This is a genomic window from Variovorax sp. RTB1 (assembly GCF_035018765.1).
Taxonomy (GTDB): domain Bacteria; phylum Pseudomonadota; class Gammaproteobacteria; order Burkholderiales; family Burkholderiaceae_C; genus Variovorax.
The window spans coordinates 1-52,842 of record NZ_JASJXG010000034.1 but is presented as its reverse complement, the minus strand read 5'-3'; the positions used below and the strand labels follow the sequence as shown (position 1 = coordinate 52,842).

47 protein-coding genes, 3 tRNA genes and 2 pseudogenes are annotated in these 52,842 nt (G+C 64.6%); 42 read left to right on the top strand and 10 right to left on the bottom strand.

Features of this window, described 5'->3' with window-relative positions; genetic code table 11:
* Positions 1-108: 108 nt before the first annotated feature.
* From phnD to QN397_RS18825, 3 genes are all read left to right on the top strand, one after another.
* The gene (gene phnD / locus QN397_RS18835; protein ID WP_323498899.1) at positions 109-1,128 is read left to right on the top strand and encodes a phosphate/phosphite/phosphonate ABC transporter substrate-binding protein; all 1,020 of its coding nucleotides are present in this window, start codon (positions 109-111) and stop codon (positions 1,126-1,128) included.
* A 2-nt stretch (positions 1,129-1,130) separates the two neighbouring features.
* Positions 1,131-1,376 carry a hypothetical protein gene (locus tag QN397_RS18830; protein ID WP_261802597.1) on the top strand — a complete coding sequence of 82 codons (246 nt, stop codon included), beginning with the start codon at positions 1,131-1,133 and terminating at the stop codon, positions 1,374-1,376.
* A gap of 115 nt (positions 1,377-1,491) precedes the next feature.
* Positions 1,492-1,740 carry a hypothetical protein gene (locus tag QN397_RS18825; RefSeq protein WP_187053319.1) on the top strand — a complete coding sequence of 83 codons (249 nt, stop codon included), beginning with the start codon at positions 1,492-1,494 and terminating at the stop codon, positions 1,738-1,740.
* A gap of 109 nt (positions 1,741-1,849) precedes the next feature.
* Here the strand turns inward: QN397_RS18825 and QN397_RS18820 are convergent, their stop codons facing one another.
* Positions 1,850-2,827, bottom strand: a complete 978-nt coding sequence (locus tag QN397_RS18820; protein ID WP_323498896.1) for an MBL fold metallo-hydrolase — start codon at positions 2,825-2,827, stop codon at positions 1,850-1,852.
* 309 nt (positions 2,828-3,136) lie between these two features.
* On the opposite strand from QN397_RS18820, the gene QN397_RS18815 reads away from it, so the two are divergent.
* The 7 genes from QN397_RS18815 (at position 3,137) to QN397_RS18785 (ending at position 7,925) form a co-directional block, all read left to right on the top strand.
* Complete coding sequence (locus QN397_RS18815; protein ID WP_323498895.1) at positions 3,137-3,784, top strand: glutathione S-transferase family protein; 648 nt, start codon at positions 3,137-3,139, stop codon at positions 3,782-3,784.
* A gap of 176 nt (positions 3,785-3,960) precedes the next feature.
* Positions 3,961-4,296, top strand: coding sequence for a hypothetical protein (locus QN397_RS18810; RefSeq protein WP_323498894.1), 336 nt, complete (start codon positions 3,961-3,963; stop codon positions 4,294-4,296).
* 117 nt (positions 4,297-4,413) lie between these two features.
* Complete coding sequence (locus tag QN397_RS18805; protein WP_416352226.1) at positions 4,414-4,929, top strand: nucleotidyltransferase family protein; 516 nt, start codon at positions 4,414-4,416, stop codon at positions 4,927-4,929.
* 59 nt (positions 4,930-4,988) lie between these two features.
* Positions 4,989-5,525: a 2'-5' RNA ligase family protein gene (locus QN397_RS18800; RefSeq protein WP_323498893.1), complete on the top strand. Its 537-nt coding sequence runs from the start codon at positions 4,989-4,991 to the stop codon at positions 5,523-5,525.
* Between the two features lie 51 nt (positions 5,526-5,576).
* Complete coding sequence (locus QN397_RS18795) at positions 5,577-6,287, top strand: hypothetical protein (protein WP_323498892.1); 711 nt, start codon at positions 5,577-5,579, stop codon at positions 6,285-6,287.
* 27 nt (positions 6,288-6,314) lie between these two features.
* A complete protein-coding gene (locus QN397_RS18790; protein WP_323501641.1) occupies positions 6,315-6,719 on the top strand; it encodes a hypothetical protein in 405 nt (134 codons plus the stop codon).
* A gap of 648 nt (positions 6,720-7,367) precedes the next feature.
* Positions 7,368-7,925, top strand: a complete 558-nt coding sequence (locus tag QN397_RS18785) for a hypothetical protein (protein WP_323498889.1) — start codon at positions 7,368-7,370, stop codon at positions 7,923-7,925.
* Between the two features lie 58 nt (positions 7,926-7,983).
* Here the strand turns inward: QN397_RS18785 and QN397_RS18780 are convergent.
* Positions 7,984-8,106, bottom strand: a pseudogene (locus tag QN397_RS18780) (IS30 family transposase); the annotation flags it as partial.
* A gap of 179 nt (positions 8,107-8,285) precedes the next feature.
* Here QN397_RS18780 and tssK point away from each other — a divergent pair.
* The 19 genes from tssK (at position 8,286) to QN397_RS18685 (ending at position 36,706) form a co-directional block, all read left to right on the top strand.
* Complete coding sequence (gene tssK / locus QN397_RS18775) at positions 8,286-9,617, top strand: type VI secretion system baseplate subunit TssK (RefSeq protein WP_323498888.1); 1,332 nt, start codon at positions 8,286-8,288, stop codon at positions 9,615-9,617.
* Between the two features lie 21 nt (positions 9,618-9,638).
* Positions 9,639-10,976, top strand: a complete 1,338-nt coding sequence (locus QN397_RS18770) for a DotU family type VI secretion system protein (protein WP_323498887.1) — start codon at positions 9,639-9,641, stop codon at positions 10,974-10,976.
* Positions 10,973-14,569: a type VI secretion system membrane subunit TssM gene (gene tssM, locus QN397_RS18765; protein ID WP_323498886.1), complete on the top strand. Its 3,597-nt coding sequence runs from the start codon at positions 10,973-10,975 to the stop codon at positions 14,567-14,569. The genes QN397_RS18770 and tssM overlap by 4 nt, the downstream gene beginning before the upstream one ends.
* Entirely contained in the window at positions 14,566-15,246 is a 681-nt protein-coding gene (gene tagF / locus QN397_RS18760; RefSeq protein ID WP_323498885.1) for a type VI secretion system-associated protein TagF, read from the top strand. Before tssM ends, tagF begins: the two co-directional genes overlap by 4 nt.
* Positions 15,243-17,093, top strand: coding sequence for a serine/threonine-protein kinase (locus QN397_RS18755; protein WP_323498884.1), 1,851 nt, complete (start codon positions 15,243-15,245; stop codon positions 17,091-17,093). Before tagF ends, QN397_RS18755 begins: the two co-directional genes overlap by 4 nt.
* Before the next feature lie 60 nt (positions 17,094-17,153).
* A complete protein-coding gene (locus tag QN397_RS18750; protein ID WP_323498883.1) occupies positions 17,154-18,725 on the top strand; it encodes a murein transglycosylase A in 1,572 nt (523 codons plus the stop codon).
* Between the two features lie 71 nt (positions 18,726-18,796).
* Positions 18,797-19,357 carry a hypothetical protein gene (locus QN397_RS18745; protein ID WP_323498881.1) on the top strand — a complete coding sequence of 187 codons (561 nt, stop codon included), beginning with the start codon at positions 18,797-18,799 and terminating at the stop codon, positions 19,355-19,357.
* Positions 19,358-19,398: 41 nt separating this feature from the next.
* Positions 19,399-20,199 carry a type VI secretion system accessory protein TagJ gene (locus QN397_RS18740; protein ID WP_323498880.1) on the top strand — a complete coding sequence of 267 codons (801 nt, stop codon included), beginning with the start codon at positions 19,399-19,401 and terminating at the stop codon, positions 20,197-20,199.
* Complete coding sequence (gene tssE, locus QN397_RS18735) at positions 20,192-20,710, top strand: type VI secretion system baseplate subunit TssE (RefSeq protein WP_187053301.1); 519 nt, start codon at positions 20,192-20,194, stop codon at positions 20,708-20,710. Before QN397_RS18740 ends, tssE begins: the two co-directional genes overlap by 8 nt.
* 5 nt (positions 20,711-20,715) lie before the next feature.
* The gene (tssF, locus tag QN397_RS18730) at positions 20,716-22,638 is read left to right on the top strand and encodes a type VI secretion system baseplate subunit TssF (protein ID WP_323498879.1); all 1,923 of its coding nucleotides are present in this window, start codon (positions 20,716-20,718) and stop codon (positions 22,636-22,638) included.
* Positions 22,635-23,714, top strand: coding sequence for a type VI secretion system baseplate subunit TssG (gene tssG, locus QN397_RS18725; protein WP_323501640.1), 1,080 nt, complete (start codon positions 22,635-22,637; stop codon positions 23,712-23,714). Before tssF ends, tssG begins: the two co-directional genes overlap by 4 nt.
* A 19-nt stretch (positions 23,715-23,733) precedes the next feature.
* Entirely contained in the window at positions 23,734-26,454 is a 2,721-nt protein-coding gene (tssH, locus tag QN397_RS18720; protein ID WP_323498876.1) for a type VI secretion system ATPase TssH, read from the top strand.
* Positions 26,455-26,490: 36 nt separating this feature from the next.
* On the top strand, positions 26,491-29,442 hold the full coding sequence (locus QN397_RS18715; protein ID WP_323498875.1) for a type VI secretion system Vgr family protein: 2,952 nt from the start codon (positions 26,491-26,493) through the stop codon (positions 29,440-29,442).
* Positions 29,443-29,459: 17 nt separating this feature from the next.
* The gene (locus QN397_RS18710) at positions 29,460-32,051 is read left to right on the top strand and encodes a DUF2169 family type VI secretion system accessory protein (protein ID WP_323498874.1); all 2,592 of its coding nucleotides are present in this window, start codon (positions 29,460-29,462) and stop codon (positions 32,049-32,051) included.
* Positions 32,052-32,080: 29 nt separating this feature from the next.
* The gene (locus tag QN397_RS18705; RefSeq protein ID WP_323498873.1) at positions 32,081-33,097 is read left to right on the top strand and encodes a pentapeptide repeat-containing protein; all 1,017 of its coding nucleotides are present in this window, start codon (positions 32,081-32,083) and stop codon (positions 33,095-33,097) included.
* A gap of 31 nt (positions 33,098-33,128) precedes the next feature.
* Positions 33,129-33,782, top strand: coding sequence for a DUF3540 domain-containing protein (locus tag QN397_RS18700; protein ID WP_323498872.1), 654 nt, complete (start codon positions 33,129-33,131; stop codon positions 33,780-33,782).
* Positions 33,783-33,792: 10 nt separating this feature from the next.
* Positions 33,793-34,188 carry a DUF4150 domain-containing protein gene (locus tag QN397_RS18695; protein WP_187053293.1) on the top strand — a complete coding sequence of 132 codons (396 nt, stop codon included), beginning with the start codon at positions 33,793-33,795 and terminating at the stop codon, positions 34,186-34,188.
* A 51-nt stretch (positions 34,189-34,239) separates the two neighbouring features.
* Positions 34,240-35,880 (top strand): type VI secretion system-associated FHA domain protein TagH, encoded by a 1,641-nt coding sequence (tagH, locus tag QN397_RS18690; protein WP_323498871.1) that lies wholly within the window; start codon positions 34,240-34,242, stop codon positions 35,878-35,880.
* A gap of 34 nt (positions 35,881-35,914) precedes the next feature.
* On the top strand, positions 35,915-36,706 hold the full coding sequence (locus QN397_RS18685) for a PP2C family serine/threonine-protein phosphatase (protein WP_323498870.1): 792 nt from the start codon (positions 35,915-35,917) through the stop codon (positions 36,704-36,706).
* An 83-nt stretch (positions 36,707-36,789) separates the two neighbouring features.
* Here the strand turns inward: QN397_RS18685 and QN397_RS18680 are convergent, their stop codons facing one another.
* The 5 genes from QN397_RS18680 to tssA all read right to left on the bottom strand — a co-directional run bounded on the left by QN397_RS18680 (position 36,790) and on the right by tssA (position 41,131).
* Entirely contained in the window at positions 36,790-37,356 is a 567-nt protein-coding gene (locus tag QN397_RS18680; protein ID WP_323498869.1) for a hypothetical protein, read from the bottom strand.
* A 48-nt stretch (positions 37,357-37,404) separates the two neighbouring features.
* Complete coding sequence (locus QN397_RS18675) at positions 37,405-37,887, bottom strand: type VI secretion system tube protein Hcp (RefSeq protein WP_323498868.1); 483 nt, start codon at positions 37,885-37,887, stop codon at positions 37,405-37,407.
* Positions 37,888-37,993: 106 nt separating this feature from the next.
* Positions 37,994-39,487: a type VI secretion system contractile sheath large subunit gene (gene tssC, locus QN397_RS18670; protein WP_323498867.1), complete on the bottom strand. Its 1,494-nt coding sequence runs from the start codon at positions 39,485-39,487 to the stop codon at positions 37,994-37,996.
* 42 nt (positions 39,488-39,529) lie between these two features.
* Positions 39,530-40,048: a type VI secretion system contractile sheath small subunit gene (gene tssB, locus QN397_RS18665; protein ID WP_222620457.1), complete on the bottom strand. Its 519-nt coding sequence runs from the start codon at positions 40,046-40,048 to the stop codon at positions 39,530-39,532.
* 42 nt (positions 40,049-40,090) lie between these two features.
* Positions 40,091-41,131, bottom strand: a complete 1,041-nt coding sequence (gene tssA, locus QN397_RS18660) for a type VI secretion system protein TssA (protein ID WP_323498865.1) — start codon at positions 41,129-41,131, stop codon at positions 40,091-40,093.
* Between the two features lie 137 nt (positions 41,132-41,268).
* Here tssA and tssJ point away from each other — a divergent pair, with 137 nt between their 5' ends.
* Entirely contained in the window at positions 41,269-41,730 is a 462-nt protein-coding gene (gene tssJ / locus QN397_RS18655; protein WP_323498864.1) for a type VI secretion system lipoprotein TssJ, read from the top strand.
* Positions 41,731-41,742: 12 nt separating this feature from the next.
* Here the strand turns inward: tssJ and QN397_RS18650 are convergent, their stop codons facing one another.
* Both QN397_RS18650 and QN397_RS18645 read right to left on the bottom strand, forming a co-directional pair.
* Positions 41,743-42,885, bottom strand: coding sequence for a type VI secretion system protein (locus QN397_RS18650; protein WP_323498863.1), 1,143 nt, complete (start codon positions 42,883-42,885; stop codon positions 41,743-41,745).
* The gene (locus tag QN397_RS18645) at positions 42,882-44,234 is read right to left on the bottom strand and encodes a DotU family type IV/VI secretion system protein (protein ID WP_323498862.1); all 1,353 of its coding nucleotides are present in this window, start codon (positions 44,232-44,234) and stop codon (positions 42,882-42,884) included. Before QN397_RS18645 ends, QN397_RS18650 begins: the two co-directional genes overlap by 4 nt.
* A 197-nt stretch (positions 44,235-44,431) precedes the next feature.
* On the opposite strand from QN397_RS18645, the gene QN397_RS18640 reads away from it, so the two are divergent.
* A complete protein-coding gene (locus tag QN397_RS18640) occupies positions 44,432-45,106 on the top strand; it encodes a response regulator transcription factor (RefSeq protein ID WP_323498861.1) in 675 nt (224 codons plus the stop codon).
* Between the two features lie 24 nt (positions 45,107-45,130).
* On the opposite strand, the gene QN397_RS18635 is transcribed toward QN397_RS18640, so the two are convergent.
* Positions 45,131-45,742, bottom strand: a complete 612-nt coding sequence (locus QN397_RS18635; protein ID WP_323498860.1) for a chalcone isomerase family protein — start codon at positions 45,740-45,742, stop codon at positions 45,131-45,133.
* 369 nt (positions 45,743-46,111) lie between these two features.
* Between QN397_RS18635 and trpE the strand changes: the two genes are divergently transcribed.
* From trpE to QN397_RS18580, 11 genes and pseudogenes are all read left to right on the top strand, one after another.
* Complete coding sequence (gene trpE / locus QN397_RS18630) at positions 46,112-47,614, top strand: anthranilate synthase component I (protein ID WP_323498859.1); 1,503 nt, start codon at positions 46,112-46,114, stop codon at positions 47,612-47,614.
* Complete coding sequence (locus QN397_RS18625) at positions 47,611-48,009, top strand: GxxExxY protein (RefSeq protein ID WP_323498858.1); 399 nt, start codon at positions 47,611-47,613, stop codon at positions 48,007-48,009. The genes trpE and QN397_RS18625 overlap by 4 nt, the downstream gene beginning before the upstream one ends.
* Positions 48,010-48,029: 20 nt before the next feature.
* Complete coding sequence (locus tag QN397_RS18620; protein ID WP_323498897.1) at positions 48,030-48,614, top strand: aminodeoxychorismate/anthranilate synthase component II; 585 nt, start codon at positions 48,030-48,032, stop codon at positions 48,612-48,614.
* 14 nt (positions 48,615-48,628) lie between these two features.
* Positions 48,629-49,672, top strand: a complete 1,044-nt coding sequence (ltaE, locus tag QN397_RS18615; protein WP_416352227.1) for a low-specificity L-threonine aldolase — start codon at positions 48,629-48,631, stop codon at positions 49,670-49,672.
* A gap of 23 nt (positions 49,673-49,695) precedes the next feature.
* A complete protein-coding gene (gene trpD, locus QN397_RS18610) occupies positions 49,696-50,742 on the top strand; it encodes an anthranilate phosphoribosyltransferase (RefSeq protein ID WP_323498856.1) in 1,047 nt (348 codons plus the stop codon).
* A gap of 1 nt (position 50,743) precedes the next feature.
* A complete protein-coding gene (trpC, locus tag QN397_RS18605) occupies positions 50,744-51,556 on the top strand; it encodes an indole-3-glycerol phosphate synthase TrpC (RefSeq protein ID WP_323498855.1) in 813 nt (270 codons plus the stop codon).
* Positions 51,553-52,284 carry a uracil-DNA glycosylase gene (locus QN397_RS18600; protein WP_323498854.1) on the top strand — a complete coding sequence of 244 codons (732 nt, stop codon included), beginning with the start codon at positions 51,553-51,555 and terminating at the stop codon, positions 52,282-52,284. The genes trpC and QN397_RS18600 overlap by 4 nt, the downstream gene beginning before the upstream one ends.
* 63 nt (positions 52,285-52,347) lie before the next feature.
* Positions 52,348-52,433, top strand: a tRNA-Tyr gene (locus tag QN397_RS18595).
* Between the two features lie 74 nt (positions 52,434-52,507).
* A tRNA-Gly gene (locus QN397_RS18590) sits at positions 52,508-52,581 on the top strand.
* A 40-nt stretch (positions 52,582-52,621) separates the two neighbouring features.
* Positions 52,622-52,696 (top strand) — tRNA-Thr (locus QN397_RS18585).
* A gap of 72 nt (positions 52,697-52,768) precedes the next feature.
* Positions 52,769-52,842, top strand: a pseudogene (locus QN397_RS18580) (elongation factor Tu); the annotation flags it as partial.

Genomic DNA, 52,842 nt, shown 5'->3' with positions numbered 1-52,842 from the left:
GCCGCCCCCACTGCCGCCGCCACCGCCCCCCGCACGTCCGCATTTGCCGCTACCTGCGCCGGTGACAGTCCGGTCCGCCATGCCGGTCTCGCTGGTTTCCCGGGCGCTTTGTTACGTTTTTTCGGGTTTTCGTCGGCGCTCTTGGTCTGCGGATTGCTGTCTGTGTCTTCACTGGCAGGCGCCCAAACCGCGCCGCAGCTCGATGTAGCGCCGGTTCGCTTCGGGATTCTGCCTCTGGGCGGCGCCTTCGAATCCCGCAACGACTGGGAGCCGGTGCTCGCCGAACTGAGCCGCGCCATCGGCCGCCCCGTCACTGTGTTGTCGGTGACGTCGTACGAAGCGCTCGAACAGGCCATCCAGCGCAACCAGGTCGACATGGCGTTTCTCTCCGGAAAGATGGCGCTCGACGCGGTGACGCAGCGCCGCATGAAAGTGATTGCACAGGTCACGCGGCACGACGGCATGCCCGGTTATCGATCGCTGTTGCTGGCGCGCAAGACCGGCCCCAGGACCTCGCTCAAGGACCTGCTCGATTCGCCCGAACAGTGGCGTCTTGCGCGCGGGGAAAGCCGTTCGGTTTCGGGCTTCATCGTGCCGCAGCTGCAGTTTTTCTTGCCGCACAACATCGCCATGGAAACGCGTTTTGCGAGTGAACTGGTCGGCACGCACCAGGTGACGGCGCTGGCCGTCGCCAACGGCGAGGCCGATGTGGCGACCAACAACACGGCCGACTTCGAGCGCTTCAAGCTGCAGTTTCCGACCGAGGCGGAGCGGCTGCAGGTGATCTGGGAATCGGATTTGATTCCGCATGCGCAGATCGTCGTGCGCCGCGACTATCCGCCTGCATTCCAGGCGAAGGTGCAAGCCTTTCTGGTCGCCTTTGGCCGCGGCAAAGGGTCGCGCAGCGACGCGGAGCGCGCCATGCTCAAGTCGCTGCACGACCTGGCTGGTTTTCTGGCGGCAGACAACGCCTCGCTCATGCCGGTCGCCAAGCTGGCCTATCAACTGGCCCGGCAAAGCGCGATGAGCGCGCAATGGGTCAACGAAGATGCGCGTCAGGCACGCCTGCAGCGCATCGAAGCCACGTACGCCGAGCAGGTCGCCGCGCTGCGCGAAGGCGCACCTTGAGCGTGAAGGCGCTGCGGTCGTCGTTTGGCCCCAACTGCTACTGGTGCAGCCTGCCGATGGACTTCGACGAGCCCTACGGACGGCCCGAGTCGGCCACCATCGAGCACCTCAACGATGCCACTCTGGGCGGCGTGCGCAAGCAAAGCCATCGGCGTCTGGCGCATGCTGTCTGCAACCAGATGCGCAATGAGTTCAAGCTGCAGGCAGAACGTCAATTCAAGCAGTGGATCGAGGCGCGGCGGAACTGAACTGCCAACGGGCACACGGGCGAACAGGCGGCGAGCGCACGCGGCGGCGGCTGACAAAGCGCTGGCCGGGGCGGTGTAACCATCTGCTTCGTTCAATCAATATCCGGAGAACCCAATGAAGAAGATTCTGTTCGCGCTTGTTGCATCCGTCGCCGTCCTCAGTGCCAACGCCCAGGTCGGCAAGGCCGCCTCCGAAGCCACCGACTCGGTCCAGCACAAGATCGACGAGAAGCGCGCCGACAGCGCGGCCAAGAAGAGCGGCCCGGTCGGCAAGGCGGTCAACAACGTCAAGTCCGGCTATCACAAGAATCGCGCGAAGCGTTCCGCCAACAAGGCCAAGCAGTCGTTGAAGAACGCGGGCTGATGCCAACAGCGGTCGGATCACCCGGCCGCCGTAACCGCTACCGAGTCTGCAGATCGAGTGCAACTCGATCGATGCGGCGGGCGATGCTCACATCGATTCGTCGACTTCCTTAGTTCGTCGAACATCCCGCGGCGCAGGCACCGGTCGAGGTGAACTCCATCGCGATGCCGGACAACGGCACATACACCGGCACCTTTACCGCCTTGATAAATGCTTCGGTCTTGCTGCCGGGGCGCACCTTGCCGCCCACGGTGCCGACCTCGTTCGCGTGCGATGCAATGACCGATGCCGGCTTTACCAGCTCATTCATCACGAAGGCTGCTTCGGCCGGGCCGGTGGTGAAGCCGTCGCCCATGTTCATGACGGCCAGCTTCGCCTTGTAGAGATCGCGCACCACGCGCTCCTGGTCGGCGGTGACACCGGTGTCGCCGGACAGGTACGCGACGAGCCCGTTGCTGAACCACAGCACGTAGCCGGTCGCCAATCCCACGTCGCCGGCAATGCCCGCGTCTTTCATCGACTTGCCGAGCTCGCCGCCGATGTACTCCGGGTCGACGCCGTTGCTGTGCATCGCAGTCACCGTCGCGATGCGCACGCCGCCCACTGTCACGCTGCCGCCGAAACGCGCGAGCATCGAGTTGGCAGGGTCGCCGCCGAGCGCCTTGAGCTTGGCCGCGAAGAACGGCGGCATCTCGCTGCCGGTGACGATCTTCGACTTCTTGGCGAGCGCGATGTTGACCGCGTTGGAGTTGGGCACGTCCGACACCGACATGTCGGGGCTGGCACACGTGCCTGCGTTGGGCGCCTTGTTGTGCGCGTTGCCCAGGTGGTCGCCGTGCATGTGGCTCACAAGCAGGATGTCGATCTTGCCGAGCCGTGGATCGTTGGCGCCCGCCACCGTGCGACCCGGGTCGTAGAGGATGCGCGTGCCGTTCGGGTCTTCGAAAATCAGCGCGCGGTCTTGCGCACAGAACTCGCCGTCGATGCCGCCGAGCGGCGTCACCTTGACGTTCTGCGCGAACGCGGGCGTGGCCAGCAGGGCCGACAACGCGGCAGCGGCCGCCATGAACTTGATCGATCGATTCATTGAATTTCCGGCGATTTTGAAGAAGAAGGGGAAGGGAAAAGACACAGCGAAAAAACGAGTATCGCGGCATCGGGCGGTGCCACGCATGAGTCGGTGCAGTGACCTTGAACTTGACTTCGACTCCTGAAGCCCAGCGCTGTCGGATGGATGCCGGGCATCCATTAGGAGGTCGCTATTTGCGTCGGCGTGTACCTGGATGAGCAGGACGCGATCGGTGCCGTTGCGCCGCATGCAGGAGCGGGCACGCCGCTCGCGAAGAGTCACGGGAATAATCGGCCAGAAGTCGCCGTTTGGGTCGCAAGGAGAACCATGCTGAAAGTCTACGGATTCGGACGCGTCAACTCGGCCGCCCGCGGCCACACCCGTGACCTGCGGGTTCTGTGGGCACTCGAAGAAATGCAGATGCCCTTCGAGCTCATCGGCATGGATCATCCGGCGCATGAACTCAACACCGATGCCTACCGCAAACTGAATCCGTTCGAGCAGCTTCCGGCGATCGATGACGACGGGGTCGTGCTGACCGAATCGGCGGCGATTCTGATCTACCTTGCGAAGAAGGCGGACAAGTTGATTCCAAGTGATTCCGCGGGCGAGGCGCAGGTCATCCGCTGGTGCTTGGCAGCAATGAACTCGATCGAGCTACCGCTGATGAGCGTCTTCTACATCGACTGGACTGCCGACGGCGGCGCAGGCGCGGCCAAGCCCAGGCAGTTCATGGCGGGCTGGGCTCAACGCTTGTTCACCGGACTGGAGCGCTGGCTGAAGGGCCGTGAGTTCGTGGCCACCGACAATTTCACGGTGGCCGACATCCTCATGTCGCATGTGCTCTCGGAGGTCAGAGATGAACGGCTGCTGGAGCCATTCGAGAACATCCGAAGCTATCGCGACCGTTGCGTGTCTCGGGCCGCATGGCGGCGAACGATGGAGAAGTATCTGGCTCGGGTGGAAGCGGGCTGAATGGCAGCTCGGCCGTCGAAGCCGATGGCAATTCTTCGCGTCTTCGCGGGAGCTGGTCTCAAGGTCTGCTTTTGAGACGACGCTATGTCGGGTGAGGCTCCGAATGTTCCGGCGATCCTGCGGCGGGATTCGGGCCAGGAGCCGACCTTTCATTGCACACTTCCGTCGAGGCTTTAATGAGTGAAATGCACGATACAGAAAATGCGTTGGCGCGAGCGGTCAAGGCGATCTACGACGCGTCTGATTTGAATCGCGAGATCCAGCCTTTGCTTGGACCACTGCTTGACGAACTGCTAAGCACGACGAGCGCGACTTCCGTCAGGGATGTGCTTCCGGAGTTTCATGACTGGACGATCCCAACGCGCGTCCAACTTGCTATGCATGTACGAATCCTTAGTCTCGACGGCGCAAGGCCTTCTGACGAAGCACAGCTGGCCCAGTTTCTTGAACTGTTTTACGAAGATATGCCAGAGTGGGCAGCGGCCTTTCGAGCACACTCTCAAGTCGCCTAACGGCCAGAAGCGGTCCTTCCGTGCGCCTGCCGGGATCAAGATCGAATCATGACTTTCACTCCGCAGCCGCACCTTGAGCGACGCCTTGCTGGCATGGTGGCCTCGTCGAATGAGCTGATGGCCGCGCTCGATGCAGCGCGTCTCCTGGGGCTGCAGTCGTGGTGCATCGGCGCAGGCGCTGTCCGCTCATTGGTTTGGGATGCTCTGCACGGCTTTGAGCGCCGTACGGCTGTGGAAGACATGGACCTTGTCTACTTCGACGCGGACGCTGAGCCGGAGAACGATGTCGAGTTGGAGAAGCGGCTTCGCTCCGTATTGCCAGAAGTGCGCTGGGAGGTGACGAATCAGGCTGGCGTGCACCGATGGTTCGCCCGTGACTTAGGACAAGCAGTGCCGCCGATCAAGTCACTCGCAGATGGCATTGCGACGTGGCCGGAGTTTGCAACTTGCGTTGGCGTGTTTTTGAACTGGGATGAGTCGCTGGGCGTCGTCGCCCCGCATGGACTCGATGATCTTTTCAATCTGCGCGTCCGTCACAACCCGCTCAGAGCGAGCGTTGAGATCTATAGGCAGCGCATAGAAGCCAAGCGCTTTGCCGAGCGCTGGCCTTTGCTTTCGATCAGCATGGGCTAAGGGCAGAATGCGGGCCAGAAGCTGCCGTTTGTCTTCCCCTTGCCGATCTGCCATCCACCATGTTGATCACAGCGTTTGTTGTGCGTGTTCCCTCTGCTGAATGCGTGGTTGCAGAACTCCGCAACCGCTTTGACTCGACGGCACAGCTTGGGGTCCCGGCGCATGTCAGCATTCTGGTTCCGTTCATGTCACCTGACCGAGTGACTGCAGCTGTGCTTGCACGCGCACAGGAGGCGTTGAACGAAATTCCATCGTTCGCGTTCTCGCTGCGTCGGGTAGGCCGCTTCCCGACCACAACCTACCTTGAGCCCGATCCACCCGAGCGCTTTGTTGCGATGACGGCGACGTTGGTTCGGGCGTTTCCGGCATTTCCTCCGTATGAAGGCGAGCATGCCGAAGTCATTCCGCATTTGACGGTCGCGCACGGGGACGCATTCAGCGCAGGCTTGGCGGCCGTCGAACTTCAAGAAAAAGTCCGCCGATCAGGCGCTATCGAGACAATGTGCACGTCCGTGACGCTTTTGGAAAACAGCACGGGACGGTGGCAGGCTATGCATGATTTCTATTTGCCGAAGTCGATAGGCGTGCCTTCCTAAAAGTCCGGCTAATTTCGGCCAGAAGCAGACGTTCCACGCGACGGCATAGTGGTGCTTGAAGAATATTTTTCCCTACAGCTGAGTTTTGCTGAGCGCAACGCGACGGTTGCGGATTTGTCTTTGGGCGCGTCGATCGCGCACTGCACAAACCTGCGGCGGCGTTTGAATCTTTGGGGACCTGCAGGCGCGAACCGCTGGAACGAATTCGTTGCTCGGATCGGCAACTCGAACAATGAAAGGCGCGATGCGCTTTCCTTGTGCACGCAGTGGTACGAGGATCGTCCCCGCCTTGCGACGGGACGGTCGTTCGGCTGCTTCTCCTTCGATCCGCCCGACGCCAGCGGCGTACTCCGCATTCACTTCGTCCCTCCAGAGACCACGAGCACAAGCCCGCTGGCTTCCGCGAACACCGGTGCCAGAGTGCAGGAGCTGTGCGAACTGTTCTCCCATGCTCGTCGCGAGGAGCCCGGCGTCTTGTCGGTTCGCGGCGTCTCCTGGCTCTACAACCTCGAGGCGTATCGGAGGCTCTTCCCGCGCAGCTACGCGAAGTCAATTCAAGCCATCGACGTGCCGCTGCATCTGAACGGCAGTTCAACCTGGGGACAGGTTTTGAACTGGCGTCAGGGTGTGAAGCCGGAAATGCGTGACGCGCTCCTGGCCCGCATGACCACTATGAGACCAGAAGCACCTTGGAAGGCCTTTCCGCTGCAGGCGCTGACCGCCAGTGGTGACGTCGCTGACTTCTATGAGCGCTTTACCTGACTTGGACGTGAGGCTGAGCCCTTCCACGTGAGTGGCGGAATTCGGGCCAGAAGCGGTCGTTCGCCGTCACCGCTTGTCTTGCCCCACGCGGCAAGTGAAAAGCGCTCTTACGTCACGCTTGTCCGGAGAAAGCGAAGATTCACCGCGCTACCATTCCCGATTGATTTTCAGGGAGAAAAAAATATGAAATGGATCTTGACTGCGTTCGTGTCAGTTACTTTTGCGGTGCTGTCGTTCAATGCTTTCATTGCGAACGACCTGAGCAAAGGTAGGAGCGAAAACGCGTTCATCGGAATGATGACGGGCGTATACGGATGGTTGCTCTCGTCTATTGGATCGATGCCATCTGGAATTGTGTTCGCCTTGTGCGCGATCGGTATCTTGCTGTTGGCCGTGCTGGATGGCCGTGGTGCCAAGAAGTCGGATTTCTAAAGTGCAGAGCGGCCGCCAGATCCGCAACCGGGCCAACAGCAGTCAGTCGGCGATGCGCCAGAATTTGACCCGAAGCGGACATTCAGGAACACGGAATTCATGGTTCAACAACTGTTTAAGTCTGCGACGTGACAAATCCCGCCAGGCTGACCCCTCCTCACAGCGTCATACCCAGCATCTACTCCGCCGAGGAGTCTGCGCGCCGCATTTCTGCCCTTTGCATGCCGTATGCATCGGATTCGATGTCGTTCCGTTGGCTTGTGGGCAGCGCAACAGAAAAAGGAGTTCGTCTTTCTTGGCGAGTTCGAGGCTCCAAGCCAAGCGCGACTCGCTTCATCGGCACATTCGACTGTGTGGATAGCAAGGTCGTGCTAGATGGAAAGTTCAGTGAGTCACCGTTCGAGCGGCTTTTCCTCGTGGTTTGGTTCGGAGCGCTCTTTGGTGTACTGGCCTTGTGCTTGTATGCGGGCCTGGTGCACGGAAACAGCAATGCACTGGGAGGTGCGGCGTTCGCGACCTGCCTCATAGCTACATTGTTGTGGATTAGCAAAAAAACAGGCCCAGGACACAACGGCGATATGGAGTGGGTGACGTCAGTTTTGCGAGAGGCGCTGTCTACTTGAAGATATGCGTGAGCGTTCGTCGCCTATGGCACAGTTCGGCCGCAACCAGACATTGAATAACGAGCCCGCAATCACAATGAACGTTGACCAACATCTTCGCGCCTACCTTGAAAGCGGGCAAGAAGCTGCCCAGCTGGATCAGGTGTTGAGTAGCCCGACTGAGCGGCATCAGATTTACAGGGCGATAGCGAGGCAGCCGCCTCGTCCCTATCGCCTATTGCTTCTTCGCTTGTTGGACAGGGAGATTGCGTTCAGGAATGCCCTTTGGGATAGAAGCGCCGAGTTCGACGAGGAGAGCGCTGAAGGAATTTTCCATTGTGCGTATTTACTAAGCCTCTGTGGCGAGCCGGCGGATACGAAGGCACTCTGGAAAGCGCAGTACCTAAATCAAGATGTCGGCGAGTTGGAGGTGGAATACTTCATTGGCGCCGGCGTGCCAGAGACGCTGGCATTCTTGACCCACGAAAATGATGAAACATCGCAAGAGATTGCTGGGTTCATACGCGATTCACTCAAGCAGCCGATAGAGACACAATGGCTGGCGAGTTGGCGAGCGTCTCGTCATGCTTGGTTTGACAGTTAACAGTCGCATTCAAACGACCGGTTCGGAGTTGTCCGAACTTCCGCTTTTGGCGGCGGATTCAACGGGTCGATGCAACGGATTCGCTGAACATCTCAGCGGGCGTCTGGAAGCCGAGCGTCTTGCGCGGCCTCTCATTCAATTGTCGCGCGATCGCGTTGAGCTGAGCCTGTGAGTAGCCCGCCTGCCGCCACCCCATGCGCACTGAACCATAAGCCCGCACACCCAATCGACGAAGGCCTTCTAGGCCCTTCGACTTAGACCCAACGCCTCCGTCTAGGCCGTTAGATGGATTTGCCGTTCACCCTCCGCGCCGGAAACTAGATGTTTCTTTCTGGCACCCGTGCCATTGACGGAGCGCGGATGAGTTGGCGAACAAAAGTGGTTTGGAGCGAGGGGATGCTGCTGCAGCCTCAGCACCTGCAGCAAAGCGAGCGCCACGCCGACCATGCGCGGCATGTGCTCCTGCGCACCACGACCCCTCATGCATGGGGCTTCGCTGAAATTGAAATCGACCAGGCGGCGCTCACCCTCGGCAAGCTCGCGCTGGTACGTGCCGTCGGCGTGTTCGGCGACGGCACCGTGTTCGACATGCCGGCTGTCGATCCATTGCCCGATCCCATCGACATCCCGCCGACGATGCGCGACGAGGCCGTCGTGCTCGCCTTGCCACTGCGCCGCGCTGGTGCCCGAGAAGCCGATGCCGAGGGCTACGACGACCTCGTGCGGCATCGCGTGCTGGAGTCCGAAGTGCCCGACTCCAACACCGCCGGCGAGCGTACCGCCATGCTGCAACTCGGTCAGCTCCACACGCGCCTGATGCGCGCCGGTGAGACGACCGATGCGTGGACCACCGTCAACGTCGCCCGGGTGGTCGAGCGGCGTGTCGACAACCAGGTTCAGCTCGATCGCAACCTGCTGCCGCCGCTGCTCGATGTGGCTGGCCACGCGGTGATCCGCTCGTGGCTCGACGAATTGCTCGGCCTGTTGCGCCAACGCGGCGAGGCTCTCGCTGGCCGCATGACGCAAGGCGGCACTGGCGGCGTGTCCGAGATCGCCGACTTCATGCTGCTGCAAACAGTGAACCGCAACGAGGCGGTGTTCGCGCATCTGGCAAAGAGCGCGATGCTGCATCCGCAGCGCTTCTTCGAGCATGCACTGGCGCTGGCCGGTGACCTCGCGACGTTCCGCGATTCGCGTCGGGTCGCGCGCTTCGGGCCCTACATCCACGACGACCTCGCACTCACATTTCGCCCGGTCATGGACGACCTGCGGCGCAGCCTGTCGATGGTGCTTGAACAGTCGGCCATTCGCATCGAGCTGCACGACCGCAAGCATGGCGTGCGCGTCGCCGTCATTCCCGATGTGGAGCTGCAGCGCAATGCGACCTTCGTGCTCGCGGTCAACGCGCAGATGCCGAGCGAGGCCTTGCGCGCGCGCTTTCCGACGCAGGTCAAGATCGGTCCGGTCGAGCGCATTCGCGATCTGGTCAACCTTGCGCTGCCCGGCGTCACGCTCATGCCGATGCCGGTCGCGCCGCGGCAGATTCCGTTTCACTCGGGTGCCAACTACTTCGAGCTCGAAACGCGCAACAGCGACCTGTGGCGCCAGCTCGAAGCATCGGGCGGCGTGGCGATGCACATCGCCGGCGACTTCCCCGGCCTGGATCTGGCGTTCTGGGCGATCAGGTCCTGACGCGCCCATGGGAAAAGCACCATGACAACCCCGGACCCTTTCGCTGCTTTCGAATCCGAACGTACGGTCATCAAGCCGAAGCCGCGCGCTGCTGGCGGCGCATCGCCGGCAAGCGGCAACGCCCCGTATGCAGCATCGGCAGAAGCGTTGCCAGCCGATGTCGGCGAGCTTGGCCTGCTCAATCCACTGGTGTCGGCCGCCGGCAAGTTGCTGGTGCTGATAGGCAAACTTCGCAACCTCGTGCAGCCGCCCAACGTGCCGGCGTTGCGCGCGTCCACAGCCGATGCGGTTAACCAGTTCGACGCTGCCGCGCGTCGCTCGGGCGCCTCGAACGAGTCGGTGCTGGCGGCTCGCTACATCCTTTGTACTGCGCTCGACGAAGCCGTCGCCAACACGCCGTGGGGCGTGCAGGCGGGCTGGAGCAAGCAGAGTCTGCTGGTCCAGTTCCACAACGAATCGTGGGGCGGTGAAAAGGTTTTTCAGCTGCTCGCAAAGCTGGCGCAAGACGTGCCGACGCACCGCAATTTGCTGGAGCTGATGTACAGCGTGCTGGCGCTCGGATTCGAAGGCCGCTACCGCGTGATCGACAACGGTCGCGCGCAACTCGACACCGTGCGGCAGCGCCTCGCCGATCTCATCGCCAAAGACCGGCCACCGCTGGAAGCCGAACTCTCGCCGCACTGGCGCGGCCAGGCAGCCGGCACCGCACGGCTGCGTGAATCGCTGCCGTTGTGGGTCTTCTCGGTCGGCTTCCTGTTGCTGCTCGCACTCGCCTGGTTCGGCCTGCGGCTCACCCTCAACAACCGCTCCGACACGACCTATGCAGCGATCTCCGGCCTGCGCGTGCCCAACGTGCAGATCGCGCCGCCGGCCATCATGGCGAAGTCGCCGCGGCTCGCGAAATTCCTGGAGCCTGAAGTCAAGCAAGGGCTCGTCACCGTCACCGACGAAGCCGATCGCAGCACAGTGCGCCTGCGCGGCGACAGCTTCTTCGGCTCCGGCAGTGCCGAGCCGATGCCGCAATCGCTGCCGGTGCTCAAGCGCATCGGCCAGGCGCTGGCCGAGGTCAAGGGCGAGGTGCTCATCACCGGCCATTCCGACAACCAGCCGATCCGCTCGATGCGCTATCCATCGAACTGGCATCTGTCGGCTGCGCGTGCCGATGCGGTCAAGGCCTCGCTGGTCGGTTTGGTAGAACCCGGTCGCATGCGGTCCGATGGAAAAGCCGATGCCGAGCCGGTCGCGCTCAACGACTCACCGGCCAATCGCGCGCGCAATCGCCGCGTCGACATCGTGCTGTTGTCCGAGCCGGAGCGCACAGCGGCCACGCTGAACGCAACGCCGGAGGTCAAGCGATGAAAAAGCTCCTCGGCTGGCTCTTCAGCCCGCTGCTCTTCATGCTGCTGGCGCTGCTGGTCGTCTCGCTGTTGATCTGGTGGGTCGGCCCGCTCATCAAGATCGGTTCGCTGGCGCCGCTTGAATCCGAAACCTCGCGCTGGGTGCTGATCGGCGTCATCGTGCTCATCGCGGTACTGCGCGCGACCTGGAAGCGCTGGCGCACGCGCAAGGCCAGCCAGAACCTCACGGAAGGTCTGATGCGCGCGCCGGCCGCCAAGACGGGCCCAGTGGATGAAGGCGAGCAGAAGGTGCTCGACACGCGCTTCACCGAAGCGGTCGCGACGCTCAAGCAGATGCGCCTGCATGCGGCCGGCCGCAAGCCCGGCTGGCGCGACTGGTTGTCGCTGTCGGGCGGCAGCTATCTGTACGACTTGCCGTGGTACGTCTTCATCGGCGCACCGGGTGCGGGCAAGACAACGGCGCTGGTCAACTCGGGCCTGTCGTTTCCGCTGGCCGACAAGTTCGGCCCCGGCGCCATTCGCGGTGTCGGTGGCACGCGCAACTGCGACTGGTGGTTCACCGACGAAGCGGTGCTCATCGACACCGCCGGCCGCTACACCACCCAAGACAGCCACCAAGCCGAAGACAAGAACGCGTGGGAAGGCTTCCTCGGCTTGCTGAAGAAGGTTCGGCCACGCCGGCCGCTCAACGGCGTGTTCCTGACAGTGAGCGTCGCCGACCTCCTGAGCCAGGGCGCCGAGGCGCGCAGCTCGCTGGCCTCGTCGATCCGCGCGCGACTGCTCGAGCTCGATGCCAAGCTCACCACGCGCTTGCCCGTCTACGTGCTGGTCACCAAGAGCGACTTGCTCTACGGCTTCACCGAATACTTCGCCGATCTCGGCAAGGAACAACGCGCGCAAGTCTTCGGCTTCACGCTGCCGGCCGCAGAGGTGGTGCAGGTCGACGAGAAGGGCCTGTCGGCCGCGTTCGGTCGGGAGTTCGGCTTGCTCCACGACCGCATCAACGACGGCCTCGTCAACCGCATGCAGCATGAGACGGACGTGACACGGCGCGCGGCTGTCTTCGGCTTCCCGGCGCAGCTGGGTTCGGTCGGGCCGCTGCTGTCGGACCTGCTCGACCAGGTGTTCACCGGCTCGCGCTTCACGCAGCCGCCATGGGTGCGCGGCGTGTACTTCACCAGCGGCACGCAAGAGGGCAGCCCGATCGATCGCGTGATGGGCAGCCTGGCGCGCAGCTTCGGGCTGGAACGGGCGATGCTCGCTCCGCAAAAGAGCAGCGGCCGCAGCTACTTCCTGACCTCGCTGTTGCGCGACGTGGTGTTCCCCGAGCAGCGGCTCGCGGGCGCCGACGTCAAGCTGGAGCGACGTCGTCACGGACTGCGCCTTGCGGCCCTGTCGCTCATGACGCTGGTCACGCTCGGCCTGCTCGCCGCATGGGGCTACAGCACATGGCAAAACCTCGACTACCTGAAGGCGGTCGAAGCGAAAGTGGAGCCCGCCAAGCAGACGCTGGCGGCACTGCCGGCGCGCGTGCAGAACCTGGTCGAAGTGGCGCCGGTGCTGCAAGGCCTGCGCGATATCTGGAAGGCGCCCGAAAACCGGCAGGGCAACGAGCCGCTCTCGATGACGCTGGGCCTCTACCAGGGCGACAAGCTCGACTCAGCTGCGATGCTGGCGCACCAGCGCGCACTCAACGAAGCCTTCTTGCCGCAGCTCGCCAAGCGACTCGAAGACCAGCTTCGCACCGCGCAAAAGGACAACCTGGAATTCAGCTACGAGGCGCTGAAGAGTTACCTCATGCTGCACCAGCCCGAGCACTTCGATGCCGACGCGCTCAAGGCCTGGATCACGCTCGACTGGGCGCGCAACATGGACCGCGGCATCCCGGAAGACCAGCGCAAGCTTCTCGAAGACCAGCTCGACGTGCTGATCGCGCAGGGCCCGCCGCGCTCGCCGTTGAAGATGGACGAGAACCTGGTGCGCAGCGTGCGTGGCGTGCTCGCCAGCTACCCGCTGGAGCAGCGCGTGTTCAGCCGGCTCAAGCGGCAGCGTCTGGGCAAGGACGTGCCGGCCTTCAGCGTGGCGGCAGCGGCCGGCCCTTCCGGCCCGCTGGTGTTCGAGCGCATCAGCGGCAAGCCGCTGACCGATGGCGTGCCGGGCATGTTCACCTACGACGGCTATCACAAGCGGTTTCAGGCCGAGGTGACCGTGCTCACCGGCCTGCTCGCGCAGGAAGATCCGTGGGTACTGGGGCAAGACCGCACCGCGACCGATCGACTGAAAGACGCGTCGCAACTCGGTGCGATGACCGACCGCGTGCGCCGCCTTTACCTCGAGGAGTACGTGAAGGTGTGGGAGGCGATGCTCGCCGACATTCGGTTGGTGCGCGGCGCAGGGCTCGAGAAGAACATCGAGACCGCGCGCATCTTGTCGGGCGCGAGTTCACCGCTCGCCAACTTCCTGCGTGCGGTAGTCAAAGAGACGACGCTGATTCCGGCCGAAGGCGCAAAGGACGTGGTGAGCAAGGCGACCGAGACCGTTCGCAACACGCGCAAGGGCCTCGAAGACCTGTTCGGCGGCGACTCCAACAAGCCAGTCGTGACCGGCAAGCGCATAGAGAGCATCGTGGACGATCGCTTCGAGCCGCTGCGCCGCATGGTCACTGCCGGCACGCCCGGTGGGCCGGCCCCGCTCGACGATGCACTCAAGCTCTTCAACGAGGTCTACGTCTATTTGACAGCCGTCGATTCCGCGGTGAAGAGCCGCTCGTCACCGCCGCCCGGCGACGTGGCCGCCAAGCTCAAGGGCGATGCGGGCCGGCTGCCGGAGCCGGTGCGCAGCATGGTCGAGAACCTGAGCCAATCGGGCGCGACGCAAGCGCAAAGCGCGGAGCGCAGCAACCTGAGCCAGGACCTGCGGCCGGTAACCGACTTCTGCACACGCGCGATCGCCGGCCGCTATCCGCTGGTCGCCACCAGCAACCGCGATGTGCTGCCCGAAGACTTCGGACAGATGTTCGGACCCGGTGGCTTGATGGACGACTTCTTCCAAAAGAAGCTGGCCGCACTGGTCGACACCAGCACCAAGCCGTGGCGCTACAAACCGGTGGCAGAGAAGGCGGCAGTCACCACCGCATCGCTCGCGCAGTTCGAGCGCGCTGCGCGCATCAAGGACATCTTCTTTCGGGGTGGCGGCCGCGGGCCGGCATTGCGGCTGGACTTCAGGCCGGTGGAGATGGACGAGAACATCACGCAGTTCATCCTCGATGTCGATGGGCAGCTGGTGAAGTACGCGCATGGCCCGGTCGTGCCGATGGCGGTGCAATGGCCGGGACCCAAGGGCAGCAACCAGGTGCGGGTGCAGATCAGCCCGCCTTCGGCCATCGGAAATTCGGGTCTGTCGACGGACGGACCGTGGGCGCTGTTTCGCACGCTCGACAAGGCGCAGCTCGAACAGGGCGACCTGCCGGAGCGCTTCTTCATCACCTTCAACATCGAGAACCGTCGCACCCGTTTCGAGGTGACGACCAACAGCGTGCAGCATCCGATCCGCCTGCGCGAACTGCGCGAGTTCTCTTGCCCGGAGGGGCTGTGAGCGAGACGCGAACCTTCCTCGCATCGGACGAGTTGCCGGGCTGGTTCGGCAAGCTTCCGGGCATGGGCGACTTCGCGCATCGCCGCATGCCGGAGCCGATGCGGGAGCGCCTCGACCACTGGCTGCAACGCGGCCTCTTGCGGCTGCGTGATGCGCACGACGACTGGACCGAGCGCTATCTCGCAGGTCCGCTGTGGTTCTTCGCTTTGGGCAGCGGATTGGGCGGCACCAACGCGTGGCTCGGCGTGCTGATGCCATCGGTCGATGGCGTCGGTCGCTACTTTCCTTTCATCATGGCGGCCGAATGCGAGGTGCCGCTGAACGAGTTCACGCCGGCGCAGTCGGGTGCCGTGTGGCGCTGGTGGCGCACTTGCGCACAGGCGGCACTCGAGGGGCTGGCGAACGACCTCGATGCAGGACGCTTCGACAACGCCTTGCTGCGCGTCTTCGATGTCGCCGACGGCCGCGCCGTGGAAGAGGTGGCCGATGCCGACCGAGGCGCGGCGATGGCCTGGCCGGCCGACGGCCAGTCGCTGTGGCTGACCGATCCTGTCGCCGAACCAGGTCTTCGCATGACGGCCATGGGCCTGCCGACCGACGCGCGCTTCGATGCGCTCTTCGGCTTTGTCAGCGACGAATGGGTGCAGCGGGTGAAGCGAGTGGAGGCAGAGCCATGAGCAATGCCGACGCCCCGAAGAACGACGACGGCGCAACGGTCATCTCCACGGGCGGCGTGGGCAGCACGGGCATGGCCCTGGTCAGCGGCAACCCGACACGCCTGCCGACCTCCGGCTCGCAAGCCGGCGCCGAAGCCGGCGTGTTGCCGGCCGGCAGCAAGGTCGGTGAGTTCGAGATCACCGCACTGGTCGGGCAGGGCGGCTTCGGCGCGGTGTACGAAGCGTGGGATCACACGCTGGAGCGCGTCGTCGCCATCAAGGAATATCTGCCGGTGTCGCTGTCGACGCGGCAATACGACGGCACGGTGGTGGCGTTGTCCGAGCGGCACCGCGAGACCTTCGACCTCGGCATGCGCAGCTTCATCAACGAGGCGCGGCTGCTGGCGCAGTTCGATCATCCCTCGCTGCTGAAGGTCTACCGCTTCTGGCAGGAGCGCGGCACGACCTACATGGTGATGCCGTTCTATCGCGGCGACACATTGCGCCAGGCGTTGGCCGCGATCCCGGCCGGTGTCGACGAAGGTTGGTTGATGCGCATCATGGACGGCGTGACGCAGGCGCTGGCCGTGATGCATGCGGCCAATTGCTATCACCGCGACATCGCGCCCGACAACATCATCCTGCTCGAAGGCTCGGGCCGGCCGGTGGTGCTGGACTTTGGTGCGGCGCGCCGCGTGATCAGCGACAAGACGCAAGCCATCACCGTCATCCTGAAGCCGGGCTACGCACCGATCGAGCAGTACGCCGAGATGCCCGACATGTCGCAGGGCGCGTGGACCGATGTGTACGCATTGGCCGCGGTGATGCACGTCGCCATCTGCGGTCGCGCGCCGCCGCCGTCGGTCGCGCGGTTGCTGTCCGACAGCTATGTGCCGCTGATCAATAACGAGATGCTGCGCCAGCGCTACAGCGCGCGGTTGCTGTCGGCCATCGATGCCGGGCTGGGCGTGCGGCCGGAGGCGCGGCCGCAGTCGATGGGCGCGCTGCGAGAAGCGCTCGGGCTCGATGACGAGACGACGAACGTGCCGGTGCGGCGCTCGGTGCCTGCTGCGCCAGCGTCGGCGCCGGCGCCCGCACCGCGCCCGTCGAAAGCCGTTGCGGCTTCGAGCGGCGGCGCGGGCAAGGCCGTCGCTGCCATCGCGGCAGTCGCGGTGCTTGCCGTGGCCGGCGGCGGCTGGTGGTGGATGCAGGGCAGGTCGAACGGCGCCGACACGGTGGTCGGCAGCGCAGCCGGTTCAATAGACGGCAAAGCGTCCACGCCGCCAGACACGAAGGTCGCTGAAGTTTCCGCGCCCGCAACCGCAACCGCAGCCGCAGCCGCACCGCCGCCCACACCACGCACGCCGACCGAATCGATGGCCGCCATCGGCACCGGCGCCACACCAGGCTTCAACGTGACAGCGACGCCGCGCAAGGCCGAGGTCGTCATCAAAAAGGATCGGCTCTCTTTCGACGTCAAGAGCAACCGCGACGGCTACGTGTACGTCTATCTTTTGTCGAGCGGCGGAGAGATGTTCCTGCTGTTCCCCAACCTGCTCGACAAGTACAACAAGATCACTGCCGGCACATCGATCTCGCTGCCGCGCGCATCGTGGCCGATGGACGCGGGCGGCCCGGCCGGCGTCGACTTGTTCGCGGTGGTGGTGAGCGAGCGCGAGCGCGATTTCTCCGGCTCGGGGATTCAGAACGACGGCGTGTTTCCGCAGTTTCCCGTGCCGGTGCTGGCGGCCCTGGAGGCGACGCGCGGCGCCGGCCCTTCGCCGCTGGTCGGCAAGCCCGTGTGCCCGCCGGGTGCGCCATGCAACGACGTCTACGGCGTCGGGACTTTCAAAATCACAGAGAAGTAAACGTCCTGATGAACAGGCAGCCCTTTCGGGCCGGCTCGTTTCACGGCAAGGAGACCGCCCATGAACACCTCTTCGACGACTTATCCGGTTGCCATCATGGTCGCCATCGCGTTGGCAGGATGCGCCATCGGGCCCAAGACCCCCGCTTCCACGACGACCGCTGCATCGACGGCGCCAGCACCCGCACCCGTCGAAGCCGCGGCACCGGCGCGACCCGCGACCAGCGGGCCCGGTGCTGGCAACGTCGCCGGCCAGGCCCGCACCTTTTCGACCCAGCTCGCGACCTACACGGCGGTCAATTTCGATTCGGTCCCCGGCTGGCGGCGCGACGACTTCGCCGAAACCTGGCCCGCGTTCCTTGGCAGCTGCAAGGTGCTCACCGGTCGCGGCGATGCCTGGAAAGAGGTGTGCGAGCGCGCTCGCAGAGTCAGCGACAAGAGCTCGCCCGCGATTCGCGACTTCTTCGAAACGGAGTTCGCGGCGTATCAGATTCGAGACGACGACCGCAAGCCCGACGGCGTGGTCACCGGCTACTTCGAGCCCGAGATCAGCGGCAACCGGAGTTATGCGCCGCCCTTCATCTACCCGGTGTACGGCCAGCCTGAGGACATGCTGTTCGTCGATGCGCGCAAGTTGCCCGCCGGCAACGGCACGGTGCCGGTGCGCGTGCAGGGCCGCGACGTGATCGTGCAGATGGGGCTCAGCACGCGTGACATGGGCGCGCCAGGCTTGTATGCGCTCGACCTTTCCACCATCACCCGCGACACGCTGGATCGCCGCGTGCGGCTTCGCATCGATGGCAAGCGGTTGATGCCTTACTACACGCGTGAAGAAATCGAAACGCGCGGCGCGCCCAACGCCAAGGTGCTGGCCTTCGTCAACAGCGCGACGGCGCTGTACGAAATGCAGATCCAGGGCTCGGGCCGCATTCGCATGCCGAGTGGCGAGGTGGTCCGCATCGCCTATGCCGAACAGAACGGCCAGCCGTTTCGCCCGACGCTGGTCGGCGCGGCCAACAGCAAAGGCAAGAGCGCGGTGCGCACGCGCGGCGGCGCCATCGAACTCGACCCTGACGACGATGACGACGAAGACCTGAGCGCAGTCAAGACGCGCGGCTTCACGCTGGCCAAGCCGGTCGAGAGCGGTGCCGTCATGGTGCCCGGCCGCAAGGCCACGGGCGACGTGATCGGCTCCGGCATCAAGGACCCGAGCTATGTGTTCTTCAAGGAGACGATCGGCGCTGCGGGCGGCCCGGTCGGCGCCTTCGGCGTGCCGTTATCGGCGGGGCGGTCCATCGCGGTCGATCCGCGCAGCACGCCGCTCGGCTTCCCGGTGTTCGTGTCGACACGCGCACCCGGGACCGGCGCGCCGATGCAGCGCTTGACCATCGCGCAAGACACCGGCGGCGCGATTCGCGGTGCGGTGCGGGCCGACTACTTCTTCGGCAACGGCACGCAGGCCGCGGCCAATGCGCGTCGCATGAAGGAACGCGGCCAACTTTGGATCTTGTTGCCGCGTGGCCTGGCGGTGGCAGCAGCCGCGACGTCGACCCTCCGGACGCGCGGCGCCGCGGTCGGTGCGGACCTGCCGCAGTGCCTGGTGCCGGTCGAAGGGCAGTGCGTCGATGACTGACTTTTCAGTGCTTTTGCACCGACTTCCGGCTTTGTTTCTTACCCATCTGATCTACCACGGGAGTGAATGCCATGTCATTGAACGGCGATGGATACCTGGACACCGACGAGGCATTGCGCCTGCTCGACCTTGGCCTTCGCAAGGGCGTGTCGCTCGACATGGCGATGTCGATCGACAACCGCGGAACGCCGGTCGAAGGCGAGTCGCCGCGCACCTATGCGGACGGCAAGGCGCGCATGGACCTGCTCGGCTACGACGTGCACGCGGGCTTGCGCATCGCGCCGGGCGCGAGCACGGCATCGCTGTCGCTGTCGCACTTGCACGTCGTGCGGCAGTCCGATGCGGCCACCGCGTCGATCGCCAGCCTGCTGCGCAACCAGACGGTCGGCCTGACCATCACCGTGTCGATCTATCGCTCGGGCGGTGAAGACGGCTCGCAACTGGAACCGATGATCGAGTTCGTCTTTACCGGCGGCCGCGTCAACGAGGTCGCCTACCTCACCGGCGGCTCGTCGGGGCACCCATGCGAAATCATCCGCTTCGGCTACCGCGTGATGTCGATCAACTCTGCCGCGCAGCTCGCCACCGGCATTCGCGGGGCCGTGCGTACCTGCGACCTGACGGCTTCCTGAAAAGAACCGAGCAAGCGCAAAGCGAAAGCAAAGGAGTTGCCATGTCCGCCATCGAACTGTTGAAGGCATCCGACCCTGTGGGCGCACTCAAGGCGCTCAGCGACGATGTGCGGGCCAAGCCGGGCGACAGCAAGAACCGCGTGTTCCTGGTGCAGCTGTTGTGCGTGCTCGGCCAGTGGGAGCGCGCGCTCAACCAGCTGTCGGTCGCCGCCGAACTCGACGCACTGGCCGTGCCGATGAAGCAGGTCTACGGCGAAGCCATTCGCTGCGAAGGCGTGCGTGCAGAGGTGTTCGCCGGCTCCCGCACGCCGATGGTCTTCGGCCAGCCCGACGAATGGCTAACGCTGCTGATCGAGTCGCTGCTGCGGCGCGGCCGTGGCGAAGAGGCGATGGCCGAGCAACTGCGCGAGCGCGCCTTCGACGGTGCACCCGCCACGGCCGGGACGATCGACGGCTCACCCTTCGAGTGGCTGGCCGATGCCGACATGCGGCTCGGCCCGGTGCTCGAAGCCTTCGTCAACGGCAAGTACTACTGGGTGCCCTATGCGCGTCTCTCGCACATGAAGCTCGATCCACCCGAAGACCTGCGCGACTGCGTCTGGTTGCCGGCGCATCTGCAGTTCAAGAACGGTGGCGAAACACTGGCGCTGATCCCGACGCGGTACGAGGGCTCCGAGAAGAGCGACGACGGCGCCTTGCAACTGGCACGCAAGACCGAATGGCGCGAGCTGGCACCCGATGTGTGGGTCGGCTCGGGCCAGCGCGTCCTGGGCAGCGACGCCGGCGAGCACGCGTTGATGGACGTGCGAGAGATCCTGTTCAAAGAAGCCTCGAATGGCTGAGCCCGCCAGCGCGCAGGAGCGGTTGCAGCCATCGCTGCTCGACCGACTTGTCGACCATGCGCCGACGGAGAAGCGAGAGAGCGACGACAAGCGAACGCTCACCAAGCAGGCGCTTCGGCAAGCGGTGCTGCGCGACCTCGGCTGGCTCTTCAACGCGACCGGCTTTGGCCTGGCCTTCGACGACAAGCGCCATCCCAACGCAGCGCGCTCGGTCATCAACTACGGATTGCCTATGCTTTCCGGCCAGTTCACGTCGAGCGTGCAGCGTGTCAGCATGGAACAGGCTTTGAAGAACGCGATCCTGCAGTTCGAGCCGCGCATCCTGCCCCGCACTCTGGAAGTCGAACTCGTCATGGAAGGCCCGGCCCTTGATTCACACAACCGCATCGGGCTGCAGATTCGCGGCATGCTCTGGGCACAACCCGTGCCGTTGGAGTTCCTGATGCGAAGTCGCATCGATCTCGAAGAGGGTCGCATCGAGATCGAAGACATGGCGCACCCGGCACGGTAGTCGGCATGGACCCCCGCCTGCTGAACCTGTACGAGCAGGAGCTTCGGTATTTTCGCGAAAGCTCCGGCGAGTTCGCGCGGGCTTTTCCCAAGATCGCGCACCGCCTCGGCGTCGAAGGACAGGAGGTCGCCGACCCGTACGTCGAGCGATTGATAGAGGCCACCGCCTTCTTGTCGGCGCGCGTCGGACTCAAGCTCGATGCGGAGTTTCCGCGCTTCACCGGGCACCTGCTTGACATCGTGTATCCACACTTCATGGCGCCGACGCCGTCCATGACGGTGGTGTGCTGCACTCCCGAACTCGACGATGCGAACCTTGCCACCGGGCCCACGCTGCCGCGCAACAGCGGCCTGCGTTCGCGCCATGCCGTGGGGCAGAACACGCACTGCGAATTTCGCACCGCACGTGCCTTGCGCGTGTGGCCGATCGAGGTGATCCGGGCGCAGTACTTCACCTATGCACCCGACCTGCCGATCAACCAGCATCCGCAGGCGCGCGAGATCCGGGGTGGCTTGCGCCTGTCGTTGCGCACGACGGCCGGCCTCACCCTCGACAAGCTCCAGCTCGATGAGCTGGTGATCCACTTCGGTGGCGCCGACGACGTGGCGTGGCAATTGCACGAATGCTTTCTCGGCAAGCCGATCGGTGTCATGGTGCAGCCGATGGGTGCAGGCGGTACGGTCACTGCGAACGCTGTACGGACGCTACCGGCAACTGCGGTGCAACCGGTAGGTTTCGACGACGACGAAGCGCTGCTGCCGATAACGGCCACCGGCTTTTCCGGCTTCAGGCTGGTGCAGGAGTACTTCGCGTTTCCGCAGCGCTTTCAGTTCGCGCGCATCGTCGGCTTGCAGGCGTTGCTGCGCAGCATGCCGGGCACCGAGGTCGAGCTCGTCGTGCTGTTCTCACGCGGCGACGCGGCGCTCGAAAAACTGGTGACGGCAGACAACATCCAGCTGCACTGCGTGCCGGCCATCAACCTCTTTCCCAAGCGCCTCGACCGTGTCGCCATCACCGAGGGCAACAGCGAATTCCATCTGGTCCCCGACCGCACGCGGCCACAGGATTTCGAGGTGCATTCGGTCACCGAGGTGCTCGGGCTCGGCAACGTCGGTCAGGGCCAGGGAGCCCCGGGGCCCGGCCAGTCCGATAGTCCGCAAGAGCTCCTCTTCCGCCCTTTCTATGCCGCGTTCCATGGCAGCCGGCACAGCCATCCCGCGTACTACACGACGACGCGCGAGCCGCGCAGCCTGTCGGTTAAGCAGCGCACCGAGGGGCATCGCAGCAGCCACATCGGCTCCGAGGTCTACATGCAGATCGTCGACCCGCAGGAGGCGCCGTACCCGCCGGGCTTGCGCCAGTTGGCGGTCGCGGCACTCGTGACCAATCGCGATCTGCCGATGCTGCTGCCGCTCGGGCGCGACAACGATTTCGATTGCGTCGACTCGTTCCCGGTGCAGCGCGTACGCATGGTGCACGGCCCGTCGCGGCCGGTGTCGCCAGTGGTGAACAACGGCCTTGGCTGGCGTGTGGTCGACCATCTGGCGCTCAACTACCTGTCGATCGGCGGTGCCGATACGCACAAGAACGCGGCTGCCCTGCGCGAGATGCTGATGCTCTATGCGGTGCATGCCGACGAGTCGCGCCAAGTGCAGGTGCGCGGTTTGCTGTCGGTGTCGTCGAAGCCGGTGGCGCGACGCTTGCCGATGGCCGGGCCGATCGCTTTCGGCCGCGGGCTCGAAGTCACGCTCGAAGTCGACCGGAATGCTTTTCTTGGGCAGAGCGCCTTCCTTTTCGGCTCCGTGCTGGCGCAGTATCTGGCGCGCCATGTCGAGGTGAATCACTTCGTCGAAACGGTGCTCACCGTCGCCGGCAAGGGCGAGACGATGCGCTGGAGGCCGCTGTGCGGGACGCGCCCGGTGATGTGACCTCACGGGTCGGTGCGCACCTGCATTCGGTGTCGCACGAGCCGTGGGCCTACGACTACTTCGCGTTGATGCGTCGCCTGGAATCGGTCGCAAAGAGCAGTCCGCGCTGGGGTCGTGCGTTGCTGCCGAGTGCCGAGCCGGTGCGCGTCGGGCAAGAGCCGTCGCTGTCGTTCGCGCCCGCCAGCTTCAGTCGATTCGAAGCGGCGACCGATGTCTCGCCGCCGCGCCTGCGCCAGCATTTCTTTGGCTACCTCGGACCCAATGGCCCGCTGCCGGTGCACCTGAGCGACTTCATTCGCGAGCGCTTCATCAACCACGGCGATCCGACATGGGTCGCGTTCCTCGACACTTTCGCGCACCGTTTCTCGCTGCACTTCTACCGCGCGTGGGCCTCGTCGCGGCCGGCCGTGGCGCTCGATCGACCGGGCGAGGACGCGTTTCGATTGCAGTTCGGTGCACTGGTCGGTGCCGGCACCGCAGCGCGCAATCACCGCGACGAAATCCATGACGACGCGCGGCTGCACTTCGCCGGATGGCTCACGCGTCGCGTGCACAACGCGGAGTCGGTCGAGGCGGTGCTGTGCAGCTACTTCGGCGTGCCGGTTCGGCTCGAGCGATGGGTAGGCCACTGGATGGCGTTGCCGCCCGGCGAGCTCACACGGCTCGGTCGCGGTGAGGCTTCGCGCTCGATGGGCATGGGCGCGATGCTGGGGCAGCGCGCGTGGGACCGGCAGCATCGGGTGCGGCTGCATCTCGGGCCTTTGACGCTGGATCAGTACCGCCTCTTCCTGCCGATCGGCCCGGCGCGCCCCGAGCTGCAACGCTGGATGCAGCAGTTGCTCGGCGACGAACTCGAGTGGGATGCCGAGCTCGTGCTCGAGCAACAAGAGGTGCCGGCGACGCGGCTCGGCCAGGCGCGGGGCGGTAATGCGCCGCGCCTCGGTTGGGTCAGCTGGCTCGGGCAGTGCCCTCGCACCCACGACGCCGCCGATGTGCGCGTCCGGCGCGATGCGGGCGAGCTGGTTTCGCATCGTTCGGCGCGTTCTTTTGAAACCACGGCGCACGGTTCGTCTTGATCACATACGGAGAAATGCAATGAGTGAAATCAGCCGCACCGCCTTGTTCGGCAAGCTCAACTCGCTGGCCTACAAAGCCATCGAAGGCGCCACGGTGTTCTGCAAGATGCGCGGCAATCCGTACGTCGAGCTGGAGCACTGGTTCGCGCAGTTGCTGCAAGCGCAAGACTCCGACCTGCACCGCGTCATCCAGCACTACGGGCTCGACATCTCTGTCATTGCGAAAGACATGACCGCTGCGCTGGACCGGCTGCCGCGCGGTGCCACGGCCATCAGCGATTTCTCTCCGCACATCGAGAACGCGATCGAGCGCGCCTGGACCTACGCCACGCTGCAGTTCGGCGAGGCGCAGGTGCGCACCGGCTACATCCTGATCGGCATGCTGAAGACGCAGAGCCTGCGCAACCCGCTGTTCAATCTGTCGAAGCAGTTCGAACGCGTCAAGGTCGAAGACCTGGCCGACAACTTCGTCAAGATTTGCGACCCGTCGCCCGAGTCGCAGATGCGTGCGCAAGACGGCACCGGCATGGCGTCAGGGGGAGGCGTTGGGATACCGGGCGCAGACGCCGGCGCCATGGCACCGGCAGCGATGGGCAAGGGCGATGCGCTGAAGAAGTTCGCGGTCGACCTCACGGAAAAAGCGAAGAAGGGCGAGATCGACCCGGTGACGGGACGCGACGAAGAGATTCGCCAGATCGTCGACATCCTGATGCGCCGGCGCCAGAACAACCCGTTGCTCACCGGCGAGGCCGGTGTCGGCAAGACGGCGGTGGTCGAGGGCTTCGCGCAGCGCCTCGCGCGTGGCGATGTGCCGCCGCAACTCAAGGACGTGAAGCTGCTCACCCTCGACATTGGACTGCTGCAGGCCGGTGCCAGCATGAAGGGCGAGTTCGAACAGCGTCTTCGGCAAGTCATCGACGAGGTGCAAAGCTCGCCGACGCCGATCATCCTGTTCATCGACGAAATCCACACGCTGGTCGGTGCCGGTGGCGCGGCCGGCACGGGCGATGCGGCCAACCTGCTGAAGCCGGCATTGGCGCGCGGCAACCTGCGCACCATCGGCGCGACGACCTGGGCCGAGTACAAGAAGTACATCGAAAAGGACCCGGCGCTGACGCGGCGTTTTCAGGTCGTGCAGGTGCCGGAGCCGGACGAGGTCAAGGCCATTCTGATGCTGCGCGGCGTGGCCAGCGTGCTTGAGAAACACCATCGCGTGCAACTGCTCGACGAGGCGATCGAGGCCGCGGTGAAGCTGTCCCATCGCTACATTCCGGCGCGTCAGTTGCCGGACAAGGCGGTGAGCCTGCTCGACACGGCATGTGCGCGGGTTGCCGTGAGTCAACATGCGACGCCGCCGGAAGTCGAGGACTGCCTGCGCCGCATCGAGGGGCTCAAGGTCGAGCAGGAAATCATCGGGCGTGAGGAGACGATCGGGATCGATGTGACCAAGCGGGCGGCGGCGGTGGCTGGGTCGCTGGTCGAGTCGAACGAGCAGCTTGAAAAGCTCAATGCGCGCTGGCAGGAAGAAAAGGGCCTGATCGATCGCTTGCTCGAACTGCGGGCGCAACTGCGCAAGGCAGGTGAGGCGGTGGACTCCTCTTCACTCCCTCTCCCTTTGGGAGGGAGCGAAGCCGAAGGAGGGAGCAAAGACCGCGCGGCGCTGCTTGCGGAACTGCACGAACTGCAGGCCAGGATCGCAGCCGTCCAGGGCGAGTCCCCACTCATCCTTCCTTCGGTCGACGAGCAGGCCGTGGCCTCTGTCGTTGCCGACTGGACCGGCATTCCCGTCGGCCGCATGGTGAAGAACGAAGTGCAGGCGGTGCTGGAATTGGCGGACACGCTGAACAAGCGCGTCATCGGCCAGAAGCATGGCCTCGAGATGATCGCGCGCCGCATCCAGACCTCGCGTGCACGACTCGACAACCCCGGCAAGCCGATCGGCGTCTTCATGTTGTGCGGCACCTCCGGCATCGGCAAGACAGAGACCGCACTTGCTCTGGCCGAGGCGCTGTACGGCGGCGAGCAAAACATCATCACCATCAACATGAGTGAATTCCAGGAAGCGCACACCGTCTCCACGCTCAAAGGTGCGCCGCCCGGCTACGTGGGCTACGGCGAGGGCGGCATATTGACGGAAGCGGTGCGACGCCGGCCTTACTCGGTGGTGCTGCTCGACGAGGTCGAGAAGGCGCACCCGGACGTGCACGAGATCTTCTTCCAGGTCTTCGACAAGGGTTGGATGGAAGACGGCGAGGGCCGCATGATCGACTTCAAGAACACGATCATCCTGCTCACCACCAACGCTGGCAGCGAACTGGTCATGAGCATGTGCCGCGACCCGGAACTGTTGCCCGATCCGGTGGCGCTGAACGAGGCGCTCAAGGCGCCGCTGATGAAGATCTTTCCGCCCGCGCTGCTCGGCCGCATCGTGACGATTCCGTACTACCCGCTGTCGCCCGAGATGATGGCGATGATCGTGCGGCTGCAACTCGGCCGCATCCAGAAGCGCGTCGCGGCCAACCACGGCATTCCGTTCGAATACACCGAAGCGGTGGTCAAGCAGGTGGTGGCGCGCTGCAACGACGTGGAGTCGGGCGGCCGTGCCATCGACGCCATCCTGACCAACACGGTGTTGCCGACGATCTCGGTCGAGTACCTGCAGCGGCTGGCCTCGGGCGGCGAGATCAAGCGCGTCGCGCTCGATGTGAAAGACGCCGACTTCACCTACGCGTTCGACTAGACGAACACGACGGCAAGCCCACGAAAGATCTGCGACATGGCCGAAGAACTGTTCCACATCAAGAGCGATTCGCCGGTGGTCGACGACTTGATGTTCTGGACCTTGGTGGGCCATGAGGGCTTGTCGAATCCTTCGATCTACGAGCTCGTGGTGCTTTCCAGGAACGATCAGATCGACGGCAAGGACATCCTGGGCCGGGCCTTCGATGTGGTGCTCGATTTCTTCGACGCCGACGGCGGCAAGCACCAGCGTCATTGCCAGGGCCATGCCGTGCGCTTCATGCGGGCGGAACGGGCTGGTCGATATGCCTCGTACCGCATCGTGCTGCGCTCGTGGTTCTGGCTGCTGACCAAGCGCACCAACTCCCGCATCCTGCAGGAGAAGAAGGTGCTGGAGGTGATGGATGCGGTGCTCGAAGACAGCCCGATCAAGCGCTTCAAGAAGGTCGAAACCCAGAACGTGATCGGCAACCACTTGCAGCGCCGCTACAGCGTGCAGCATATGGAAACCGACTTTCACTTCATCTCGCGGCTGCTCGAAGACGAAGGCATTTACTACTGGTACGACGCACACGATGCGCCGGGCACGATGCACCTGTCGGACGCCAGCGAGATCGCTCATGAACCGTTGCCTGTGAAGCAGACGCTGCCGTACGTGAGCTTCGGCGTCAACGACTCGCGCTTCGAAGAGATCAGCCGCTGGGTCAGTGCCCGCAATTTCGAAAGCGGCAAGTACGACACGCGCGACAGCGACTTCAAGGCCATCGGCAAGCGGCTGGGCGCCAAGCGCGACACCTCGGACGATCACCAGTTGGCGGACTTCGAGGAGTTCGAGTTCCCCGGCGGCTACTTCACCACCGACGATGCCGACAACACCGCGAAGATCCGCGGTGAAGAACAGATCGCACGGCGCGACCGGCACTGGGCCATCACGACCTGGCCCGATGTAGCGGTTGGCCGTACCTTCAAGTTCACCGGCTCGCCCGATGGTTCGAGCGATGGTGAATACCTGATCGGCGGTTGTGACTTCGTGGTCACGCACTCCGGCTACGAAGGCATGAACGCCACCGACGGCAATGCGCATCGCATCGGTTCCGTGCTGCTTGCGATGGTGACCGAAGATCCGTCGAACAACGACATCGCCGGCTTGCTGAAGGAGTTGATCGACGGGCATCCGGCGTTGCGCATTCCGGAGCGCGGCACCCGGTCGTTTCTGATCACCGTGCTGCCGGCCGACATGCCCTTCAGGCCGCGCCGCATCACGCCGCGCGTGACGATGCCAGGGCCGCAGTCGGCCATCGTGGTCGGCCCCAAGGGCGATGAACTGCACGTTGACCAGCTCGGCCGCGTCAAGGTGCACTTTCACTGGGATCGCTACGACGACAGCAACGAGAAATCGACCTGCTGGGTGCGCGTGTCGCAGCCGATGGCGGGCACTTCGTGGGGCGGGTACTTCATGCCGCGCATCGGGCAGGAAGTGATCGTCGACTTCCTGAACGGCGACCCCGACCGGCCCATCGTCGTCGGCCGTGTCTACAACGACAAGCAGCCGATCCCGTACGACTCGCCGACGCGAAGCGGCTTCAAGACGCGGTCGACGCCGGGCGGCAACAGCAACAACTACAACGAGTTGATGTTCGAGGACAAGAAGGGCGAGGAGCTCGTCAACATCCATGCCGAACGCAACATGTCGACCTCGGTCGAGGCCGACGACTCGACCAGCGTGGGGCACGACCAGAGCATCACGGTCGAGAACGACCGCACGGTGCACACCATCGGTTTCGAAAAGCGCGAGGTCGACAAGGACCAGCGCAACATCGTCCACAAGGACCAGTACACCAACGTGACGCTGGCGCAGTACAACAACATCGGCAAGTACCAGGAAAACATCGTCGGCCTGACGGGGCAGTTCAACCAGGTCGGCGGCAAGGTCGACATGATCGTCGGCCAGACCTACAACCTGAACGTGACCGGCGCCATGACGCAGTTCTCGGCGTCGCTGGCGCTCACCTCGGGCGCCGTCACCGTGACTGCCGCTTCACTGGCGGTCGGCACCAAGGGCGACATGTCTTTCACATCGCAGGCCGGCCGCAAGGACATCACCAGCGGTGCGCATCTGGTCGCATCCAACGCTGGCATCAAACTGGTGGCCGCGGCCGACGTGGACCTGATGGCCTTCGGCAACATCAATGCGACCTCGATGGGGTCCAACACGACGGTGATGGGTTCCAACTCGAGTGGCTACATCGGCTCGTCGAGCGAAGCCAACATGGGCATGGCACGCAGCACCTTCATGGGTCTGCAGATGAGCAATTTCCTCGGCGCGTCGATCGGCAACGCGTTGTCGATCAGCATGGAGAACTGCGCTGGCCTGCGCATGGGCAACATCGGTGCGCTCGATTTCACGCTGGCGGCGTTCGACGTGGAGTCCGTCGGCATGAAGGTCATCAATCCCGGTGCGGGCGGCGGCGCGACCGCCGGCGCCATGGTGACGCTGTCGGCGGCCGGCGGATTGTTGGCGGGCGTGCTGGGCGTCGCCGACTCGGCCGCGACCATGAAGCAGTACGCCGACGCAGCCGCGGCACTGCGCCAGACGGCGAGCGAAATTCCCGAGCTGCCCGAACTCCAGGGCAAGCTCAACAGCCTGGCCGCCAGCGCCGACCGGCGACAACGGCAGCTCGGCACGGCTGTCGGTGCAGGCGTCGGTGCAGGCGTCGGTGCGGTGGTGGGCGGTGTGCTCGGCGGCCCACTGGGTGCCGCGGCGGGCGCCGCGGTCGGCTCGCAACTGGGCGGCAAATACGTGCCCGGCGCGGCACCGGCGGTGGGCAACGTGGCCGACAAAGCAGGCGAGGCCGTCGGCAAGGTGGCGGACAAGGCCTGGGACGCCGCGATGCCTTCCGCGCCACCCGCGACCAAGACACCGAGCCCGACCGACAACAAAGGCGGCAACGGCGGCAACGGTGGCGGATCGACTCCGGCGGGCGGCTGATGCAGGTCTGCAAGCCCATGTCGCTTGGGTTTTCGAGCCGCGCGATCGAATACCGAAAACGCTACGGCATGTGCGTCACGCACTATCTGCACGTGCCTTTCGTTCAGGGCAGCGCCGGCCGTTTGTGGGGCGAGCAGTCGCTCTGGAATTTTGTAGCGCGCGAGATGGCGCTGCCGCTGCTCGACGAGGGCGTGGCCAAGCTCACGCCCGAGTTTCTGGTGCACGGCCATGCCTATCCGCAGCCGTCGGAGGCCGCGGGCTGCGCGGTGCGCGTGCGCGTCGGGCATGTCGAGAAAACGCTGCTGGCTTTCGGTGAGCGCTGGTGGGAAGGCGACCGGCCGCGTGCCGTGGCCGCGGCGCCCGAGCGCATCGCGCTGGGCTGGCACAACGCCTATGGCGGTGCCGACTACGCACTGAACCCGCTTGGCAAGGGCCGCCAGGCCGTCAACGGCGTGCGCCTGCTGCCCAACATCGAACTGCCGGGATCGCGCATGCTGTCGCCGCAGTCCGAGGTAGTGCCGGCCGGCTACGGCCCGCTCGACACCTTGCACCCGCAGCGGCTCGCCTACCGTGGCACCTACGACGCCGACTACCTCAAGGCCCATGCGCCGGGCTTTCCGCCGGACCTCGATTGGAAGCACTTCAACATGGCCCCGAGCGACCAGTGGTTCGATGCGCCGTTGCGCGGCGACGAACCGTTTGCGCTCGACAACCTGCACCCGGTGCAGCGTCGGATCGAAGGCCGGTTGCCGGGCCTGCGCGTGCGCACCTTCGTCAACTATGCGATCGGCGCTGCCACCAAGCTGCGCGAAGTGCCGATGCGCCTGACCACGGCGTGGTTCTTTCCGCATGCCGAGCGCATGGTGCTGGTGTTCCACGGCATGGCCGAATGCGCGGAGGACGACGGTGCCGACATCCTTCAATTGCTGGGTGCGGTCGAACGCATCGGCGAGCCGAAGACCGATGCGCACTACATCGATGTGCTGGCCCGGCGTGCCGACCCGAAGCACGGCGGTCTTGAAGCATTGAACGATGCCGACCTGCTGCCCGAGGGCATCGACACCGCCGACCCCGAAGCCACCGAAGCCGAGCGGGCGTTCGCGATGGAAGGCCTGCAGGGCGCAGCGCAGCGCCGCCGTGCGGAGATGGACATCGCCGTCGCGCGCGAAAGGATGGCCGCCGAAGGCAAAGACCCCGGCGCACTCGCATTCACCCTGGCGCCGCCTGAACCCAGACGCAGCATGGGTGAGCTGCCGGCCTATCTCAAAGCCAAGCAGGAAGAAGCCCAGGCGCAGCAATGGGCCGCGATCAGCGACATGGCCGATCAGCTTCAGCGCGTGCTCGATCTCGAAGAGGTCGGCAAGATCGATATGGCAAAGCTGGTGCACCGCGGACCACCCGACTACAACGCCGAAGCGCATCTGGCCGCGCTGGATGCGCAGCGCGCTGCGGGCCTGGTGTTCGACCGTCGTCCCGTTGCGCAAAAGCTGGCGCAGCGCGAAGGCGCCGAGCGACTCGGCTACCTGCAGGCGGCGCATCTGCAGCCGCCCGCGTATCCGCAGCAGGGCGAAGTGGCGGCACGCGGCCGCGCGCTGATGCAGTGGATGCTGGCGCGCGGGCTGCGGAGTTTTCCGGGCATCGACCTGACGGGGGCCGACCTGTCGGCGCTCGATCTGCGAAATGTCGACTTCACCGATGCGTGGTTGGAAAGCGCGAACCTGCAAGGCGCCAACCTGTCGGGCGCCAACTTCACGCGGGCGGTGCTCGCGCATGCCGATCTGCAGCGCATGCTGGCGGTCGGCACCGACTTCAGCTACGCCAACCTGGGCCGGGCTCGCCTGGCCGGCGCGGTCTTCGACCAGGCGCAACTGGCAGGTGCCGTGTTCATGCATTGCGCGCTGGCCGACACGCACTTGCGCAGCGCCGTCATAGTCAACGCCAACCTGCTGAACACGTCGTGGGGCCACGCCGACTGGACCGGCGTCGAAGCCGCGGGCAATCTGTTCTACAAGCTCGACATGCAGGGGCTGCAGGCCGGCGAAGCCAACCTGGCGGGCGCGACCCTCGTCGAGTGCAACCTCAGCGGCGTGGACCTTCGTGGTGCGCGGTTGCCGGGCGCGAGCTTCGTCAGTTGCCGGCTCGATGGTGTGCGGCTGGCCGGCGCGCAACTCGACGGCGCGGTGTTCACCAAAGACTGCTCGCTGGTCGGCGCCGACCTGTCGCATGCCAGCTTGCTCGCAGCCAACTTCGGCGAGGTCGACATGCGAGATGCGTCGCTGCTCAAGGCCCGGCTGGCCGGCGCCAACTTCGGCTCGGCCCGCCTCTCCGGCTGCGATGCGCGACTGGCCAGCGCCGAGGGCGCGTTGCTGCGCAAAGCGGTGCTCACCCGTGCTCGCCTGGCAGGCGTCAACTTCAAAGACGCCATGCTGCAGCACGCGGATTTGCGCGGCGCTGACCTGCGCGACGCCAACCTCTTCGGAGCCGACATCTCGCGGGCCCGGCTCGATGCCGATGTGCGCTTCGACGGCGCATTGCTCGAGCGCGTGCGCAGCTGGCCGCGCCTTACGGCCGAACAACAGGCACGGCACGCGTCCGCGCATCCACTGTGAAAGCCGAGCATCTTTCGCTGGCGGTCAGCATGGGCGAGACCATCGACGGTCTCGACCTGCGCAAAGGCCAGTTCGCGAAGATCTTCATCGGCGGTGGTGTCTTCACGCAGGCGCAGCTCGACGAATGCGACTGGCGTGAAGCCGACGCGCGTGAAAGCGTGTTCGACCGCTGCAAGCTGCAAGGCGCGATGTTCAACGGCGCCAATCTGCGGCGCGCGGTCTTCAACCAGTGCGAGCTGGCGCATGCCGATTTTCGCAACGCGCATCTGCACGGCGCGACCTTCAGCGAGTGCACGTTGACGCATGCGCAATTCGCTGCGGCATGGCTCGGCATGGCGACGTTTTCGCGTTGCCGGCTCGACCACGCCAGCCTGGCCGGCGCCACGCTCGAATCCGCGGTGATCACCGACTGCTCGCTCATCGACGTGAATGCCGACGACAGCGAGTGGAAGCACACCTGCGTGCTGCAGTGCGACCTGGCGCAGCTCACCTGGGCGGGTGCGCGCATGACGCGTGCCGTGTTCACCAAGACCGCGCTGATCGGCAAGTCCTTCGCGGGTCTGGTGCTCGACGGTTGCCAGTTTTCATTCGCCGATCTGACAGGTGCCGACTTTGCCGGTGTCTCGCTGAAGCAATGCAACTTTCAGGGGTCGGTGCTGGACGGCGCTCACTTCAACCACGCGGTCGGCCCGCATGCGCTCTTTTGCGGCGCGCAGGGCGAGGGCGTCGATTTCTCCAACGCCAAGCTCCGGCAGGCGCTCTTCACGGCTGGGCAGTTTCCGTCGGCGCGTTTCGATGGCGCCGACCTCTACCAATGCCACTTCGCCAACGCGAACCTGGCCGATGCGAGCCTCGCCGGTGCCGAACTCACCTACGCCGACTTTCGCCATGCCGACCTCAGTCGCGCCGACTTGCGGCAGGCGACGATGTTTCGCGCCGCGTTGCACGGCGCACGGACCGACGAAGCGCAGATGACCGACCGCAGCCGCGCGCTCGAAACCGACCCTGAACTGGCGCGTGCCGAACGCTGGACTGCAAGCGCCTGACGCCACCTTTATGCTCTTTCCGGAGATACCTATGACTGCCACTGTCGTTTCGAAACCGCGCCGCCGAACGGCCGTGCGCCACGCTGCGCCGACGCCTGCGCAGAGTTGTGTCGGCGTCATCACCGCCGCTGACGCGAACGGAATTTCGGTGAGCAGCGGCAGCCTGCAGGCACGCGGCCGACGCGCTGCGAGTTGCCTGCTCGAACCGGCCGTTGGCGACACCGTGGCCTGCTTGCTGGTGGCGCCCGACGAAGTCTGGGTGCTCGCTGTGCTGCAGCGTGAAGAGGGCACGGCCAACGTGCTGCGCTGCCACGGGCCGACGCGCATCGCGGTCGACGGCGGCGCGCTGACTTTGGCCGCGCCGCATCTCGCGCTCGAAAGCGAGGTCTTTTCATTGCGCGCAGCCAAGGCCAGTGTCGCCGCCGACGATGCCGAACTCGTTGGCAAGAACCTGCACGTGATCGGCACCGCGGTGAAGCTGGTCGGCTCCGTGCTGTCGACCGTGTTCGAGCGCGTCACCCATTTCAGCCGCAACCACTTGCGCACCACCGATGGCATCGACCGGGTGCAGGCGACGCATGTCGAATGCGAGGCCGAGCAGCTGGCGCGCATTTCGGGCCAGCATCTGCTGCTCAACGGACAGAACCTGGTGAAGGCGCGCGGCGGCCAGATCCACTTCGGTTGAAGGCGCGGCCATGTTCGCCAACTGCCAGCTCATGGGCACCGACATGGGGTTTCCCGATGTCTGCATGACGCCGGCTGCGCCGTCGCCGTTGCCGATTCCTTACCCGAACATCGCGATGGGCCCGATGGCCATCCCCAACTGCCCGACCATCCTCATCATGGGCATGCCGGCGCACAACCTGGGCACCAGCATTCCCATGACCAACGGCGACAACGCCGGCGTCGTGATGGGCGTGGCCTCAGGCACGGTGATGGGACCGAGCCGGCATTTGACGGCTGCGTTCACCGTGTTGTTTCAGGGTATGCCGGCCACGCGCCTGACCAGTGTGTCGCTGCAAAACAGCACGAACTGCCCCGGTGTAAGGGCCGTGCCGAGTCAGGCGCTGGTGTTGCTGCTGTCGCCGTGACACCATGCTGTTCCAGGCCAGACATTCACAGATTGCAGCAGGAGTGAGTTCGTGATTCGAGTCGTTGTGGTTTCACATCAAGGCGGGCCCGTCGGGCGCGCGCTCGAAGGGCGTTTCGGGCCGGAGGGCGGCACCATCGGGCGCGCTTCGACCAACACGCTGGTGCTCGACGACCCGGATCGCACCGTGTCGCGGGTGCATGCGCAGATCGTGTGCCGCGGCGACGCCTTCTTCATCGTCGATCGCGGCAGCAATCCGATGCTGTGCAACGGCCGGTCGCTGGGTGCCGGCAACGAGGTGCCGATGGCCGATGGCGATCGCCTGGTGATCGGCGGCTTCGAGCTGAAGGTCGAGGCGCAGCAATCTTCGGGCTCGGCGGCTCTGGCGGCTTCGGCGGGGAACGGTTTCGGCGACGACCTTGGGCTGTTGGGCACTGCGCCGAATGCGGCGGCGCACGACGACGATCCGTTCGCCGACCTGCTGGCCGGGCTCGGTGCGCCGACCTCACCGACCTCACCGTCCTCACCTGTGCCTTCGCCCGCACGGGCAGCCGCACCTTCGTTCCCTTCCTCCCCGTCCACCGATTCACTGCTGTTCGCCAACCCGCTGGAATCCGGACCGAGCCTCGGCGGCCCGACCGGTGCCGATCCGTTCGCCGACCTGCTCGGGCCGGACTCGAGCGCTCGATCTGGTGCTACGCCAGGCAGTTCCTCCGCAGATCGATCACCGGGCGCTCTGGACGATTTCTCCGACTTGGGGCTGGGGCCGGCCGGCAAAGCTGCCGGCATCGACGACCTGTTCGGTACCGGTGGCGGTCTGGGCGGCGACCCGCTTGCGTTGTCTCCATTGGCCGACCCGCTGCTGCAACCCAACACTGCCAGCAATGCCGATCCGTTCGCGGCGTTGCAGGGCAAGGCGAAGCCGACCGCGGCGCCGCGCAGCGACCATGTGCAGATCGGGAACTTCGGCTATGCGCCGCCGGTGGCAGTGGTGCATGCCGCGATGCCCGTGCCGGTGCCCGCGCGTCCGCTTCCGCATCCGCACGCACCCGCGCCGCAGTTCCACGACCAAACCGGCTCGCCGGTCGGCAACGCCGCCTCCGACGCTGAACTGCTGGCCGCGCTGCTGCGCGGACTGGGCGGCCTGCACAAAGAGCCCCCGGCGCTCACGCCGGAGTTGATGGAGCGCATCGGCATCATCCTGCGCAGTGCGACCGAGGGCACGCTGCAACTGCTGCTGGCGCGCCAGGAGCTCAAGCGGGAAGTGCGGGCCGAGGTCACGATGATCGCGTCGCAGGCCAACAATCCGCTCAAGTTTTCACCGACGGTCGAGGTCGCGCTGGCGCATTTGCTGGGTGACGGCGTGCGCGGCTTCATGCCACCGGAGGTCGCCATGCGCGATGCGTTCGACGATTTGCGCGCGCATCAGTTCGGCGTGATGGTCGGTATGCGGGCAGCGCTGGCGCATGTCATCGGTCGCTTCACGCCGGAAGAACTGGAAAAGAAGATCGCGGCCAAATCGGCGCTCGACAGCCTCTTCGCTGCGAACCGCAAAGCCAAGCTGTGGGACCAGTTCGTCGCGCTGTACGGCGGCATCGCAGCCGAGGCCGAAGACGACTTTCACAGCCTGTTCGGCAAGGCATTTCTGGAAGCCTACGAAGCCCAGATGGCGCGGCTCCGGGCCACCGTATAAATTCATAGCAAATCCACGACAAGAGGAATCCGGTTTGGAAATCGAAATCGTCACGCTGTCCAAACAGGGCGGGCGTCCCTACAACGAAGACGTGCACGGGCATTGGCACGACGATCGCTTCGTCGCGTGCCTCGTGGCCGACGGTGCAGGCGGCCATGGCGGTGGTGATGTCGCGGCCGCCACCACGCGCAGCAGCGTGCTCGGCGGCTTCGCTGCGGCACCATCGATCGGCAGCGACGCATTGCGCGCACTGCTGGAGCGCGCCAATCTCGACGTCGTCGCGCGCCAGGCCGAGGGCGGCAAGCTGGCGGCGATGCGCTCGACCGTGGTGCTCGCGGTCATCGACCTGCACCACGATCAACTGGCCTGGGCGCACAGCGGCGACAGCCGGGCGTATCTGTTTCGCGCGGGCGCATTGGTGGCGCGCACCACCGATCACAGCCTGGTGCAGCAGATGGTGGCCGGCGGCATGATCGACGAAGAGGGCGCGCGGCTGCATCCACAACGCAACATGCTGTTGTCGGCGCTCGGCTCCATCGACGAGGCGCCGGAGATCAGCGTGTCCGCGTCGATGCCGCTGGCGCCCGGCGACGTTCTGCTGATGTGCAGTGACGGCGTGTGGGAGCCGCTCGGCGACGAGTGCCTGCTCGAAACGCTGCAGGCCTCGCGCAACCCGAGCCAGTGGGTCGAGTTGCTCGACCAGCAGATCAAGGTGCGCGCCAAGCCGGGGCACGACAACTACACGGCCCTGGCCGTCTGGTTACGTGAGGACGACGAAGACACGCGCCGCATGCCGGTCGTTGCGGACCAGCCCGACGCAAGCTGAGGCCCGTGCCCGGGGCGACTCTCCAGAGGGCGGCGGTCACCGCCACGCTGCCGCGTTGCGACAGGTCCTTGTGGCGTGTCGCATCAAGGCGCCTTGGGGCGGTAGGCCGTGATCGTGCCGGTGACGCTCACGTCCACTGTCACCTTCACCGTCGCCAGTTCCATCTTGCCGTTATCGGATCGCTTCATCGACTTCCGGGTGCTCGTCTCTTTGATCGGTGCATCCTTCCAGCGGATCACGCTGGCCTTCACTTTTTCGTGGTGGCCCTTGTCGTTCTGTTCGAGAACGGTCAACTCACCGGCGCCGGTGTTCTTGCTCACGATCGACGTGTGGTGCGGATGCCCGATCGTCGTCTCGACGGCGTCTTCGGACTCCAGTCCGTCCGCGAAGGTAACGGTGGTGGTGGTCGTCTTCGTCATCTCGTAGTCGCGGTACTGGAGCACGTCACCGGGCAGCACGTCTTTCAGGTCGACCTCGTCGCCCCATACGTAGTCGGCATCGCTGTCCGTGGGCCCGCCGAAATCCGACGATGCGCCGGCCCCTGCCTTCTTCAAAGCGCTTTCCGCGAGGTCCCAGCATTCGCCGGCCCCCACGCTCTTGCCGACGTGGCCGCTGGCCCACTGCAAGATCTTCTGATTCAGTGTTGCCATGGCGTCTTCCTCGGTGCGGGACGGCTTTGCGACTTGAACCTCTGCGACTCAAACCTTCTTGTTCGCCGCGATGTCCCAGCCCGCCGTTTTGGCGGCATCGCCCGTGCCGTCGGCCTTTTGCGGAACGTATTCGAACTTGAATTTCGAAAAGTTCAGCGAGATGTTTTCGGTGAGGCGGTCCTCGCCACCGCTGCCGCCGGTGGCGACATGCGCGACGATCAGGTTGCTCAAGGTGAGCTTGATGTACTCGAGCGGTTCTTTGCCGGCCTTGCGCACCACGAACACCGCCTCCTTGATGTGCTCGCCGTTGCAGCACGCCAGCAGCAGCGCATGGGAACTCGCGTCGATGTACTTGGTAAAGGAAAAGTCTTGAACGGAAACCTTGCCGCTGCCGCCGCCGCCGCCCATGTGGCTGGTGCCCGACTGGCTGGCGCCCCAACTCCAGGACATGACATCGATTTCCTTCTTGTGCTTGTCGTCGGACGACTCGCCTTCTACGCCTTCGATCTTGATAAACATGTCTACAGCCATGATGGTCACCTTTCAGTTGTGTTGTGAGAAACAGATCGACTTCCGTGCCGACGCAGCTACAGGGATAACGACCTCAAGTCCCTGAATTCAAAGACTCGCGACAAATTTATTTGGCCCCTTTGGCGGAGGGAAGCTTGGAGACCAGGCGCAATGAAACGGTGAGTCCTTCGAGCTGGTAATGCGGCCGCAAGAAGAACTTGGAGCTGTAGTAACCGGGATTGCCTTCGATCTCTTCGACCACCACCTCGGCCGCGGCCAGGGGCTTTTGCGACTTGGTTTCTTCCGAGGAGTTGGCCGGGTCGCCATCCACGTAGTTCATGATCCATTTGTTGAGCCAGCGCTCCATGTCCGACTTCTCCTTAAAGCTGCCGACCTTGTCGCGCACGATGCATTTCAGGTAGTGCGCAAAGCGGTTGCAGGCAAACAGGTAAGGCAGGCGCGCGGCCAGGTTGGCGTTGGCGGTTGCATCCGGGTCGTCGTACTCCGCAGGCTTGTGCAAAGACTGCGCACCGATGAATGCGGCAAAGTCCGAGTTCTTGCGGTGGATGAGGGACAGCAAGCCGGCCTTCGACAATTCGGCTTCGCGCCGGTCGCCGATGGCGATTTCTGTCGGGCACTTCTGGTCGACGCCGCCGTCGTCGCTCGGAAAAGTGTGGAGCGGCAGGTTCTCGACCGCGCCGCCCGATTCGATGCCGCGAATCCGCGAGCCCCAGCCATAGAGCTTGTACGAGCGATTGATGTTGGTCGCCATCGCATAAGCCGCATTGGCCCATGCGTACTTGTTGTGGTCGGCGCCGGCAACGTCTTCCTCGAAGTCGAACTCTTCGATCGGATTGGTCTTGGCGCCATAAGGCGTGCGCGCGAGGAAGCGCGGCATGCACAGGCCAAGGTACTTGGAGTCGTCGGAGTCGCGCAGCGAGCGCCAGCCGGCGTACTCGGGCGTGCCGAAAATCTTGGTGAGGTCGCGCGGGTTCGCGAGCTCCTGCCACGACTCCATTTGCAGGAGGTTCGAACTGGCGCCGGTGATGAAGGGCGCGTGCGCCGACGCAGCGATCTTCGCCATTTCGCCGAGCAGTTCCACATCGGGCGGGCTCTGGTCGAAGTGATAGTCGCCCACGATGGCGCCGAAGGGCTCGCCGCCGAACTGGCCGTATTCCTCTTCGTAGACCTTCTTGAACATCGGGCTCTGGTCCCAGGCCGCGCCCTTGAATTTCTTCAGGTTCTTGTGCAGTTCCTTCTTGGAGATGTCCATCACCCGGATCTTGAGGAACTCGTCCGACTCGGTGTTGTTCACCATGTAGTGCAGGCCGCGCCAGGCACTCTCGAGCTTTTGAAACTCGTCGTTGTGCAGGATCTGATTGACCTGCGCAGTGAGCTTGGCGTCTATCGCGGCGATCATGGCCTGGATCGACTTGGTCACGTCCTTGCCGATGACGGTGCTGTTGCTCAGTGCCTGTTGCGCGAGTGTGAGCACGGCGGCTTCGACGGCACTCTTGGCCTCGTCGCTGCGCGGCTTGAATTCCTTTTGCAGCAGCGACGAAAAATCGCTGCCGGCAAACGCGACATCTTTCAGCGCGCCTTGTTCAAGTGCTTCTGCCATGGTGCTTTCTCCTCGTTGTCCGTTGAATGGGTAAGGCGTTGCTCAGGCAGCAGGCGCGCTGTCCTCAGGCTTCTTCGTCGCGGCCAGCGTGGCCAGCAGGGCCGGGTCTTCGAGCACCTTGGCCAGCAGGTCTTCGGCGCCGCCCTTGCCATCCATGTAGGTGACGAGGTTCGACAGTTGCGTGCGGGCTTCAAGCAGTTTTTTGAGCGAGTCGACTTTCTTGGCGATGGCGGCTGGCGAAAAGTCGTCCATGTTCTCGAAGGTGATGTCGACCTTGAGGTCACCTTCGCCGGTGAGCGTGTTGGGCACCGAGAACGCGGCGCGTGGTTTCATGGCCTTCATGCGCGTGTCGAAGTTGTCGGTGTCGAACTCCAGGAACTTGCGATCGCCCACTGGTGCCAGCGGGTCGGCGGGCTTGCCGGACAGATCGGCCAGCACACCCATCACGAAGGGCAACTGCACCTTCTTTTCGGCGCCATAGAGCTCCACGTCGTACTCGATCTGGACCCGGGGTGCCCGGTTGCGGGCGATGAATTTCTGACTGCTCTTGGACATGGAAATCTCCTTGCGGATGGTGTGCGGGTCGTTGAAAAGGGAAGGGAGCTAATCGGAACTCGGCCGCTTGCCGGTGACGGTCTCGATGGTGTCCATCGCGTTGGGCGCGAGGTTGGCCATGATTTCGAAGAAGTCGACGCCGATGAGCTTCTTGGCGCGCTCGATGAGCAGCGGCGCCGGGTTGCCGGGTTCGGCCTGTATGAGGTAGCTGATGACACGGTCGAGCATGTGCAGCGCGTCTTGCCGCGTCGTGATTTCGCCGCGCGCTACAGCCGGCGATGCGGCAGTTCCGGACGCGGCGGTTTCGGCTTCCGTTGCTGGCGCGACGTCGGCTTCAGCCTGCACTGGCGACCCGACCGCACTCGCTGCAACCTTGTGGAGCAGATTGCCCAGGCTGCGCAAGCCGTCCATATCGACGGCGTCGTGACGGCCAGTGCGTACGCCGAGCAGCTCGTGCAAGGCCGCGATCGTCGCGCGTACCTCGAGCAGCGATTGCAGGGCGGCCGGATGCTCCGCATGAATCTCTTCGAGCGCACCCTGGATCTGCGCAGTCGAATACGTGGGCTCGCCCCCTGCGGCGCCGATCAGGCTGTGCGCGATCGCGATGTCGCGCACGCGAATGGCACCGACACCGCGCGCTACGCCGACTCGCGCGTCGTACAAGTCGCGCAGCACCATCGCATCGTCGGTGAGTGGCATCAGCGCGTTGAGGCGCATCGTCGGATCGTTGTCGTCGTCGGCATCCAGCTTTGGATGTATGCCGTCCCAGTACGTGTCGAGCAAGCCGGTCAGCAAGCCGAGGCCCGCCGCGAATCCCGGCATGCCGTCGAGTCGCGTGGCGGCGCGCAGCAGCAGCATCGCGGCGCGCACGTCCTTCGATCGTCGCAACACCGCATCGGCCTGTTCGGCGACCTGCCGCCAGTCGGGCTCGACGGCTGGAATGACGGTGTCGCCGAACTGCTGCTCCGCCTTGCCTTGCGCCAGCGATGCCAATGCCGTGAACGCCGGGTCGTACTCCAGATCGTCGCCGCAAGGAGAGGCTTCGTTGATGGGGCGTTGCAGCGCTTCGACGAGTTCGGGGGTCAGCATGTTGCCTGTTCGAGTTGACTGGTGATAATCAAAGATGCCTATGAACGGGTCAATGCAACGAAGGGAATAGCATGCGATCGCCTGGTACACACCGTTTGCCCTATGGTCGGTTTTCCATAGCGACCCTGCGGCGCCGCATGACCGCATCGGGCGTGTTGCTCGCGGGCCTCGCGCTCGCCGGTTGCAGCGCACCTCCTCCTCCGCCCAAGCCGGTGGTGACGCAGGTCTCCATGACGTTGACTGCAGGCCCCGACGCCAATCCAGATGCGCGCCTGCGCCCGTCGCCGCTCACGGTTCGGGTGTATGCACTCAAGTCTCCGGGACCTTTCGAGAGCGCCGACTTCTTCTCGCTGTTCGAAAAAGACCAGGCCACGCTCGGCGCTGAAATGGCGCAGCGCGAAGAAGTTTTGCTGCGACCTGGCGAGAGCAAGAAGCTCGAAATGACGTTGGCCGCAGACGTCAAGGTCATCGGCGTGATGGCGGCGTATCGCGACCTCGAGCGCGCGCGCTGGCGTGAGATCAAGGTGCTGCAGGTCGGCAAGCCGCTGGTGATGACGGCGACCTTCGGAGCGCGTCAGATCACCATCGATCCGAAGTGAGCCGGAAGTGATCTAGGCATCGAAGCGCGCCAGCGGCTGGTCGGCCGGCAGGAAGCGCTCGAACAGATCCGCTGCAAAGGCCGCGCCCGATGCGTCCGCGCCCGAAGGCGTCGAGCCGGTGAGGTACAGCCCGCGCCAGCGTTGCGGGCGACGCTGGTCCTTGATGCGACCGAACAGCGCGTCGGCCAGCTGACGCAACCCTGGTTGCATCGCGCGCACCTGTTCGACGAACGCATGAATCGCCAAGCGATCTGCCGGCGTGCTCGTTTGCCGCAGCAGCGCCATGCGCAATGCATCCAGCCCCTCGATGATCGAGTCGAAGGCTTCGGTCGCGCGCTCGTCGGCGCGGACGCTGGCCGCCGCACCGGCGCCCGCAATGCCCGACCAGCGATAACCGATCACCTGCGTCAGCACGTCTTTCGACAACGACGAGCGCAGCGTGTCGTAGCCGTTCAGTTTCTCGAGACCGGTGACCACGAGGTAGATCGGCAGTCGCAGATGCAGGTGTTCGGCGGCTTCGTCGATCAGGCGGCGCATGCGCATAGCCGATGACTCTTCCGTTGTTCCGGCCGCTCCCGTTGTCGCTGGCAACAGGCTGCTCGCGCTGACGCAAACGACGATGCCGTTCAGCGGCAGGCGTGGCCGCTCCTGCACCAGCACCAGCAACGCCCGGTACCACGAGCGCCGTACGCGTGCGGGGTTCGCTCGCTGCAGCACCTGCGGATCGATTCCGATGGCGACCATCGATGGCAGTGCGTGCCACTGCCAGAAGTGCCAGAAGGGCCGGACTGTGTCGGCGTCGCCCGCCGAAGCACTCGCTGCATCGAGCAGGCGTGGCACATCGGCAGCCGCATCGCCGAGGAATAGAAACCAGGGCGTGCGATACAACGTTGCGCGACCGCCGGTCGAACGCACCGAGGACTGTCGGGCCTGCCGCGGTGCGTCGCCCAGGCCGTCGAGCGTGGCCTGTTCGGCCGGCGATTCGGCAGGGCCGCAGAGCGTGAGCTGCCGCTGCAAATCACGGCACCGCGCCACTCGGCGCCGGCCCGTGATGCGCCACCACAGCGCTGTCGCCCCGCCGATGCAGACGGCCACCAGCAGCCAGAACACGAGCGGGAGCTGGGTCAGCACGGTCACGGCGGGGGTGGCAGTCATCGTTCCGCGGTCTCCAGGAAGAGGAATTCCGCGATCAGCCGGTCGCCGCCCTTGTTGGCGGCGAGCGCCTCACGCAGCTTGAGCAGATACGCCGATGCCAGCTCGAAAGGCGGGCGGTCCGGCGCCTCGGGAAACGGAGAGGGCGACGCCAGCGCGACCACCATCACGGTGCCGAAGGGCGGGTTCACCAGCCAGCTCGAAGGGATGTCCTTGCCGAACACCAGTCGCTGCCCAGCGACGAAACGCGTCGGCTCTCCCGCGCCGCTCAGATGCTGCACCGCGCCGTCGGCCGTGTAGTAGTCGACCCGCACATTGCCCTCGTAGTGCGGTGCGGTCACTTCGATGCGCACGGCATCGCCCTCGCGCAGCCGGCCATCGTGTGCCGATGGCGCCGTCACTTTGAGGTCGAACGTCTTGTCGCGGTTTCGGGTCTGGTACGGCTTCAGGATGGCGACGACCTCGCAATGCGGCCACACGCGCAGCCGCAAGTCGAAGGTGGCGGACGACATGCCGGGCATGGCGCGCACCTCGCGTTCGACCTTGGCGATGTCGTCGACCAGCGGAACGAAGCCGCTGATGTGCAACGCGCTGAAGGCACCGACGGCGCCGGTCACGCCCCAGCTCGCTTGCAGGTCGGCACATGCGTAGCTGCGCAGTTGCTGATCGAGCCGCTGCTCGGCGCTGGCGGCGGTCTGCCGAGGCCCGGCCAGCAGCAGCCACAACAGCGCCATCAACGGGACGAGCACTGCGCCGGCGACGACCGCACGCAGGAGCGCGCGCTCGCGCCGCTCCGGGTCGCGCGGCGGCACTGTGCGGAGCTGGGCGTAAGGCTGCGGCGTGATGCGGTCCTTCGCCAGCGTGGCGATAGCGGCCGGTACCACCGGCAACTGGCGGCCGTGCAAGTCCTTGAGCTTGCCGAGCTCGCCGCCGTCGCCGGCCTCGAAGTAGTACTGGCCGGTAAAGCCGTTGGCCAGCGCGTACCAATACACCTCGCGCACCGCATCGTCGCCTGCCTGCAGGCCGGAGAGGTGATGAAAGAACTCGCTGTGTGCGTTGCTGGAATTGAAGAGCTGCGCCTGCAGCGGTGGGGCAGCGTCGGTCCAGCGGCGCTGCCGCGCGAAAATTTCGTCGAGCCACGCGACCATCGCGAAGGCGGCCGATTCGACCTGCGCGGGTGGGGCGCCGCCTGCCGTTGCTGCCAGTCGCGCCTCTGCGAGCAGCCGGCGTGCTTGTGCCTGTGCATCGGCGCGGGTGGTCGGCTCGGCAACGCCGGCGCGCAAGGGGTCGACGGCGTCGATCGCCAGGCCGTACGAGAAAAGGGCGGAGAACTGATCGAGCAGGCGCGCCATCGATTGCCCGCGTCAGCAGTGGATGAAGACGCACATGCCCATGTCTCGTCCCTCGGGTGTTGAGACGATTCTTTCGAGCCGCGCCGCGCAGCACCATATCCCGTGGGGACTATGCCGTCCGCTCGGCGCAAGCCGCTTGCCGCGCACGCCGAAGGCCGCTATCTTCAAGACTGGTCCATCAAAGCGCGGAACTAGTCATGAAAATCCTGATCGCCGACGACCACCGGCTCGTCATCGAGGCGGTCAAGGCCAAGTTGGCGGAACTCGAGCCGGGCATCGAGTTCGTGCTGGCCATGAGCGTCGACGAGTTACTCGCCGGGGCTTCGGACGACCTCGACCTGGCCGTGATCGACCTCAACATGCCTGGCGCCGACGGCCATGCGCACATCGACGAGATGCGGCGTCGCCATCCGGCCGTGCCGGTGATCGTGCTGTCTGGCTACGAAGATCCGGCCATCATGCGGACCGCGCTCGCGCACGGTGTGCTGGGCTTTATTCCGAAGGCGTATTCGCCCGAGGTGATGTTGTCGGCGGTGCGGCTGGTGCTGGCCGGTGGTGTCTATGTGCCACCGATGATGCTGTCGGCCCTGCCGCCCGGCATCGTGGCGGGCGTGCCGGCAGTGGAGGCGGCCGCGCGCGTCGCGACCCCAGCTGCGGCCCACACGCTCGACCATCTGCGCAACGTGCTGACCGAGCGGCAGGTCGAAGTGCTGCAACTGCTGTCGCAGGGCAAGCCGAACAAGTTGATCGGGCGCGCGCTCGGCATCAGCGAAGGCACGGTCAAGATTCACCTGGCAGCGATCTTTCGGGCGCTGAACGTGCGCAACCGGACCGAGGCGGTCGTCGCTGCGCAAACGCTGGCGGAAGCCTGAGCTCCCGCGTTAGACGAATCGTGGTCAGCTGCTGCGGCCGAGCAGCGCGTCTTTGAGCCGGTAGTCCGCAGGCGACGGGCCGAGCCAGATGCGTACCAGGGCGTTGAAGAACGCCACTTCCTTGATCGGATCACCCTGCATCGCGCCTCTGACCGTGATGACCGTGCCCGTGCCAGGAATCCAGTCGATCGTGAAGGTGTCGCCGGTCTTCAGCGTCTTCTGGTCGGCGAACATCTGGCCCATGCGAAGCAGGCCCGGAATGAGCTGCGAGAACTCCGCGCGCGGTGAGTTGTCTTCGACGCCGCGTGTGAAAAGTTTGCCCAGCTCATTGGCATCGATGTCGCGCAGCATCGTGATGGTCACGCGCTTGGAACCGGTGGCTGCCAGCACCTCTTCAGGCGTTCCGGCCTTCTTGCCCAGGTACAGGCCGGCGGTGTAGACCTTGAAGATCGCCTTGAAGCGAATGCCCGCGCCATTCAGCTGTAGGGTCTCGCCTTTCAGGCTGACGCTGTCTTCGAGCTTGACGCCGGAAACATCGACGGTCGCCGCATTGGCCGTGCTGATCGCGCAGGCGGTGCTGACGGCGACCAGCGACAACAGCGTTGCCGCGATGCGTTGACTAAATCGTGTGGGCATTTCAGTTCTCCTTTTTCCATCCAGAACGCGGATGTTCTTTTGTGTAACTGGATTTTCGGTCGGTCTTGCGTCAGCGGCGTCCGTAGAACCCCGCGCAGGCAAAAGTACGACATGCCGGCCGCTTGCAGCGCGAAAGGCCGCTGCTAAACTCGCGGTCACATGTTCGTTCATCACATCATTCAGACCGGTCAGGGCCGTCGGGGAGCCTGGCCCTGGCGTAGCCCGCACGGCGCCATCTGACTGATCGGCGCGACACTTGTCGCGCCCCCGCGGACCCGAAACGCACGCCACGCACTTGGGTCACCCCCATGAAGACTGATTTGCCGAAATCGACCGACGACGCGTCGTGAGGCAACGGAGAACGAACCTGTGATCACCGAACTCGAATTCAAAAGCCTCAGCGCGCAGGGCTACAACCGCATACCGCTGATGGTGGAGGCCTTCGCAGACCTCGAAACTCCGCTCTCGCTCTACCTCAAGCTGGCACACACCAAAGACGGCGGCAAATACAGCTTTTTGCTGGAATCCGTGGTGGGCGGCGAGCGCTTCGGGCGCTACAGCTTCATCGGCCTGCCGGCGCGCACGTTGATCCGGGCCAGCGGCTTCGGCGCCGCAGCGCGTACGGAAGTCGTGACCGACGGGCAAGTCGTCGAAACTGCCGAAGGCAATCCGCTGGACTTCATCGATGCGTACCAGAAGCGCTTCAAGGTCGCGCTGCGGCCAGGGCTGCCGCGCTTCTGCGGCGGGCTGGCTGGCTACTTCGGATACGACGCGGTGCGCCACATCGAGAAGAAACTCGAAGCCAGCTGCCCACCCGACACGCTCGGCTGCCCCGACATCATGTTGCTGCAGTGCGAAGAGTTGGCCGTCATCGACAACCTTTCGGGCAAGCTCTATCTGATCGTCTACGCAGACCCGACGCGGCCCGAGGCGTACACCATCGCCAAGCGCCGCCTGCGCGAGTTGCGCGACCAGTTGAAGTACTCGGTCAGCGCGCCGCAGGTGAAGCCGACGCAGGCGCATCCAGCCGAGCGATCGTTCGCCAAGGCAGACTATCTGGCAGCAGTGGAGAGCGCCAAGGAGATGATTGCCGGCGGCGAATTCATGCAGGTACAGATCGGCCAGCGCATCAGCAAGCGCTACACCGAGTCACCGCTGTCGCTGTACCGCGCGTTGCGCTCGATGAACCCGTCGCCCTACATGTTCTATTACGACCTGGGCGATTTCCACGTGGTGGCCGCGTCGCCGGAGATCCTGGTGCGGCAGGAGAACATGCCGAACGGCGAGCAGAAAGTGACGATCCGTCCGCTCGCGGGCACGCGTCCGCGCGGCGCGTCGGCCGAGCTCGACAAGGCCGCCGAAGTCGAGCTCCTCAACGACCCGAAAGAGCGCGCCGAGCACGTGATGCTGATCGACCTGGCGCGCAACGACATCGGCCGCATCGCGAAGATCGGCACGGTGAAGGTGACCGAGGCTTTTGCCGTCGAGCGCTACAGCCATGTGATGCACATCGTGAGCAACGTCGAAGGCACGCTGAAAGACGGCATGACCGCCATCGATGTGCTGAAGGCGACCTTTCCGGCCGGCACGCTGACCGGCGCGCCCAAGGTGCACGCGATGGAAGTCATCGACCAGCTGGAGCCCGTCAAGCGCGGCATCTATGGCGGTGCGTGCGGCTACATCAGCTACGCCGGCGACATGGATGTGGCCATCACCATCCGCACCGGCATCATCAAGAACCAGGTGTTGCACGTGCAGGCGGCGGCGGGTGTCGTTGCCGACTCCGTGCCCGAGCTGGAATGGAAAGAAACCGAAGCCAAGGCGCGCGCGCTGCTGCGTGCGGCCGAACTTGTCGAAGAGGGATTGGAATGACTGCCGTCGAACTACAGAACGCACAGAACGACTTCTCGCACGAGATCATCGGCGCCGCCGTCGAGGTGCAGCGCGTGCTGGGCACGGGGCTGCTCGAAAGCGCTTACGCCGCTGCGCTGGAAATCGAACTCGCCGAACGCGAGATCGGTTTTGTCCGCAATGTGCCTTTCGGCGCGATGTACAAGGGCCGGCCACTCGGCGACGTGTACCGCGCAGGATTCGTCGTCGAGCAGTCGGTCGTCGTCGAGTTGAAGGCGGCCGAGTTGCTGACCGACCTGCATCGCGCGCAAGTGATGGCAGCGCTGCGCTTGTCGGGGCTCAAGCTGGCGCTGTTGATCAACTTCAATGTGTTCCCTGTCGTCAAGGGTGTCCATCGGATCGTCGGCAAGCCATGACGCAGGCTATGAACCAAGCCATAAGAGTCCTGATGATCGACAACTACGATTCGTTCACCTACAACATCGTCCAGTATTTAGGTGAGCTGGGGGCGGAGGTCGATGTGGTGCGCAACGACGAGATCACGGTGGCGCAGATCGGCGAGCGTGTGGCGGCGGGTATCACGCGGCTGGTGGTGTCGCCGGGGCCCTGCTCGCCGGCCGAAGCTGGTGTATCGGTGGCAGCCATCGAAGCTTTCGCGGGCAGGCTGCCGATCTTGGGCGTGTGCCTCGGGCACCAGGCCATCGGCGCGGCCTTCGGCGGCAAGATCGTCCGCGCGCAGCAACTGATGCATGGCAAGACGAGCCAGATCACGACCACACGCGAGGGTGTCTTCGCCGGCCTGCCGGGGAAATTCACGGTGAATCGCTACCACTCGCTGGCCATCGAGCGCGACAGCTGTCCGGCCGATCTGGCAGTCACCGCCTGGACCGACGACGGCGAAATCATGGGTGTGCGCCATACCGCTTTTGCGCACGATGTTCGCATCGAAGGTGTGCAGTTCCATCCCGAATCGATCCTGACAGAGCACGGCCACGCCATGCTCAAGAACTTCCTGGAGTGACCGCCTTGACCGCCCTGAAAACAGTCGACCTGCGCAGCGACACCGTCACCCAGCCGACCTCTGCGATGCGCGCTGCCATGGCCGCGGCACCGTTGGGCGACGACGTCTTCGGCGCCGACCCCAGCGTCAACGCACTGCAGGAAAAGATCGCCGACATGCTCGGCTTCGAAGCGGCCCTGTTTGTACCGACCGGCACGCAAAGCAACCTCTGCGCGATCCTGTCGCACTGCGGTCGCGGTGACGAGTACATCGTCGGCCAGCAGGCGCATGCGTATCGCTGGGAAGGCGGAGGTGCCGCGGTGTTCGGCAGCGTGCAGCCGCAGCCGCTCGACCATGCGGCCGATGGCACCTTGCCGATCAGTGCGATCGAAGCCGCCATCAAGCCCGACGATGCGCACTTTGCGCGCACAAGGCTGCTGGCGCTGGAGAACACGCTGGGCGGCAAGCTCTTGCCGTTCGACTATGTGCAGGCCACGACCGATCTGGCCAAGGCCAAAGGATTGCAGCGGCACCTCGATGGCGCGCGGTTGTTCAATGCGGCGGTGGCGCAGGCTGCCCGGGGCGGTGGCGATGTTCGCGTCGAGGCACGGCGTATCGCGCAGTGCTTCGACAGCGTGTCGGTGTGCTTCAGCAAGGGCCTCGGCGCACCGATCGGCTCTGCGTTGTGCGGCTCGCGCGAGCTCATTGCGAGCGCTCACCGTATTCGCAAAATGGCCGGTGGTGGTATGCGGCAGTCCGGCTTTCTGGCTGCAGCCGCATCGCATGCGCTCGACCATCACATCGATCGGCTGGCCGACGATCACGCGCTGGCAAAGCGGCTTGCGGCAGGACTGGCGGGTATCGACGGGCTCATGGTCGAGGCGCCGCAGACCAATATGGTTTTCGTCGATCTCACCGGTGCTGTCAAAGAACGCTCGGCCGAGTTGCTGGCCGCGTTGAACGCGCAAGGCGTTCACACGATGGGCTTGTACCGGCTGCGCTTCGTCACGCACCTCGATGTGGATGCGGCGGGCGTCGATCGTGCAGTGACTGCCATCCGTGTCTTCTTCAACGCCTGAATCAAAAATCCAAGAGACACGACATGATCACTCCGCAAGAAGCATTGCAACGGACCATCGAACATCGCGAGGTGTTTCACGACGAGATGCTGCACATCGTGCGGCTCATCATGAGCGGCGAGTGTTCGCCCGTGATGATGGCCGCGCTCATCACGGGCCTGCGCGTCAAGAAGGAAACCATCGGCGAGATCACCGCTGCCGCACAAGTGATGCGAGAGGTGTCGACCAAGGTGACGGTAAAGGACACCAAGCATCTGGTCGACATCGTCGGCACCGGCGGTGACGGCTCGCACACCTTCAACATCTCGACCTGCTCGATGTTCGTCGCGGCCGCGGCTGGCGCCAAGGTGAGCAAGCACGGCGGCCGCAGCGTGTCGAGCAAGTCGGGCAGCGCCGACGTGCTGGAGTCGCTGGGCGTCAACATCAACCTGAAGCCCGAGCAGATCGCGAAGTGCATCGAGGAGGTCGGCATCGGTTTCATGTTCGCGCCTAACCATCATCCGGCGATGAAGAACGTTGCGCCGGTGCGCAAGGAACTCGGCATCAAGACCATCTTCAACATCCTGGGCCCACTGACCAACCCTGCCGGCGCACCCAACATGCTGATGGGCGTGTTCCATGCCGACCTGGTCGGCATCCAGGTGCGAGCGCTGCAGCGGCTCGGGACCGAGCACGCACTGGTGGTTTATGGCCGCGACGGCATGGACGAGATTTCGCTGGGCGCCTCGACGTTGGTCGGTGAACTGAAAAACGGTGAGATCCGCGAGTACGAGTTGCATCCGGAAGATTTCGGTTTCGCGATGTCGAGCAACCGCGCATTGCGCGTGGAGACGCCCGACGAGTCAAAGGCGATGTTGCTCAGCGTGCTCGACAACGCGCCCGGCGCGGCGCGTGACATCGTCGTGCTGAACGCCGGCGCCGCGCTGTATGCAGCGAACGTCGTCGATTCGGTGCTGGCTGGCGTGGAGCGTTCGCGTGCGGTGATCGAATCGGGCGCGGCCAAGGCCAAGCTGGCCGAGTTTGTCTCAGCGACGAACACGGCAGCCATGAACACCGCGGGAGCGCACTGACATGTCCGCCGACATCCTGAACAAGATCGTTACGGTCAAGCACGAAGAAGTGGCCGCTGCAAAGCGCCGTACGCCGCTCGAGCGCATTCGCTTCGACGCCGAGAGCCGCGTGCTGACGCGCGATTTCGTCGGCGCGATGCGCGCAAAGATCGCAGCGGGCCAGGCGGCGGTGATCGCCGAGGTCAAGAAGGCGAGTCCGAGCAAAGGCATCATTCGCGAAGACTTCATTCCGGCCGACATCGCGCAAAGTTATGCCGAGGGCGACGGCACAGCGGGCAGCGTCAGCGCGGCCTGCCTTTCAGTGCTCACGGACAGGCAATTTTTCAAGGGCGAGATCGACTACCTGAAGCAGGCACGGGCGTCTTGCGACCTGCCGGTGTTGCGGAAGGATTTCATGGTCGATGAGTGGCAGATCTACGAGTCGCGCGCGATCGGCGCCGATGCCATCCTGCTGATCGCATCGGTGCTCGACGATGCGCAGATGAAAGACTTCGAGGCGATCGCGCTGGGGCTCGGCATGGCGGTACTGGTGGAAGTGCACGATGCGGTGGAGTTAGACCGTGCGCTCAGGCTCAAGACGCCGCTCGTCGGCGTCAACAACCGCAATCTGCGCAACTTCGAGGTGTCGATCCAGACCACGATCGATCTGCTGCCCAGGCTGCCAGCCGATCGGTTGCTGGTTACCGAATCCGGCATTGCGACGCGGGACGACGTGGCCGCTCTGCGCGCTGCAGGGGTTCAGGCCTTTTTGGTCGGCGAAGCGTTCATGCGCGCCAAAGAGCCAGGCGAGGCGCTCGCCGATTTGTTCAAGTGAGCCGCGCGCCATATGGTCAATTGACGCGCGCCGATCCGGCGGACTGGCCTGTGGCTCCCGGCTGGCAGCCGCTCGTCGACACGTTTTTTGCGAGCGCAGCGGGTCAAAAGCTTTTGGGCTTTTTGCAAGCGCGACTGGCCGCTGGTGCAGTCATCTTTCCGCCGCGCCCGCTCCGCGCGCTGGAGCTCACACCCCCTGAGGAAGTGCGCATCGTCGTCCTCGGACAAGACCCGTACCACGGTCGCGGCCAGGCGGAGGGGCTGGCGTTTTCCGTGGCGCCGGGCGTCAGGGTGCCGCCGTCGCTGCGCAATATCTTCAAGGAACTGGAGCGTGATGTCGGTACACCCCCGCCACCGTTTCCCGAGCCTGGGGGCAGCCTGGTCGAGTGGGCTAAAAAGGGTGTGCTGCTGCTGAACACCTGCCTCACGGTCGAAGAAGCGCAGCCTGCCAGTCATGCGGGTCGCGGCTGGGAAATCTTGACCGACGCTGTCATTCGCCATGTCGGCGCCGGCAACGATCCGGCGATGTTCATGCTGTGGGGTGCACATGCGCAGAGCAAGCGGGTGTTGATCGACATGCAGCGCCACAAGGTGCTGACGGCGAACCATCCGTCTCCGCTGTCGGCACTGCGGCCGCCCCTGCCGTTTATCGGCTGCGGGCATTTCAGTCAGGCACGTGCCTGGCGAGAGGCGCAGCGTTCCGTGTCCGGTGGACGCGCCGGGATTTAGGCGCTCTTGGTGCGCAAGGAACTCGAAAGCGCCTCCGAACCATGCTATATTCCGCGGTTCGCCGGAGAGGTGGCCGAGTGGTTAATGGCAGCAGACTGTAAATCTGCCCTCTTACGAGTACGCTGGTTCGAATCCAGCCCTCTCCACCAGCGACGAAATGGATTTTCAAGGGCGTTTGGCACCGTGAGAAACGGGCATTTGGGGTGCGCTGATGGCTCCCGATGCGGGAGTAGTTCAATGGTAGAACCCCAGCCTTCCAAGCTGATGACGCGGGTCCGATTCCCGTCTCCCGCTCCAGAAATTCCGGATCGCCGCAGGAATGCGTTGGTTTGTACAGGCCCTTTTGGCTCAGTGGTAGAGCACCCCCTTGGTAAGGGGGAGGTCGCGGGTCCGATTCCCGCAAAGGGCACCAGTTTTGGGGTTGCAGCGCCTGGTTTGCAGCTCGCGTAGATACGTTGATATCTTTTTTTTCGGAGTCGAGAAAATGGCAAAAGGAAAATTCGCCCGTACCAAGCCCCACGTGAACGTGGGCACCATCGGTCACGTCGACCACGGCAA

Excerpts from the sequence above, each read along its gene's own strand:
- QN397_RS18825 (WP_187053319.1), top strand. The coding sequence starts at position 1,492 with ATGAAGAAGATTCTGTTCGCGCTTGTTGCATCCGTCGCCGTCCTCAGT.
- QN397_RS18820 (WP_323498896.1), bottom strand. The coding sequence starts at position 2,827 with ATGAATCGATCGATCAAGTTCATGGCGGCCGCTGCCGCGTTGTCGGCC.
- QN397_RS18815 (WP_323498895.1), top strand. The coding sequence starts at position 3,137 with ATGCTGAAAGTCTACGGATTCGGACGCGTCAACTCGGCCGCCCGCGGC.
- QN397_RS18810 (WP_323498894.1), top strand. The coding sequence starts at position 3,961 with ATGAGTGAAATGCACGATACAGAAAATGCGTTGGCGCGAGCGGTCAAG.
- QN397_RS18805 (WP_416352226.1), top strand. The coding sequence starts at position 4,414 with ATGGCCGCGCTCGATGCAGCGCGTCTCCTGGGGCTGCAGTCGTGGTGC.
- QN397_RS18800 (WP_323498893.1), top strand. The coding sequence starts at position 4,989 with ATGTTGATCACAGCGTTTGTTGTGCGTGTTCCCTCTGCTGAATGCGTG.
- QN397_RS18785 (WP_323498889.1), top strand. The coding sequence starts at position 7,368 with ATGGCACAGTTCGGCCGCAACCAGACATTGAATAACGAGCCCGCAATC.
- tssK (WP_323498888.1), top strand. The coding sequence starts at position 8,286 with ATGAGTTGGCGAACAAAAGTGGTTTGGAGCGAGGGGATGCTGCTGCAG.
- QN397_RS18770 (WP_323498887.1), top strand. The coding sequence starts at position 9,639 with ATGACAACCCCGGACCCTTTCGCTGCTTTCGAATCCGAACGTACGGTC.
- tssM (WP_323498886.1), top strand. The coding sequence starts at position 10,973 with ATGAAAAAGCTCCTCGGCTGGCTCTTCAGCCCGCTGCTCTTCATGCTG.
- QN397_RS18755 (WP_323498884.1), top strand. The coding sequence starts at position 15,243 with ATGAGCAATGCCGACGCCCCGAAGAACGACGACGGCGCAACGGTCATC.
- QN397_RS18750 (WP_323498883.1), top strand. The coding sequence starts at position 17,154 with ATGAACACCTCTTCGACGACTTATCCGGTTGCCATCATGGTCGCCATC.
- QN397_RS18745 (WP_323498881.1), top strand. The coding sequence starts at position 18,797 with ATGTCATTGAACGGCGATGGATACCTGGACACCGACGAGGCATTGCGC.
- QN397_RS18740 (WP_323498880.1), top strand. The coding sequence starts at position 19,399 with ATGTCCGCCATCGAACTGTTGAAGGCATCCGACCCTGTGGGCGCACTC.
- tssE (WP_187053301.1), top strand. The coding sequence starts at position 20,192 with ATGGCTGAGCCCGCCAGCGCGCAGGAGCGGTTGCAGCCATCGCTGCTC.
- tssF (WP_323498879.1), top strand. The coding sequence starts at position 20,716 with ATGGACCCCCGCCTGCTGAACCTGTACGAGCAGGAGCTTCGGTATTTT.
- tssH (WP_323498876.1), top strand. The coding sequence starts at position 23,734 with ATGAGTGAAATCAGCCGCACCGCCTTGTTCGGCAAGCTCAACTCGCTG.
- QN397_RS18715 (WP_323498875.1), top strand. The coding sequence starts at position 26,491 with ATGGCCGAAGAACTGTTCCACATCAAGAGCGATTCGCCGGTGGTCGAC.
- QN397_RS18710 (WP_323498874.1), top strand. The coding sequence starts at position 29,460 with ATGTCGCTTGGGTTTTCGAGCCGCGCGATCGAATACCGAAAACGCTAC.
- QN397_RS18705 (WP_323498873.1), top strand. The coding sequence starts at position 32,081 with ATGGGCGAGACCATCGACGGTCTCGACCTGCGCAAAGGCCAGTTCGCG.
- QN397_RS18700 (WP_323498872.1), top strand. The coding sequence starts at position 33,129 with ATGACTGCCACTGTCGTTTCGAAACCGCGCCGCCGAACGGCCGTGCGC.
- QN397_RS18695 (WP_187053293.1), top strand. The coding sequence starts at position 33,793 with ATGTTCGCCAACTGCCAGCTCATGGGCACCGACATGGGGTTTCCCGAT.
- QN397_RS18680 (WP_323498869.1), bottom strand. The coding sequence starts at position 37,356 with ATGGCAACACTGAATCAGAAGATCTTGCAGTGGGCCAGCGGCCACGTC.
- QN397_RS18675 (WP_323498868.1), bottom strand. The coding sequence starts at position 37,887 with ATGGCTGTAGACATGTTTATCAAGATCGAAGGCGTAGAAGGCGAGTCG.
- tssC (WP_323498867.1), bottom strand. The coding sequence starts at position 39,487 with ATGGCAGAAGCACTTGAACAAGGCGCGCTGAAAGATGTCGCGTTTGCC.
- tssA (WP_323498865.1), bottom strand. The coding sequence starts at position 41,131 with ATGCTGACCCCCGAACTCGTCGAAGCGCTGCAACGCCCCATCAACGAA.
- tssJ (WP_323498864.1), top strand. The coding sequence starts at position 41,269 with ATGACCGCATCGGGCGTGTTGCTCGCGGGCCTCGCGCTCGCCGGTTGC.
- QN397_RS18650 (WP_323498863.1), bottom strand. The coding sequence starts at position 42,885 with ATGACTGCCACCCCCGCCGTGACCGTGCTGACCCAGCTCCCGCTCGTG.
- QN397_RS18645 (WP_323498862.1), bottom strand. The coding sequence starts at position 44,234 with ATGGCGCGCCTGCTCGATCAGTTCTCCGCCCTTTTCTCGTACGGCCTG.
- QN397_RS18640 (WP_323498861.1), top strand. The coding sequence starts at position 44,432 with ATGAAAATCCTGATCGCCGACGACCACCGGCTCGTCATCGAGGCGGTC.
- QN397_RS18635 (WP_323498860.1), bottom strand. The coding sequence starts at position 45,742 with ATGCCCACACGATTTAGTCAACGCATCGCGGCAACGCTGTTGTCGCTG.
- QN397_RS18625 (WP_323498858.1), top strand. The coding sequence starts at position 47,611 with ATGACTGCCGTCGAACTACAGAACGCACAGAACGACTTCTCGCACGAG.
- trpD (WP_323498856.1), top strand. The coding sequence starts at position 49,696 with ATGATCACTCCGCAAGAAGCATTGCAACGGACCATCGAACATCGCGAG.
- trpC (WP_323498855.1), top strand. The coding sequence starts at position 50,744 with ATGTCCGCCGACATCCTGAACAAGATCGTTACGGTCAAGCACGAAGAA.